54 protein-coding genes, 3 pseudogenes and 1 riboswitch (1 of these 58 running past the window's edge) are annotated in these 57,671 nt (G+C 44.5%); of the genes and pseudogenes, 13 read left to right on the top strand and 44 right to left on the bottom strand.

Annotated elements, in window-relative coordinates:
• Positions 1-427: 427 nt before the first annotated feature.
• From MHB78_RS12790 to MHB78_RS12775, 4 genes are all read left to right on the top strand, one after another.
• On the top strand, positions 428-1,912 hold the full coding sequence (locus tag MHB78_RS12790) for a cellulase family glycosylhydrolase (RefSeq protein WP_231947492.1): 1,485 nt from the start codon (positions 428-430) through the stop codon (positions 1,910-1,912).
• A 133-nt stretch (positions 1,913-2,045) separates the two neighbouring features.
• Positions 2,046-2,306: a YnfE family protein gene (locus MHB78_RS12785; RefSeq protein ID WP_046131400.1), complete on the top strand. Its 261-nt coding sequence runs from the start codon at positions 2,046-2,048 to the stop codon at positions 2,304-2,306.
• A 25-nt stretch (positions 2,307-2,331) separates the two neighbouring features.
• Complete coding sequence (locus MHB78_RS12780; RefSeq protein ID WP_046131401.1) at positions 2,332-2,838, top strand: GNAT family N-acetyltransferase; 507 nt, start codon at positions 2,332-2,334, stop codon at positions 2,836-2,838.
• Between the two features lie 208 nt (positions 2,839-3,046).
• Entirely contained in the window at positions 3,047-3,298 is a 252-nt protein-coding gene (locus tag MHB78_RS12775; RefSeq protein WP_046131402.1) for a hypothetical protein, read from the top strand.
• Between the two features lie 381 nt (positions 3,299-3,679).
• Here MHB78_RS12775 and ppsA read toward each other — a convergent pair whose 3' ends face one another.
• The 10 genes and pseudogenes from ppsA to azlC all read right to left on the bottom strand — a co-directional run bounded on the left by ppsA (position 3,680) and on the right by azlC (position 13,055).
• Positions 3,680-6,292: a phosphoenolpyruvate synthase gene (ppsA, locus tag MHB78_RS12770; RefSeq protein WP_046131403.1), complete on the bottom strand. Its 2,613-nt coding sequence runs from the start codon at positions 6,290-6,292 to the stop codon at positions 3,680-3,682.
• Between the two features lie 346 nt (positions 6,293-6,638).
• A complete protein-coding gene (arsC, locus tag MHB78_RS12765) occupies positions 6,639-7,064 on the bottom strand; it encodes an arsenate reductase (thioredoxin) (protein ID WP_046131480.1) in 426 nt (141 codons plus the stop codon).
• 21 nt (positions 7,065-7,085) lie between these two features.
• Positions 7,086-8,147 carry an ACR3 family arsenite efflux transporter gene (gene arsB / locus MHB78_RS12760; protein WP_046131404.1) on the bottom strand — a complete coding sequence of 354 codons (1,062 nt, stop codon included), beginning with the start codon at positions 8,145-8,147 and terminating at the stop codon, positions 7,086-7,088.
• A gap of 27 nt (positions 8,148-8,174) precedes the next feature.
• A complete protein-coding gene (locus MHB78_RS12755; protein ID WP_046131405.1) occupies positions 8,175-8,522 on the bottom strand; it encodes a metalloregulator ArsR/SmtB family transcription factor in 348 nt (115 codons plus the stop codon).
• Between the two features lie 197 nt (positions 8,523-8,719).
• A complete protein-coding gene (locus MHB78_RS12750) occupies positions 8,720-9,088 on the bottom strand; it encodes a hypothetical protein (RefSeq protein ID WP_046131406.1) in 369 nt (122 codons plus the stop codon).
• A gap of 240 nt (positions 9,089-9,328) precedes the next feature.
• On the bottom strand, positions 9,329-9,961 hold the full coding sequence (locus MHB78_RS12745) for a type 1 glutamine amidotransferase family protein (RefSeq protein ID WP_046131407.1): 633 nt from the start codon (positions 9,959-9,961) through the stop codon (positions 9,329-9,331).
• Between the two features lie 75 nt (positions 9,962-10,036).
• Positions 10,037-10,994: pseudogene (locus MHB78_RS12740) on the bottom strand (WYL domain-containing protein).
• Between the two features lie 535 nt (positions 10,995-11,529).
• A complete protein-coding gene (locus tag MHB78_RS12735) occupies positions 11,530-11,985 on the bottom strand; it encodes a hotdog fold thioesterase (protein ID WP_046131408.1) in 456 nt (151 codons plus the stop codon).
• A 30-nt stretch (positions 11,986-12,015) separates the two neighbouring features.
• Complete coding sequence (locus MHB78_RS12730) at positions 12,016-12,348, bottom strand: branched-chain amino acid transporter permease (protein WP_046131409.1); 333 nt, start codon at positions 12,346-12,348, stop codon at positions 12,016-12,018.
• A complete protein-coding gene (azlC, locus tag MHB78_RS12725; protein WP_046131410.1) occupies positions 12,345-13,055 on the bottom strand; it encodes an azaleucine resistance protein AzlC in 711 nt (236 codons plus the stop codon). The genes MHB78_RS12730 and azlC overlap by 4 nt, the downstream gene beginning before the upstream one ends.
• Before the next feature lie 191 nt (positions 13,056-13,246).
• Between azlC and MHB78_RS12720 the strand changes: the two genes are divergently transcribed.
• Together MHB78_RS12720 and MHB78_RS12715 are read left to right on the top strand one after the other, a co-directional pair.
• Positions 13,247-14,635: a PLP-dependent aminotransferase family protein gene (locus tag MHB78_RS12720; protein ID WP_046131411.1), complete on the top strand. Its 1,389-nt coding sequence runs from the start codon at positions 13,247-13,249 to the stop codon at positions 14,633-14,635.
• 273 nt (positions 14,636-14,908) lie between these two features.
• The gene (locus tag MHB78_RS12715) at positions 14,909-15,721 is read left to right on the top strand and encodes a DUF2262 domain-containing protein (RefSeq protein WP_046131412.1); all 813 of its coding nucleotides are present in this window, start codon (positions 14,909-14,911) and stop codon (positions 15,719-15,721) included.
• A gap of 152 nt (positions 15,722-15,873) precedes the next feature.
• Here the strand turns inward: MHB78_RS12715 and MHB78_RS12710 are convergent, their stop codons facing one another.
• The 6 genes from MHB78_RS12710 to MHB78_RS12685 form a co-directional block, all read right to left on the bottom strand.
• Complete coding sequence (locus tag MHB78_RS12710; RefSeq protein ID WP_046131413.1) at positions 15,874-16,281, bottom strand: hypothetical protein; 408 nt, start codon at positions 16,279-16,281, stop codon at positions 15,874-15,876.
• Between the two features lie 131 nt (positions 16,282-16,412).
• A complete protein-coding gene (locus MHB78_RS12705; protein ID WP_046131414.1) occupies positions 16,413-17,474 on the bottom strand; it encodes an enoyl-CoA hydratase/isomerase family protein in 1,062 nt (353 codons plus the stop codon).
• Between the two features lie 15 nt (positions 17,475-17,489).
• Positions 17,490-18,275 (bottom strand): enoyl-CoA hydratase-related protein, encoded by a 786-nt coding sequence (locus MHB78_RS12700; RefSeq protein ID WP_046131415.1) that lies wholly within the window; start codon positions 18,273-18,275, stop codon positions 17,490-17,492.
• Positions 18,276-18,344: 69 nt separating this feature from the next.
• Complete coding sequence (locus MHB78_RS12695; RefSeq protein WP_046131416.1) at positions 18,345-19,799, bottom strand: CoA-acylating methylmalonate-semialdehyde dehydrogenase; 1,455 nt, start codon at positions 19,797-19,799, stop codon at positions 18,345-18,347.
• An 18-nt stretch (positions 19,800-19,817) separates the two neighbouring features.
• Positions 19,818-20,705: an NAD(P)-dependent oxidoreductase gene (locus MHB78_RS12690; protein ID WP_046131417.1), complete on the bottom strand. Its 888-nt coding sequence runs from the start codon at positions 20,703-20,705 to the stop codon at positions 19,818-19,820.
• Between the two features lie 15 nt (positions 20,706-20,720).
• A complete protein-coding gene (locus tag MHB78_RS12685) occupies positions 20,721-22,436 on the bottom strand; it encodes an acyl-CoA dehydrogenase family protein (protein ID WP_046131418.1) in 1,716 nt (571 codons plus the stop codon).
• Between the two features lie 1,022 nt (positions 22,437-23,458).
• Between MHB78_RS12685 and MHB78_RS12680 the strand changes: the two genes are divergently transcribed.
• Complete coding sequence (locus tag MHB78_RS12680) at positions 23,459-23,854, top strand: MerR family transcriptional regulator (RefSeq protein ID WP_046131419.1); 396 nt, start codon at positions 23,459-23,461, stop codon at positions 23,852-23,854.
• Positions 23,855-23,872: 18 nt separating this feature from the next.
• Here the strand turns inward: MHB78_RS12680 and MHB78_RS12675 are convergent, their stop codons facing one another.
• The 3 genes from MHB78_RS12675 to yeiL all read right to left on the bottom strand — a co-directional run bounded on the left by MHB78_RS12675 (position 23,873) and on the right by yeiL (position 26,347).
• Complete coding sequence (locus MHB78_RS12675) at positions 23,873-24,127, bottom strand: HPr family phosphocarrier protein (RefSeq protein ID WP_046131420.1); 255 nt, start codon at positions 24,125-24,127, stop codon at positions 23,873-23,875.
• A gap of 311 nt (positions 24,128-24,438) precedes the next feature.
• A complete protein-coding gene (locus tag MHB78_RS12670) occupies positions 24,439-25,494 on the bottom strand; it encodes an NAD(P)-dependent alcohol dehydrogenase (RefSeq protein ID WP_046131421.1) in 1,056 nt (351 codons plus the stop codon).
• A 181-nt stretch (positions 25,495-25,675) separates the two neighbouring features.
• A complete protein-coding gene (gene yeiL / locus MHB78_RS12665; protein WP_046131422.1) occupies positions 25,676-26,347 on the bottom strand; it encodes a transcriptional regulator YeiL in 672 nt (223 codons plus the stop codon).
• Between the two features lie 80 nt (positions 26,348-26,427).
• On the opposite strand from yeiL, the gene MHB78_RS12660 reads away from it, so the two are divergent.
• On the top strand, positions 26,428-27,600 hold the full coding sequence (locus MHB78_RS12660) for an MFS transporter (protein WP_046131423.1): 1,173 nt from the start codon (positions 26,428-26,430) through the stop codon (positions 27,598-27,600).
• 265 nt (positions 27,601-27,865) lie between these two features.
• Here MHB78_RS12660 and MHB78_RS12655 read toward each other — a convergent pair whose 3' ends face one another.
• The 6 genes from MHB78_RS12655 to MHB78_RS12630 all read right to left on the bottom strand — a co-directional run bounded on the left by MHB78_RS12655 (position 27,866) and on the right by MHB78_RS12630 (position 35,990).
• Positions 27,866-28,423: a YdhK family protein gene (locus MHB78_RS12655; RefSeq protein WP_046131424.1), complete on the bottom strand. Its 558-nt coding sequence runs from the start codon at positions 28,421-28,423 to the stop codon at positions 27,866-27,868.
• 121 nt (positions 28,424-28,544) lie between these two features.
• Positions 28,545-29,702 (bottom strand): KdpD-like non-kinase potassium sensor, encoded by a 1,158-nt coding sequence (kdpDN, locus tag MHB78_RS12650; protein WP_197672608.1) that lies wholly within the window; start codon positions 29,700-29,702, stop codon positions 28,545-28,547.
• Between the two features lie 70 nt (positions 29,703-29,772).
• Positions 29,773-30,336 carry a potassium-transporting ATPase subunit KdpC gene (gene kdpC / locus MHB78_RS12645; RefSeq protein WP_046131425.1) on the bottom strand — a complete coding sequence of 188 codons (564 nt, stop codon included), beginning with the start codon at positions 30,334-30,336 and terminating at the stop codon, positions 29,773-29,775.
• A 14-nt stretch (positions 30,337-30,350) separates the two neighbouring features.
• Positions 30,351-32,417: a potassium-transporting ATPase subunit KdpB gene (gene kdpB / locus MHB78_RS12640; RefSeq protein WP_046131426.1), complete on the bottom strand. Its 2,067-nt coding sequence runs from the start codon at positions 32,415-32,417 to the stop codon at positions 30,351-30,353.
• An 11-nt stretch (positions 32,418-32,428) separates the two neighbouring features.
• Positions 32,429-34,096 carry a potassium-transporting ATPase subunit KdpA gene (kdpA, locus tag MHB78_RS12635; RefSeq protein WP_046131482.1) on the bottom strand — a complete coding sequence of 556 codons (1,668 nt, stop codon included), beginning with the start codon at positions 34,094-34,096 and terminating at the stop codon, positions 32,429-32,431.
• Between the two features lie 342 nt (positions 34,097-34,438).
• Positions 34,439-34,584: riboswitch (cyclic di-AMP (ydaO/yuaA leader) on the bottom strand.
• A 425-nt stretch (positions 34,585-35,009) separates the two neighbouring features.
• The gene (locus MHB78_RS12630) at positions 35,010-35,990 is read right to left on the bottom strand and encodes an aldo/keto reductase (RefSeq protein ID WP_046131427.1); all 981 of its coding nucleotides are present in this window, start codon (positions 35,988-35,990) and stop codon (positions 35,010-35,012) included.
• A gap of 132 nt (positions 35,991-36,122) precedes the next feature.
• Between MHB78_RS12630 and sigZ the strand changes: the two genes are divergently transcribed.
• Complete coding sequence (gene sigZ / locus MHB78_RS12625) at positions 36,123-36,653, top strand: RNA polymerase sigma factor SigZ (protein WP_046131483.1); 531 nt, start codon at positions 36,123-36,125, stop codon at positions 36,651-36,653.
• A 45-nt stretch (positions 36,654-36,698) separates the two neighbouring features.
• On the opposite strand, the gene manA is transcribed toward sigZ, so the two are convergent.
• From manA to MHB78_RS12610, 3 genes are all read right to left on the bottom strand, one after another.
• A complete protein-coding gene (manA, locus tag MHB78_RS12620; RefSeq protein WP_046131428.1) occupies positions 36,699-37,646 on the bottom strand; it encodes a mannose-6-phosphate isomerase, class I in 948 nt (315 codons plus the stop codon).
• 16 nt (positions 37,647-37,662) lie between these two features.
• Complete coding sequence (locus tag MHB78_RS12615; RefSeq protein ID WP_046131429.1) at positions 37,663-39,603, bottom strand: fructose-specific PTS transporter subunit EIIC; 1,941 nt, start codon at positions 39,601-39,603, stop codon at positions 37,663-37,665.
• A 133-nt stretch (positions 39,604-39,736) separates the two neighbouring features.
• Positions 39,737-41,686, bottom strand: a complete 1,950-nt coding sequence (locus MHB78_RS12610) for a BglG family transcription antiterminator (protein ID WP_099047042.1) — start codon at positions 41,684-41,686, stop codon at positions 39,737-39,739.
• A 594-nt stretch (positions 41,687-42,280) separates the two neighbouring features.
• Between MHB78_RS12610 and MHB78_RS12605 the strand changes: the two genes are divergently transcribed.
• Complete coding sequence (locus MHB78_RS12605; RefSeq protein WP_046131431.1) at positions 42,281-42,988, top strand: cytochrome c biogenesis protein CcdA; 708 nt, start codon at positions 42,281-42,283, stop codon at positions 42,986-42,988.
• 42 nt (positions 42,989-43,030) lie between these two features.
• Here MHB78_RS12605 and MHB78_RS12600 read toward each other — a convergent pair whose 3' ends face one another.
• The 3 genes from MHB78_RS12600 to MHB78_RS12590 are packed head-to-tail and all read right to left on the bottom strand — an operon-like array spanning position 43,031 to position 44,642.
• Entirely contained in the window at positions 43,031-43,318 is a 288-nt protein-coding gene (locus MHB78_RS12600; RefSeq protein ID WP_046131432.1) for a DUF3817 domain-containing protein, read from the bottom strand.
• Between the two features lie 32 nt (positions 43,319-43,350).
• Complete coding sequence (locus MHB78_RS12595) at positions 43,351-43,977, bottom strand: FMN-dependent NADH-azoreductase (protein WP_046131433.1); 627 nt, start codon at positions 43,975-43,977, stop codon at positions 43,351-43,353.
• A gap of 50 nt (positions 43,978-44,027) precedes the next feature.
• The gene (locus MHB78_RS12590; protein WP_046131434.1) at positions 44,028-44,642 is read right to left on the bottom strand and encodes a superoxide dismutase; all 615 of its coding nucleotides are present in this window, start codon (positions 44,640-44,642) and stop codon (positions 44,028-44,030) included.
• A gap of 206 nt (positions 44,643-44,848) precedes the next feature.
• On the opposite strand from MHB78_RS12590, the gene MHB78_RS12585 reads away from it, so the two are divergent.
• Positions 44,849-45,496: a metalloregulator ArsR/SmtB family transcription factor gene (locus tag MHB78_RS12585; protein ID WP_046131435.1), complete on the top strand. Its 648-nt coding sequence runs from the start codon at positions 44,849-44,851 to the stop codon at positions 45,494-45,496.
• A gap of 37 nt (positions 45,497-45,533) precedes the next feature.
• Here MHB78_RS12585 and MHB78_RS12580 read toward each other — a convergent pair whose 3' ends face one another.
• The 6 genes and pseudogenes from MHB78_RS12580 to MHB78_RS12555 form a co-directional block, all read right to left on the bottom strand.
• Positions 45,534-46,187: an ABC-2 transporter permease gene (locus MHB78_RS12580; protein WP_046131436.1), complete on the bottom strand. Its 654-nt coding sequence runs from the start codon at positions 46,185-46,187 to the stop codon at positions 45,534-45,536.
• Positions 46,171-47,049, bottom strand: a complete 879-nt coding sequence (locus tag MHB78_RS12575) for an ABC transporter ATP-binding protein (protein ID WP_046131437.1) — start codon at positions 47,047-47,049, stop codon at positions 46,171-46,173. Before MHB78_RS12575 ends, MHB78_RS12580 begins: the two co-directional genes overlap by 17 nt.
• A gap of 2 nt (positions 47,050-47,051) precedes the next feature.
• Positions 47,052-47,426, bottom strand: coding sequence for a GntR family transcriptional regulator (locus MHB78_RS12570; protein WP_046131438.1), 375 nt, complete (start codon positions 47,424-47,426; stop codon positions 47,052-47,054).
• Positions 47,427-47,549: 123 nt separating this feature from the next.
• The gene (locus MHB78_RS12565; protein ID WP_046131439.1) at positions 47,550-47,969 is read right to left on the bottom strand and encodes a VOC family protein; all 420 of its coding nucleotides are present in this window, start codon (positions 47,967-47,969) and stop codon (positions 47,550-47,552) included.
• Between the two features lie 360 nt (positions 47,970-48,329).
• Positions 48,330-48,487 (bottom strand): annotated as a pseudogene (locus tag MHB78_RS12560) (arsenate reductase); the annotation flags it as partial.
• 1 nt (position 48,488) lies between these two features.
• Positions 48,489-49,778, bottom strand: coding sequence for an arsenical efflux pump membrane protein ArsB (locus MHB78_RS12555; RefSeq protein ID WP_046131440.1), 1,290 nt, complete (start codon positions 49,776-49,778; stop codon positions 48,489-48,491).
• Positions 49,779-49,863: 85 nt separating this feature from the next.
• Between MHB78_RS12555 and MHB78_RS12550 the strand changes: the two genes are divergently transcribed.
• Positions 49,864-50,100 (top strand): hypothetical protein, encoded by a 237-nt coding sequence (locus MHB78_RS12550; protein ID WP_128748167.1) that lies wholly within the window; start codon positions 49,864-49,866, stop codon positions 50,098-50,100.
• On the opposite strand, the gene MHB78_RS12545 is transcribed toward MHB78_RS12550, so the two are convergent.
• A complete protein-coding gene (locus MHB78_RS12545) occupies positions 50,092-50,553 on the bottom strand; it encodes a hypothetical protein (RefSeq protein ID WP_128748169.1) in 462 nt (153 codons plus the stop codon). The genes MHB78_RS12550 and MHB78_RS12545 overlap by 9 nt on opposite strands.
• Between MHB78_RS12545 and MHB78_RS12540 the strand changes: the two genes are divergently transcribed.
• Positions 50,518-51,243 carry an endonuclease/exonuclease/phosphatase family protein gene (locus tag MHB78_RS12540; protein WP_046131443.1) on the top strand — a complete coding sequence of 242 codons (726 nt, stop codon included), beginning with the start codon at positions 50,518-50,520 and terminating at the stop codon, positions 51,241-51,243. The genes MHB78_RS12545 and MHB78_RS12540 overlap by 36 nt on opposite strands.
• 28 nt (positions 51,244-51,271) lie before the next feature.
• Here MHB78_RS12540 and MHB78_RS12535 read toward each other — a convergent pair whose 3' ends face one another.
• The 6 genes and pseudogenes from MHB78_RS12535 to pflB form a co-directional block, all read right to left on the bottom strand.
• On the bottom strand, positions 51,272-52,135 hold the full coding sequence (locus MHB78_RS12535) for a RhaT/GlcU family sugar-proton symporter (protein ID WP_046131444.1): 864 nt from the start codon (positions 52,133-52,135) through the stop codon (positions 51,272-51,274).
• A 99-nt stretch (positions 52,136-52,234) separates the two neighbouring features.
• Positions 52,235-53,371, bottom strand: a complete 1,137-nt coding sequence (locus MHB78_RS12530) for an erythromycin esterase family protein (protein WP_046131484.1) — start codon at positions 53,369-53,371, stop codon at positions 52,235-52,237.
• A gap of 85 nt (positions 53,372-53,456) precedes the next feature.
• Positions 53,457-54,599 (bottom strand): annotated as a pseudogene (locus tag MHB78_RS12525) (family 10 glycosylhydrolase); the annotation flags it as partial.
• 133 nt (positions 54,600-54,732) lie between these two features.
• The gene (locus MHB78_RS12520) at positions 54,733-55,932 is read right to left on the bottom strand and encodes an oligoribonuclease (protein ID WP_046131446.1); all 1,200 of its coding nucleotides are present in this window, start codon (positions 55,930-55,932) and stop codon (positions 54,733-54,735) included.
• 96 nt (positions 55,933-56,028) lie between these two features.
• A complete protein-coding gene (pflA, locus tag MHB78_RS12515; RefSeq protein ID WP_046131447.1) occupies positions 56,029-56,796 on the bottom strand; it encodes a pyruvate formate-lyase-activating protein in 768 nt (255 codons plus the stop codon).
• A gap of 57 nt (positions 56,797-56,853) precedes the next feature.
• Positions 56,854-57,671: the 3' end of a formate C-acetyltransferase gene (gene pflB, locus MHB78_RS12510; protein WP_301207959.1), read on the bottom strand. Its footprint extends 1,429 nt past the window's final position; 818 of the gene's 2,247 nt are visible here — the last part of the coding sequence; its start codon lies off the right edge, out of view; its stop codon occupies positions 56,854-56,856.

Here is a 57,671-nt window from a genome sequence, read left to right as displayed (position 1 = left end):
AGCGTCACAAAATATAGGTGAAAAACATGGCGATTTTTTGGAGCTTTATTCCTAAAAATCGTTTTTTCATTCAATGAAGTATCCTGAACTGTATTCATAAAATTAAGAATATATAGAAAATAAATGTGGGAAGTCCTGTTCGTTTCGTGTTGAACGTTACATTAAAATAGCATTCTGCCCTCCTCATCAATACGAAAAGAGGAAATTGATAGATTTTCAAGACCTTAAAAACAAGCAATATGGTTGATGGACGATTAACGAAAAGATTTTTAGAATCAGGATCGTGCCATAAACGTGAAAAGGAGGGAGAAGCACCCGTAAAACGGCATACTTTTAAAATTTTCATTTTGGAGGGAAAAGAATGCAACATGTCAAACGTTCAATTATTGCATGTTTTGCGATAATAGCGCTCGTTTTCAGCGGAGCAATGGCGCCAGCGGCAGCAGCCGCTTCCAAAACGCCGGTTGCCGCAAACGGCCAGCTTAAGATTAAAGGTACTCAGCTCGTCAATCAAAGCGGAAAAGCGGTCCAATTGAAAGGGATCAGCTCGCACGGTTTGCAGTGGTACGGTGATTATGTCAATAAATCGAGCTTAAAATGGCTAAGAGATGACTGGGGCATCAATGTCTTCCGTGCAGCCATGTACACGGGTGAGGGCGGCTACATCGATAATCCGTCCGTTAAAAACAAAGTCAAAGAAGCTGTTGAAGCGGCAAAAGAACTCGGCATCTATGTCATCATCGACTGGCATATTTTAAGCGACGGCAACCCGAATCAAAATAAAGCAAAGGCTAAAGAGTTTTTCAAAGAAATGTCGAGCCTTTACGGAAATACGCCGAACGTCATTTATGAAATCGCCAACGAACCGAACGGTGATGTAAACTGGAACCGCGATATCAAGCCGTATGCGGAAGAAGTGATTTCAGTGATCTGCAAAAACGATCCGGATAACATCATCATCGTCGGAACAGGAACGTGGAGCCAGGATGTCAACGATGCAGCAGATAATCAATTGAAAGACGCCAATGTCATGTATTCGCTTCACTTTTACGCAGGAACACACGGCCAATCTTTAAGAGATAAAGCGAATTATGCACTGAGCAAAGGCGCTCCGATTTTCGTTACCGAATGGGGGACAAGCGACGCTTCCGGAAACGGAGGAGTATACCTTGACCAGTCTCGGGAATGGCTGACATATCTAAACAGCAAGAAAATCAGCTGGGTCAACTGGAGCCTTTCCGACAAACAGGAATCATCCGCCGCTTTAAATCCTGGAGCGTCTAAAACAGGAGGGTGGAAGCTGTCTGACTTATCTGCCTCAGGAAAATTCGTAAGGGAGAATATCCGGAGCTCTCAAGATAACTCCGGCTCACAAGACAGCCCTGATTCCGGCTCAAAGGACAAAGATAACTCTGATTCAAAAGACAAAGGAAACTCTGATCAAAACAGCGGCAAACAGGGAAACAGCGTCGCTGTACAATACAGAGCGGGGGACGGGAATGTGAACGGCAACCAAATCCGCCCGCAGCTCAACATTAAAAACAACAGCAAAAAAACGGTTGATTTAAAGAAAGTGACGGTCCGCTACTGGTATAAAGCGAACGGCAAAGGACAAAATTTCGACTGCGACTACGCTCAAATCGGCTGCAGCAACATTTCTCACAAATTCGTGAAATTAGCGAAATCCGTAAAGGGCGCAGATACGTATCTTGAACTCGGTTTTAAAAACGGAACGCTCTCACCGGGAGCAAGTACCGGGGAAATCCAGATCCGCCTTCACAATGACGGCTGGAGCAATTACGCACAAAACGGCGATTATTCCTTTACAAACTCAACAACCACTTTTAAAAATACTAAAAAAATCACATTGTATGAAAACGGCAAGCTGATTTGGGGAACAGAGCCTAAATAAGTCTAACGGACACCGATATGGTGTCCGTTTTTTCAGTCCGGCATGTGGTATGATAGAGGAAGATTTTTGTAAAAGGGGATACGGGCGGAGCAAAACAGGAACATTAGAATAGAAAGGACGGGTGACCAGGAAAATGAATGAAACGTTAAAACAGTACATGCTGCTGGTCAAAGAAAACAGCAGCTTGATCAACGGACCGGATTATCCGGGTAAGGAAAAAGACGTTCGAAAACAAAAGGAACAAATCGACGCTTACGCGAAAAAGCTGCAGCAAGGCTTTTCTACAGATGACGACTACGACGAATTCGCCGATGCGGTGATCAAGTGCACATACGGGGATATTTCATTAGAAGAATTGGAAACGGTTTATAATGAACTGATTTCTCCGTCATAAGCAACTTCTAAGGAGAGGAAAACCGATGAAAGACATCGTTTTAACGACTGAGAGGCTCACATTGCGAAACATGACAAAAAAAGACGTTTGCAATTTGCTGGAGATTTTTTCTGATCCAATCGCAATGGAATACTATCCGTCGACAAAAGATGAAAAGCAAACGATCGAATGGATCGCTAAGATGCTAAACAATTACGCAAAACACGGCACAGGGCTTTGGATCGTCGAGCATAAAGAAACGGGCGAATTTTTGGGACAATGCGGCATCGTTCCGCAGGAAGTCGAAGGCGTCCGCGAAATGGAACTCGGCTATTCGTTTGCAAGGCGCGTCTGGGGAAACGGCTACGCAACTGAAGCCGCCGCAGCATGTAAACGGTACGGATTTAAAAACATGAACGTTCAAAAACTCGTGTCTTTAATCGACGTTAACAATCTGGCTTCCAGAAAAGTTGCCGAACGGATCGGCATGACGCCGGAAAAACATATACGTAAATGGGGGAAAGAAATTGTTGTGTATGCGGCGGGAAAATAAAATATCAAATTGGCTTTTCACCGATTGCAAGATGAAGAACTCATAAACAGATCGTTTATTAATTAAATGTAAAAATATGTTTAATTTTTGAATTTTTTCTCAATCCTACACAATATGACAAATTTTTCATCCTCGCAGTGGTAATATCAAGGTGTCTATTAAATGGACAAGCATTTAATAGGTAAAAAACGAAAAGGGGATGTGTGTTATGTTTAAAAGCAAATTCAAAAAAGCAGTGGGAGCTTTGGCAGTTGCCGGGGCTTTGTTAGTATCCGGATTACCTGCAAGTGCAGCACCGGATTTAACTCCGATTCGGGACAAATATCCAGATGCATATCAATTCCAGTGGAACGGCAACGGCACTGTAACTGTTTTCTTTAGAGACAGTAACGGCAAATCTTATTCTAGAACATATACATGTGTAACAGTTATTGATGGAACTTGCTACGTATATAAGTAATTAAATCGTAATTCATTCTAAATTTTGAAATTCCGTCTCAATTTTCTAGTATACTTAATATTTCGAGACGGAATTTCTCTTACAAGTTTAACTTCCGAGAATATATATTATGTAAACTAGAATGAGATTTGAAAAGAGAGGTCAAATTGATCTTACTGTTCTGTTTTGTTGACAATTGCGCCGTTTTCTCATGTGTTACCCATCTTACTAATCGTTTTGGTGTTCTCGTTTTCTTCTCCAGCCGCTGTAATACCAGTGCAGCTGACACCACGCGCAAACATGCGGATAAAAATGTAAGAACTCTCCGAATCCGGAGAGTTCTTTTTATGAGTGATATTTGTTGATTTTGTTAATAAGGCTTTTATGTGCAATAGACAGCCATTATAATATTTCGATATAGCCTTCGGTTCCATGCACGCGAATTCGTTGTCCATCTTTTATCAGTTTGGTAGCATTCTCTACTCCGACAACGGCTGGCAAGCCGTATTCACGTGCGATAACTGCTCCATGGGTCATCAGGCCGCCGACTTCGGTGACCAGGCCTTTGATGGATACAAACAATGGTGTCCAGCTGGGATCCGTAAAGGCGGTGACCAAAATATCCCCATCTTCCAGGTCAGCATCTTCCATGTTTAAGATGACACGCGCTCGTCCCTCTATCACTCCGGAAGAAACAGGAAGACCTGCAATAGCTTCGTCCGGGAGATTCTCTCGTTTGTACTCACCTGCAATGATTTCGCCATCAGACGTGATAACGCGCGGTGGAGTTAGTTTTTCGTATAATTTGTACTCGTCTTTACGTTTGCTGATGATCTGGTAATCTACTGTATTTGTGCGTACGGCTTCGTGAAGTTCTTCAAAAGTGAGATAGTATATATCTTCTTTTTCGAGAATAACGTCCGCTTGTTCGAGTTTTTCGGCTTCTTTCAGTAAAGCCTGCTTATAAACGAAGTAGCGATGAATCATGCCGTATTTTGGATATTCCCGATAGCCTATGAAATTCCTGATGAGGCCGATCATTCGTTTAGTTTCTTTGGCTTTTTGCTCACCATCCGGCAATTGCTTCAATCGCTCTACTATTTCTTGTTCTTTTTGCAAAGCCGCACGCCGCCCTTGTTCAAATTTCCGATGGCTTTCATTAGGTTCAAAGTTTTTGATGTTACCCAGAATCAGCGGGACAAGTGTAATTGGTTTTTCGCTCCATCGGGTTTTCGTAATATCGATTTCTCCGGGACAACGCATTCCGTATTTGCTGAGATAATCATAGATCGCGTCTCGGGTTTCGCGTCCGCCGTCCAACTTAGCCAATTCATCCAAAAAGTTATCATCTTTTACATGTTGTAAGTAATCAATTACCTCTGGAAAAGGACGAATCACATCTGCGACATTGAGTAGCGCCAAGCCCATTTCTGAAGTAATATTGTTTGGTACAGATTGAGAAAGCGCATCTGCTGCGTTTTTTTCACCTAACCACTCGTTCATTTTTTCGTTGATCCATGATGAAGCATTCATGGCTGTCATAATTACACCAAAGCTTTGTGGATCAGATAAACTCTTCTTTAATTGCTGGATATCTTCCAGAATAAAATCAAACAGATCCGTTCCTGATTTTGTTTGGATTTTTTGTTTTAACTCTTCTATCGATGTTTGACTGCGTTTAATCAAATCAGAAACGATTGTCGGATCGTAGTCTTTTAATGTTTGATAATCCGCAGGCGGCATACTTTTTGTGTTTTTACCGGGGCCCATTTCTTTTTCATCATTTGGTAACTTTTTTATAAAATCTCCTCGCTCTAGCACGGTCACGAGTGCGTCTTTTATGAGCGGATCGGATTGTCCAAGTTTTAATATAGTTTCTCTGCTGGCAGGTGAAGCCAGCAGAGGTGCAACATCAACAAACAACCTTCCGCCAGCTATGCGCATGTTTGCTGAAGTCGTTAATAGCCAAAAAGACAATCCCAATGGTTTCATGGGGGCTGTCATCATTTGTTGGTGACCAACAGATACATAAACGTGATTTTCCTGATCATCCGCTTCAGGGATCGGGTATAAAGTTGTGATCGGCCGGCTCTGGACAATATAAAATGTATCATCGGCCAAACACCATTCGATATCTTGCGGCTGGCCGAAATAAGATTCGATTTGTCTTCCGATGCGTGCCAGTTGTAAAATTTGCCGGTCAGTAAGTGTTTGCGTCTTTTGCTGATCGGGATCGATCTGCTTTGTCTCCGTTCCGCCTTCTTTTCGTCCATAGACCGCCAATTTTTTGGTTGCGATCCTCTTCTCGACGATTTCCCCTTTCTGTACTTTATAACAATCGGCAGATACCAAGCCGGAGACCAGCGCTTCTCCAAGTCCAAAACCGGCATCGATGGATAGCAGCTTTCGGTTGGAAGTAACGGGATCAGCGGTAAATAAAATCCCTGAAGCCTGCGGGAAAATCATCTTTTGGATGATAACGGATATATAAACTTGACTGTGGTCAAATCCATTTTGCATACGGTAGATGACCGCGCGGTCCGTAAATAGGGATGCCCAACATTTGCTGATGTGCTGCAAAATTGCTTTTTTGCCGATGACATTTAAATAGGTGTCTTGTTGACCGGCAAAAGAGGCATGCGGCAAATCTTCAGCAGTCGCACTAGAACGCACGGCATAAGCATGTTCATCGCCAAACTGGGAGAGATAGTGAACAACTGTTTTCACAACATCGGAAGGAATTTCTACTTCCATAATGGTTTTTCGAATCTTCCTGCTGATTTCACCAATTTGATCCCGATCTTCCACTTTTAGCTTGGTCAGTTGATCCAACAACGTTTGGAACGTTTCATTTTGTTTGATTGCTTTTTGATATCCTGCTGTTGTGACACAAAATCCTTCTGGCACTTGTATTCCTTGAATTTTTGATAATTCCCCTAAATGTAACCCCTTTCCCCCAACGAGCAAAAGCTGTGTTTTTTCCATTACGTGAAAACCGAGAACCAAAGAACTCATTCTCCATCTCTCCTTCGAAAAAAAATTTGACAAGAGCTTTCCGGCATGGTACAATTAAAATGTAAGATAGGATACTTATGCTATTTGACGGAAAACAAACGTAATCTGATTATATCATCGTGTCTGTTTTCGTGCAATATAAAAAGAACCTGGTAAAAACGTCCAGGTTCTTTCTTAATTTCGCGCTATCATTAGTCACAGCAAAACTTGGTTCGAGCCGACAAGCGGAAAAAAGACTGCTTCAATATTACTTTCGAAATGGACAGAATGTTAATGTGATGGCAATGGAAAAGTTGTTGTAAAACCAAATGAAAGGCCCTTCAAAACAGAAGGGCCTTTCATTTTTTTATTTTCCCGCGGTCGCAAACCGCTTGATTCTTTCTTCAATTTGATCCCGAACCCGCTGGAATACAGCCCATTTCTCTTTTTCAGTTCCTGCTGCTTTGGCTGGATCATCGAATCCCCAATGATCACGTTTGACGTGCGGGGGCGTCATTGGGCATTTATCGTTGGCATCGCCACATAATGTAACGACAAAATCAGCCTTGTTTAAAATTTGAGGATCAATCATATCTGAAGTTTGGTTTGAAATATCTATTCCTGCTTCCTTCATTGCTTTTACGGCATTCGGATTTAAACCATGGGCCTCAATTCCAGCCGAATATACATTGTATTCATCGCCTAAATATTTTTTGCCAAACCCTTCTGCCATTTGACTTCGACAAGAATTCCCTGTACACAAGAAGTAAATCGTCTTTTTTTCTTTGCTCATTTTTTTCATCCAACCTTTCGCTCATTGTGCTTTGACATTTGAACCATAGTATTTCTTGCGCAGCCAAAGAGCAACGTTCACCAATCCAATCATAACCGGCACCTCAACTAAAGGGCCGATAACCGCTGCAAACGCAGCACCCGAGTGAATGCCGAATACACCGACAGCCACCGCAATTGCTAATTCAAAGTTATTACTGCCTGCTGTAAAGGCTAATGTGGCGGCAACCCCATAGTTTGACCCGAATTTCTTTCCTAAGTAGAACGAAACAAAAAACATCACGACAAAGTAAATGAGTAACGGAATCGCAACCCGGACTACATCTAGCGGCAAGCTTATCACCATATCTCCCTTTAATGAGAACATTACGACAATGGTAAACAGCAAAGCGATAAGCGTAACCGGGCTGATTTTCGGAATGAATACTTTTTCATACCATTGTCTGCCCTTTGCTTTAACAAGTATTAAGCGTGTTAACATTCCAGCAATAAATGGAATACCTAAGTAAATAAATACAGATTTTGCGACTTCACCCATTGTAATATCAACGATTGCGCCTTCAATACCAAGCCGTTCTGGAATGACAGTTACAAAGATATAAGCATAAACTGAAAAAAACAGTACCTGGAAAACAGAGTTAAAAGCAACCAACCCTGCCGCGTATTGAGCGTCGCCTTTTGCTAGATCATTCCACACAATAACCATGGCAATACAACGGGCTAAACCAATCATAATGAGTCCAACCATATACTCTGGTTTATCAGGCAAAAATACAATGGCTAATAAGAACATGAGAATCGGGCCGATAATCCAGTTTTGTACAAGCGATAACAAAAGGATTTTGATATCTGTAAAAACTCTTCCCATCTCTTCATAGCGCACTTTGGCAAGAGGAGGATACATCATCAAAATTAAGCCGATCGCAAGTGGTATAGATGTTGTTCCTATTTGCCAACGGTTTAGTCCGTCTGCGAAGCTGGGAAAAACAAACCCTGTGCCTATTCCGATCGCCATGGCAAGGAAAATCCAAAGTGTTAAATAGCGGTCAAGAAAAGACAATCGCTTTTTTTCTGTATGACTCATTTTCTCAAGCCCCCTTCTCCACTGTTATTAGCAGTCACAACGAGCTGTAACCTTGCTTGCATTTATTTTTTTGATTTGTTCTGTTTGGTCTGGTAAATGTTTTAACAACTCATTAATTAATTCGAAAAATTCGCTTTTCGGATTTAAAGAATAGTAAACCCACTGCCCTCTTTTCTCTTCATTCAATAATCCTGCATTCCTGAGTTTGCGAAGATGTTGGCTAATGGACGGCTGACTCATGGTAAACACTTCGAGAAATTCACAAACACAACATTCACGCTGTTTTAGAATAGCCGCCATCGTTAAGCGTGTTTTATCCCCGAGCAATTTTAATACTTCTGCCGCCTTATCCGTCTCTACAATTGTTCTATTCACTTGATGCTCCTCCAGTTTGGATATTGTTATATAATTATATACTTATATATTGAGCGGAAGCAATTGATGTTATGTAAAGTCATAGGCGATCAACTGCTTCTTTAACAAAAAAGCTTATCGACGAAGCCGTTTATCTGGACTTTATCGACAAGCTTTTTTTCTTCGGCAAACGTTGACCAAAAAATTACTAGTAAACCTTATCCTCTATCAAATTTTTTGTCTCTCTCAGAGGTTGCCAATGACAGTTGTTCATGAAATGCAAGTTCATCTTGGTGTCGCTCTTTAATGCTTTTCACAATAGACCAAATCGTATTTACGTTCTCCTCAATATATTGAGGATCAAAGATCGTAACATGGTCTCCCTTTAATTCATATTCCAGATAATTGTGAGCGGTAGAGCGCGTCCACCCTCTTTCGGTCATATCGCCGCATAACAAGTGATGAATGTTGGCGTTGATGGCACCGGAATTGATCAGTTGATTATGGTATGCCAGGTAGCCTCTAATTTTATCTTTTATCGAAGGAATGGTTAATATTTCTCTATGCCGGCGATCGCCATTTCGCAATCACCTGTAAGCAAAGATTTACACGCCATATGAACAGCAACGAGGGATGAAGAGCAAGCCGTATCAATGGTGATCGCCGGTCCTTTCATAAAAACAACATGGCCCCAAAACCTAAAAAAAGGATTTTTTATTTTGTGAAATTTCCGGATAATTTAGGTGGAAATCAAAAAAGACTGCCGAGAACATCGGCAGCCTGCTTTGACATCGTCTAAAGCTTGGTCATTAAGTTGATTTTTTAGCTCATCTATTTATTGAATTCATTAGCTGAAAAAAGTATTCAGGTTGATGAGTTTTATTCAGGTTATACCATGAATCTAATGTATCTGGTGCAAACACATCTAATTTTTTCAGTACTTCTTTCGCAAATTCCAGAGGAGCTACTCCTGATGCTGTAACCAAATTCTCGTCAGATACTGCAGGCCCCATCTCATAAAATTTTTCTCCTTTATAATGAGGACAGACCATTTTAATATATTCTAAGCTATTGCTGGTATGTTTTCTGGAATCTAGGTATCCAATATTCGCGAGGCCCTCAGTTGCACCGCAAATTGCAGCAACAATAGTGCCAAGCTTTAAAGCTTCGCCGATTTTTTTCAAGATAGGTTGATGAATACCTTCTCCCCAAGTATTCCCTCCAGGCAAAATGAAAAGATCTTTACTCTCAAGAGTACACTCATCAAGGGAAATATCTGGCATTATGTTCAGTCCTCCCATCGTAGTAATCATTTTTTTATTAGCTCCTACTGTAACTACTTTTAAAGAGGCTAAACCTTTTTTGAAATATCTTCCTGAGTTCAGTTCAGCAATTAAATATCCATATTCCCAGTCTGACATTGTATGAAATACATAAAGGTACACTTTTTTTGTTTGCATCCAATCACTCTCCGATCACAATTGATATAGCCCATCATAATATAACTTCCCTGACAGTTAACGTCAGGGAAGTTATCATGCTTGATGAAATTTTATTAATTCTGACAGAACTTCGATAAGTCTTTTCTTAAGACTTATTGGCTCAATAACTCGAATTGATTTACCGTACGGTAAAAGTAAATGAGGTACATATGTATGTATCATATTTTTTTCAAGAAGAAATACCGCTTGGTTTGAAGACCTTTCTTGCAAATAATGTCCTAAAAACCAATGTTGGCAAATATCATCCAACGCTCTTGTATTCCCATTAATAACCAAAGGGATAATCCCTTCCTTATCTTCTATTGTCGGAAGGAGGTTTTTCATAAAAAAGTCACGTGCTGAAAATTTCTCTGGCCGGTTAAACTTATTTTCGGTTAGCTTTAGACTTTCAATTTACTCTAAAACTGCGGATATCCTTTCTAAGATGACAAAATCCAATCACATACCACTTATGATTCCAATAAATCATTCTGTACGGATCAACCAATCTATTACTTGATTGCTCTTCGCCACTTTTATGGTATAGAATTTTTACAGAGTATCCGCCAGCTACGGCCAGCTCCAACTCCTTTAAGAAAGGTTCCATCGAGAAGGAACTTAATCGACTTATTACTTCAAGACTGATTAAATGTTGGTTTATCTTTGTTTTCTGCTCTTGATTTGAATATTTACTCAGCTTTGAAACAGCCCTATTTAGTGCTTCTCCTCCATAATATCCGGCTTCTTCTGCAAAAACAGCAGCGTGAAATAGTGAGATTTGCTCCTCAACATCAAAAAAAAGAGGAGCTTTAATAAAATTATGCAATAAAGTGTACCCGCCGTTATGTCCCGGGTCTGAAATGATAGGTACACCACTTGTTGAAAGTGTATCAATATAACGATATACAGTCCTTATATTTATCTCTAACTTTTCTGAAATTTGTTTTGCAGTAATTTTTTCACCTGAACTAAGCATCCATAGGATTGCTAGCATATTGTCCATTTTAGGCATATAAATTTACCTCTTGTTTAAATGTTTTAATTCCAGGTTTAAACGAACTTCCTCAATTTTTAGAATGCAATTCTTCTTTCACCTGAAGCTTCAGGAACGAGTGAAACTTGGTACATCAACAAGAATATCTTCCTGTCATGCTTGTTATGGACTCCACAATATCTGCAGTTGTGTCACTAAAAGCATTGAGAGCCAGTTCATTTTAATGCTTTTTTTATATTCTTCCTTAGTTAATTTGATCTCCTGTATTGACGAATACTTCAAAGCATGCCATCAGTAAGACAAGTCGCTACCCCCTTACCCGTTGATCCCATTAAAAAAACAGGGTCTTTTACTTGATATAAAGGAACGACTTCGCCGCTAAAAAGACTATAATAGAATTGAAAGTTTTAATATTTAGGAGGTTTTAGGATCTTGGTTTAAGCCCTCTATCTTGCAAGTTATATATAGAATCGACGATGTCATGGTTCTTGAGTTGAGAGTTGTGGGCGGCTCCGGGTACTAAGAAACCTGCATTGACTATCCACAAGACAAGTTAATCAGTTTCATCAAATTCAATAAAATAATGATTCTTGCGATAAGACACTGCCTCCATGGTTGCGATCAGATTTTCGCCGTGTAAGATGTCGATTCGATAAAAACCTGTGCGGAAGTTTCGCTTGATTTCTGTCGCGCGGGCAACGATCTTGTCCCCTGGTTTAGCTGATTCAATAAACTGGATGGTTGTCGAGAGTCCTAATGATGTTTTTCCGTATGCATTGCACGCTGCCGAAAAAGCATGATCTGCTAATGCGTATAGCACTGCCCCGTGAACAGTCCCATATGCATTTACCATATGGCTTCTTACTTCAAGCATTGCTTCCGCAAAGCCTGCTTCAAATGTTGTCAGCTGAATTCCCAGCGATTGTGCATACGGATCGTTCTTTACATGTTTATAAATTTGTTGATAGTGTTTTTCGTAAATGTTGACCTCGTCAATTTTCTTCTTCATTGCCGGCTCCTCCTTCGAATAAAAGCGGAATTAAAAAACCCATTGCACTAACATCATGTAGATGATCGTTCCCCCTGCTATGGAAAGGAGCATATTTTTCTTCCAAAAGTGAAGCAGCGCAACTGCCGCTACTGCAATAAATTCAGGGATGCCGCGGCTGCCGGAAAGTAAACTCACATCCTTAAAACAATAAATGACCAAAAGCCCGATGACCGCCGATGGCAGCGCTTTGCCGAGATATTGTATATACTTCGGCGTCGGTTTGCCCGATGGGAAAATCATAAATGGAAGAAACCTTGTCAGCATTGTGCCTAGCACAACCATAGCAATCGTGATCATTTGCTGCGTTACACTCATTGTCATGCGGCAACCTCAACTTTCTCCAATGGTTTTCTAAAAGCGGTAAGCACTCCCAGAATCGCAAGCATGGCAGGAATCATGAAGTTGTTTCCGCCAAAAATCATAAGGCTTGCTGCCGAAAGTCCAAGTCCTGCGAGGGCACTAAAGTGCCGTTTCTCTTTCATCCACTGTTCAATAAAAATCACAACAAAAAGAGCGGTCATCACAAAATCGAGCCCTTCTGTGTTGAACTTGACGAGAGATCCGAAAATGCCGCCGATCGCCGCTCCTATGACCCAATAAGAATGATTAAGCAGTGTCACGAAGAACATAAACCAGCCCTTGTCTACATTCTTCGGAATATGGGCGGTACAATTGATAGAAAAAGACTCGTCGCACATCCCGTAAATCAGATAAAACTTTTTCTTACCGGTTCCCCTATACTTATCCAGCATAGAAATGCCATAAAACAAATGGCGTGCGTTCACCATTAAAGTTAAGAAAAGAGCGTTCAGCGGGTTGAACGCCCCAAGCAAAAAATTGGCTGCGACAAATTCCATTGAGCCTGCAAAAATGGCAAAGCTCATGATGATTGGATAAATGGCGCTGAACCCTAATGAATTCATATAGATTCCGTAGGCAATCCCCAAAAATACAAAGCCCGCCAAAATCGGAAGCGTATGTGGAAAAGCCGCGCGGCAAGCAATCCATATTTGATTTCTTTTTTTCATATGATCCACATCCTTAGCTGAAACTTTATTCCATACAAATTTAACACACAAAATCCATACAATGAACAAAAGAATTGTATGGATTACAATTCTTTTGTTCAAAATCAATCTTTGAAATGGGAGCTGATCAATTATAAAATTCCATACAATAAATGATATGATTGTATGGAATACGATCTAAGAGGTGCAATATGCCGGTAAATTCATTTGATCATTATCCAATGTCTTGGAAACCTGATAAAAAAGCGTTAAAGCGTCCTTATTATTATTCGATTGCGGAGCTGCTTGAACAGGATATTGTAAACGGCTTCTTGGCGCCCGGGACAAAGCTGCCACCACAGCGGGAATTGGCGGATTTTCTCGACTTAAACTTTACCACGATTACCCGTGCCTACAAATTGTGCGAGTTCAAGGGTTTGATTTATGCAATCACCGGAAGCGGAACCTTTGTATCTCCCAATGCAGCCCGTTCTATTACCATCTCCGCGGATAACATCACAAATCTTATTGATCTTGGATTTGTAGCCTCTTTTGAACAAACCAACGGAATCGTATCGGAGCTTATGCAAAAGGTTGCGGAGAAAAGCTATTTGGATAAGCTTTTAAATTACAATGATCCGACAGGAATTCCGCATCAAAAAACGGCAGGGTTAAATTGGATGGAGTCTTTCGGTATTCAGGCAGACCAAGAGCATATGGCGATTGTTTCCGGGGCTCAAAATGCGCTGGCCATTGCATTGACGGCACTGTTTGAGCCTGGTAATCGGATTGCAACCGATTTATACACCTATTCAAACTTTATTGAGTTGGCAAAAATGCTCCATGTACAGTTGGTCCCCATTCCCGGAGACCAGTTTGGGATGCTGCCGGATGAACTTGAAAAACAGTGCTGCCAAACAAAAATACACGGGGTTTTTCTGATGCCTTCTTGCTGTAATCCCACAACAATCATGATTTCAGATTTTCGAAAACATGAATTAGCGGCGGTTATCCGCAAGCATCATTTGATTTTGATCGAGGATGATATCCATGCATTTCTGACGGCGGGTATTATCTCCGATTATCAGCAGCCGATGTTCAATTTGCTTCCGGACCAGAGCGTATATATTTGCAGCACTTCCAAGTCCATATGCTCCGGATTAAGAGTCGCCTATATGGTGTATGGGGATGCCTTCCGCCAGAATATTTTACAGAGCATTTTCAACGTCAATGTCAAAACGTCCTCGTTAGATGCGGAGGTCGTCACGGAGCTGATTCTATCAGGCAAGGCTCATGAAATTGTGTCGCAAAAGAAACGGCTTGTACAGTCTGCAAATGAGATTTACGCAGAGTATTTTTCTCCGAATAAGCCTGGTGAACATCCCCTTAGTTTTTACCGCTGGCTTTCTATTGAAAAGAATGCTGATTCATCTCAGTTGGAAGAGGATTTGAAAATGCGCGGCATTCGGGTTTTTCATTCTGACCGTTTTCTCAGCGGGCAGACTTCACGCGAAAAGTATTTGCGCATTGGGCTTTCTTCTACAAACTCATTAGATGAGTTGAAAATGGGGTTGGACATACTGAAACAGTATCTCGGCTGATACGAGAAATAAAATCAGAAAGCGGCGAAATTAGATGATCCAATACTAGAACATCAAGAGGTATAGACAAAAAGTGACCGGACACGGCCAAATTGCGATTTTGGTTGTGTTTTTTATGTTGCCGGAGAAAGAGAAATGAGGAAATTGATTCTTTTTCCCAGCTGTTTTTGGTACAATTGGATTGGTTTTTCCAGTCCGAATATAAGCGAAGAAATGCAGATCAACGATACACAATATTTACAGATATACATAGTGAATCAGGAGGAAGACAGTATGGGGATATCGAGTCAAAAGAAACGGTTTGAAAGGCGATTTAAGAACGAAGTGGTTGAGGTGGCCGCAGTCACCGGTCCATCCGGTATTGGAGCATTGAGAGCGAACGACGATGTAATGTGGAATGCCTCCATGCCGTTGATTGCTTGGAAAGAGCTCAGCGGCAGCAAGTCTGCTGTTCAGGAAGAGCTGCAGTTAAAATGGCTTGCCGATGATGACGAATGGAAAAAAACGAAAGATATATTGGAAGCGAATGCCGTTGTCAAACTGTATGTTCGTATGGGAGATCAGGCCATGATGCTGGTAAAGGTTTTAGATTCGGCCTATCAGGACGACGAATTACAAAGTATTTTGAAGGAATCGCTGAAGCCGGTATATTACGAGGACGAGAAATTGGGCACCTTTGAGCTGTTCAAGCCGGTCAATGTGTTTGAGAAGGACATCACCTGGGCCGGACAAAATGGAAAGCTCTCCTTTGATTGGGATGAAGACGATCGGCAGATGAAGGCTTCGCTGGAAACCGCACATATTCTATTTCAAGACCAGGGGCATTGGAATGCCAAAATCCGGGCTTACGCTGCCGAAGAATTGGTCGAACTGGCCAATGAATGGCTGCAAGATAACGACGAAGCGGAGTTTGAGGAAATCACCAAGAAGATGTTCATGGAGCTCATGGAATTGAGCAGTATCAGCGTGTATCCTGATGGAGATTTTGAGGTATTCTTTGATGACGGCGATATGTTTTGGGGTCACTCGATCATCGTCAGCGGCAACCGAAACGGTACGTTTGAATCAGCGGAAATTGCCGGATAAAGCTGGGCGGTGCATTCCGTTTGTTTCAGGTTTTCAATACTGAAGCCTGCCCCCCTCTTCTTCTCCTGTCCCGTTTTCGATGCAGAAAACCGAAAAACCTTGAAAGGCCCGGCCGTTCAAGGTTTTTACCCTACTCTAAAAAACTGCAGCCATTATTTTATTTGCACCAATAAAAATGTGTATTTGGTGCCCTCCGGCTTGTTTTTCCAATAAATCGTTACCTCAGCATCCCCTTTTTTGAGGCCTTTATAGTCCACCGAGTTCAAGCCTGGATTAGCATATGCATGAAGAATAAAGGGATCATCAACCGAAACCGTTAAATCGTCTTCCGAAAATTCAATTTGAGGACCGCCGTTGATACTGCCGCAATAGAAATGCGCACGGCCGGAACCGCCAATGCCAACTGTTTCGTTGTACACGGTGAAGATGTGGGTTGAGCATTCGTTTGGCTTAATAGTGCCGCTTGATGCAGCATTTGCAGATGCTGCATTAAAGGACAGGACCGCCGCGAAGGCAATAGCTAGTGACAAGAAATACTTGCTTAGTTTTCCGGTGCTCATGTTGTCAACCTCCAACCAAATATTGTTAGTATACATATTCTCTGCATAGAAAAATACACCAAAAACATCTCGGATATGTGAGGGATCTTTTTTCGCAAAAAAGAGCTGACGTCTTAAGGCCAGCTCCCAAATTATAATTGGGCAGATTCAGGAGGTTTAAAGAACTTACCTACCGCCTCATCGCTTACATCTGAAACGTTCCTGTACTCATAGTTCGGCGATTGATCGCGGTCGATCAGGACGGACCGCACGCCTTCATAGAAATCACTGTGTCTCAAAAAGTTCTTTGCAAGCAGCAGATCCGTGGCAAAGCATTCTTCCAGCGTTTTTTGTTTGCCGCCCGCCAGTTGCTTTAATGCGATCTTCAATGAAAATGGGGGCTTGGAAAGAAGCAGTTTCTTTATATTCGCGCCAAAGTCGCTTTCCTCGCTGTCGAGCGACTGAAGGATCTCTTCCAACGTATCGAACCTAAAATGATGGTCAATCGTTTTTTGATGAGAAGAGAGCCCGCTCTTTTGAGAAGGCTCCGTTCGAAATTCTCCGATCATCTGATCAAGCTTTTCCTCAACTTTTACAAGGTTCCAGTTCGTATGTTCCACTTTTTTAATCAATTGCTCTAAAGCGCCGCTTTCCATGTAAATGTCTGCACCATTCATATACAGCACATCAGCGGCATGGATGACAGACGCCGTTAATGCGAGGTAGCGCCCAATGTGACCGGGTGCTTTGTTAAAAAAATAGGCTGCGCCGACATCCGGAAAGAAACCGATATTCATTTCCGGCATCGCCCATTTCGTTCTTTCCGTCACAATCCGGTGGCTGGCTCCATACGTCAGGCCTACCCCTCCACCCATGACGATGCCGTCTAAACAGGCGATGATCGGCTTCGGAAATCGATAGACGGCCATATCGGTCTCATATTCTTTTTCAAAAAAACGCTCAGCAGCCTGCATTGCTTGTTTGGACGAACGAGCCTGGTAGAGCGCTTTAATATCACCGCCGGCACAAAGCCCTTTTGGACCTGCGCCTTTGATGATCACGACAGAAACGTTATGATCTGTCTTCCATTCTGTTAACTTTTCGCCGATCACGCGAACCATGTCATAAGTGAGTGAGTTGAGCGCTTTCGGACGGTTCAAAACAATAGTTGCAACGCCATTTTGATTGACGGAACACAAAACGTCATCAGACATCTTGATCCCCTCCTTTTATGAATGATGAAAATCTGGTTTTCGTTTCTCGACGAATGCGTGAATGCCTTCTTTGGCATCTGACGTCAGAAACAGTTCGGCAAATCTTTTTCGTTCCCTTTCCAGCCCTTGTTCCATGTTCTCATTGCTGCCTTGTATGATACATTCGACTGCACGCATGACACTTGTCATGCTTTTTCCTTCTACAAACGACATTGCGACAGCAGTTGCCGTCTTCATGAGTTCCTCTTCCTTCTCGGCAAGCTGCGCGATCTTTAGCTCTACCGCTTCATGAGCTGAAAGCGGCCGGCTTGTAAGGATGAGGTCAAGTGCTGCGGCTGTACCCGCTATCTTGCGGAGCCGCTGTGTACCCCCAAACGCAGGAATCAGCCCGAGCTTTAATTCCGGCAGACCGACTGTCGCCTGATCTGATATGATTCTGAAGTGGCAGCTCATCGCCAGTTCAAAACCTCCGCCAAGAGCCGGTCCGTTTATCGCGGCGATGACGGGTTTTTTTAGAGCTTCGATTTCATTGCAGAGCGCCTGGCCTCCTTCGGCCAGCGCCAATCCTTGCCTTTCATCTCCTAATTTTGAAACGAATTCTTTTATGTCTGCTCCTGCCGCAAAGAATCGGCCCTCCCCTGTGATGATAATCGCTCTTGTGTCATCATCTGCGGCGAGTTCTCTAAAAAGTGACCTGAGCTCGGCGATACAGGAAGAAGATAGGGTATTTACCGGCGGATTGTTCAATGTGACAGTCGTGATAAAATGTTCTTTTTCAAGCGCTACGTATTTGCAGTTCAAGATTTATCCCTCCAGTATAAAAAAGACCCCTCTAAAGGGCATTATTGAGCTGTTAGAGGGGGTTAAAGGCTAGAACCATCGTTCGGTAACGACTTTTTTACGTGTGTAAAATTGGACACCGTCTTTTCCGTTTGTTCCAAGATCGCCGTAGAAAGAGGCCTTGTTCCCCGCGAAGGAGAAGAACGCCATTGGAGCCGGTACATTGACATTCACGCCGATCATGCCGGCATCAATTTTATCTCGGAATTGTTGAACGCTTTTGCCGTTCGACGTGTAAATCACGGCGCCGTTGGCAAATTTCGATTGATTGGCGAGTTCGATCCCTTCATCAAGGTCTTTCACCCGCACGACGCTCAAGACAGGCGCGAAGATTTCGTCCTGCCATATTTTCATGTCCGGTGTCACGCGATCAAAAATAGTCGCTCCTACAAAATATCCTTCTTTAACATCCGGATCGCGTCCGTCAACGGCTAAAACGGCTCCTTCCTTTACGCCGCTGTCAATATAATCAAGGACGCGGTTTTTGTGGACTTCTCGGATCAGCGGGCCGACAAAGTGATCCTCAGATCTGCCGTCTCCCATTTTCAGTTTTCTTGTTTCAGAAACGAGCAATTCCATGAATTCGTCGGCGATTTCATCAACGACTGCCGCCACTGAGCATGCCATGCAGCGTTCCCCGCTGCTTCCGAACGCCGCGCCGATGATGCCTTGAACCGATTTTTCAAGGTGGCAATCCGCCAGGACAATCGCATGATTTTTAGCACCGGCAAGTGCCTGAACACGTTTTCCGTTAGCTGTACCCTTTTGGTACACATACCTTGCTACCGGCTCCGAACCAACGAAGGAAATGGCTTTGATATCTTCGTTCTCCAATAAACCGTTTACGACTTCTTTCCCCCCATGGACGAGGTTTAGGACACCTTTCGGAAAACCTGATTCATAGAACAGCTCTACAAGTTTCTCCGCAAGAATAGGCGTCCGTTCCGAGGCTTTCAGGACAAACGTGTTTCCGCAAGCGATAGCCAGCGGAAACATCCACAGGGGAACCATCATGGGAAAGTTAAATGGCGTAATGCCGGCAACGACTCCTAAAGGATAGCGCCAGATGGATCCGTCGATGCCGTCTGCAATCGCGGGCAAGGATTCCCCCATCATTAAAGTAGGCGTGGCGGTCGCGAGTTCAACGACTTCGATCCCCCGCTGCACTTCCCCGCGGGCATCCTTTAACGTTTTGCCGTTTTCCATCGTAATGATGTCGGCTAATTGTTCCTTATGCTCTTGAAGAAGCTGCAAATATTTGTATAAACGTCTTGTTCTGTTGGGGACAGGCACCAATGACCAGGTCTGATAAGCATGCTGGGCAGCCTGTACGGCGCGGTCTACATCTGCTCTTGCAGACAGAGGCACATAGGCGATTATATTTCCGTCTGCAGGATTGATCACCTCTTCGACTTCGGCACCTGCAGAATCCACCCACTCTCCGTTAATGTTGTTCTTCATTTTTTTAACATTCGTTGTAAGCATCTGTTTTCACACCTCTCTTTACAATAAAGCAGTTGTCTGCTCGCTTATTTTTTTGTATAAGACAGACATATCCTTTTCGCCATACCCGTTCTTTTCGGCTTCTTCATACAGGTCAAAGAGAATTTTGCTCACCGGCAGTTCCACCTTGTTCTTTTTTGCTAAATCCAATGCAAAGCCGAGATCTTTCAGCAGGAGCTTTAAAGAAAAGCCGGGTTCATAGCGATGATCCGCTATGAAGCTTTTATAATTGCGTTCATAGATACGGCTCTGCCCATAACTGACGTTCAGCATCTCAAACAATTGATCAAGATCTAAATTGCTGTTTTTGGCAAGATGCAGAGCCTCGCTGACTCCTGCTGTATAAAATCCGATTAAGAGGTTGTTGATCAACTTCGTCTTCGTACCGCTGTCGACATTCTCGTTCACATGAAAAATATTCTCGCCCATTGCTTTAAAAACAGGCATTGCTTTATCGAAAGCGGATTTCGAACCTCCTGCCATAAAGGTGAGCGTCCGGTTTACCGCCCCTATTACGCCGCCGCTGACAGGGGCCGCCAGAAAATCGACGCCTTTATTCTTCGCCGCCTCTTCAATGCGGATATTCAGTTCAGGAGCGACCGTACTCGTATCAACCAGCAGGATGCCGGGTTCAGCAAGATTGACGAGTCCTTTTTCCCCAAGAAAAACCTCTTCTACTGCGGTTGATGAAGGAAGGCTTGTAAGGATGACATCACTTAATTCAACCATCTTATCAAGCGGAATGCCGATCGTTCCCCCTGCTTGATGAAAAGACATCTCAGCGTCTTTGTTGAGATCCATTCCATACACAGTAAAGTTTGACAGAAGCAAATTTTTTGACATGGGAAGACCCATGTTGCCCAAACCGATAAACCCGATTTTTTTCACAACGCTTCACTCCGTTCACACCATATATTTTTCATGAGCGGCTATTCTTTTTGCAATTTCGCGTTTTTGAGCAAACAGGTTGCTGTAAAGAGGGATAGGAAGGCTGCGAATCTCTTCCAATACGAGCTTTCTTTCGGCTTCATTTGATTCTATCCCTGCTAAGACGGACACCGCCATCTCTTCAATTCTCCTAAACCCGTCTTCACAAATGACATTGGTCATCAACTCTTTTAACTGTTCTTTTTCCCTCCCGCTCTTTTGCACCGCTTTTTCCGCACGTATGACTGCGGATTCCATCACATAGATTTCTTTTTTCATGTCGGCGATGAGCCGGGAGTATTCCTGTTCCTGCTGAATGTCAATGGTAGAGTGTGTTAGTGCGTTCAAAGATTTGTTGAGGAGACGATTGGAAAGGTCGATGAATTGCCGGTTGCGGTTTTCTTGCTTGCTTAATTGAGTTTCAAACCTAGTGCCGATGCTTTGCTGCGCTTGTTTCATCAAAAGCTTGGCGATCGTCAGGCGGTTTATTTCGTTTGTGCCTTCGAATATTCGGCTTATCCTTGCATCCCGGTACAATCGTTCGACTTCATACTCCTGCATGTACCCGTAGCCGCCGTGAATCTGCACCGCTTCGTCTACGATCCGGCCGAGTATTTCAGAACAGTTTACTTTATTGATCGCACATTCAGATGCATAGTTTGCCAGTTCTTTCAATCTTTCGTCCAGCGGAACAGCAGGCTCAAACACATTGTCCAGGCTGTCCGCCGTCCTGTAGGCGGCGCTTTCCGCTCCGTAAATAGATATCGCCATATCCGCAACCTTTTCTTGAATCATTGAAAAGCTGATGATCGGCCTATTAAACTGTTTACGCTGTTTGGCGTAGTTCACGGAAAGGTTCAATGCTTGCTTCGATGTTCCAATGTTGGAAAACGCCAGCTTTAATCGCGCCATGTTCAAAATGTTCAATGCTACGTGATGCCCTTTTCCGACAGTTCCCAGAACATTCTTTGCCGGTATGCTGACTTCTTCCAAGATTAAAGTTGCTGTCGAAGAACCTTTTATCCCCATCTTTTTCTCTTCAGGTCCAATCGAAACGCCTTTAAACGACCGCTCTACGATAAATGCGGTCATGCCTTCATTCGTTTTTGCAAAGACAACATATACATCAGCCACTTGCGCGTTCGTAATCCACTGTTTTTCGCCATTTAAAATCCAGGCCGTTCCCTCCTCGTTCAGGACGGCCGTCGTTTTTGCGTTTAAAGCGTCTGATCCTGCGTTGGGTTCTGTGAGCGCATACGCTCCGATCCATTCTCCCGATGCCAGTTTCGGAAGGTATTTTTGTTTTTGTTCTTCTGTTCCATAATAAATGTACGGCAATGTCCCGACACCTGCATGAATATTAAAGGAGACGCTGAACGATCCGCCGGCTCCCATCTTCTCGGCTACGAGCCCTGAAAGCTTCTTGTTGAGAGACAGGCCGCCATACTCTTCCGGAACTTCGATACCAAGCAAGCCGAGCTCTCCCGCTTTCTGAAACAACTTTTTTGCGTTTTCGTGATGATGCTGATCAATCGATTCAAGAAGAGGGATTACATCATTTCTGACAAATAATTCAGTCGTTTTTGCAATGAGCTGCTCCTCCTCATTGAAATCTTCTGGAGTAAATACATCAGCTGCCGATACATCATAAGAAATGAAGGGGTCATTCCATCGAAGTTCTGCTTTACCCATCGCTTTCCTCCTCGCTTCCGCTCATGAATAATGATTGAAGAAAAAAGAAAACGCTTACATTAATTTCTTGATGCGAATTATCGCCTTCTTTTCATCCGGTGTGTTTTGATGAGTTCTATTCTTCGGCAATGATCGTTTTTGCAATTTCTGTTTCCGGATCTTCAAAGCCAAAATCATTTTGCATATCCTGACGACCATCTGAAAACCCAAATTCTTCAGGTTCGAGTGCCTCAAGGGAAGATCGTGTCTGCCCCGGTTCCAGATATGAAATTGCAGATTACGGTCTTAAGTATGTCCAGCCACGTTTGGATCGGGGATCAAATCCGCGGCACACGCAAGGTATTTGGCGCTGCCTGGAAAAAATCGAATACCTTTCGGAAAAAACGGATCCCAACAGCGGTTTGTAAGCCTTTTCGATATTGCTCTCTCATTCTTACCTGAATCTCCCGCTTGCTGCGCGTAATATAAAGACAGAGCACGTGATTTTCACCGCTTATGCTTTGGCATGCAGAAATCGGCAAAATTCTCAGGCTGCCCCGAATACGAAGTCCTCATCAAATCTTCCCTTCTACATGCTGCTGCAGACGTTCAAACAGCTGCAGGACATCACAGGACGCTCACCGATCTTTCCTTTTAAGCAGAAGCATACAATATAAACCTTACTCTGTATATATTGGGTTTAAAACCAATGATAGCGAATATTTGGGAATTTTACAAATGTTTTTTCGGTTATCATTTTCCTGTACACGAACATAAACACCAGCATGACTGTGAACCGTCTCCTTCGAGGCAAAGGAAAGAAAATGTTGGCTTAAAAGCTTTGCCTGTTTACGAATATTGTCATTTTACATATTTCCTCCTGATCAAGATTCTTGGGTGATCTTCCGCACGATTTGCCTTAAAGTCTACTTTAAGGTCTATAATAATGTTGGAAATCCAAAGCAAATAGCCGGTTGCTGCAATTTTGCCGGGGGCTTTTTATTTTTTTGAAAATGATGATAGTGAAAGATATGGAGGTTGCAATGGGATATTCTATTAAAGAAGTTTCTGAAAAGGTCGGTTTGCCTGCACATACGCTCCGGTATTACGAGCAAGAGGGTCTCCTTCCCTTTATTAAAAGAGATGCCAATGGAAACCGAATTTTTGATGAAAATGATTTGACATGGCTGGAGCTCGTGATCTGCCTTCGGAAAACCGACATTGCTCTTTCTGAATTACGCGAGATTGTCGAGTTGACAAAAGAAGGAGATTGGACAATCCCGAACCGCAAACAGATACTTGAAAAACATAAAGAGAAAATGATGGAGAAACAAAGAGATCTTGATCGGGCTTTTCAAAAAATTGATGTGAAAATAGAATACTACAATCAATTAGAAAAGCAGTACGAGTCAAAAAAGGAAACGGACAAAGCTGATTAAGATAAATTAATCAGCTTTTCAGCTTGTCGAAAGAATTTTTTCCAAGATCTTTGCAGCATCTTGCTCATCGATACCATCCGTAATTAAGGTGATATCGTCCCCCTCTTGAACTGCCAAATTCATTATTTCCATGATATCCTTTCCATTCGCGGATCGCCCGTTTTTTGTTAAAACGATTTCACTTTTAAAAGTGAATGCCTTTCGTACAAATACAGCCGAATGTCTTGCTTGCAGTCCCCGCGGAAGCTGAACGATAAGCTTTTTTACGATCATCATGTTTCTCCTTATTTTTTAAAATTTCATTTTGTCCCCAGATTACTTGCTGATCGGCATTGTGGGAAAACCTCTCCCCCACACCAGATTTATATCGTTTAGATTAATCTTTAAAGCCGACTTTAAGGCAAGGGGTTTTTTGCCGTTTTACAAGGTGTATTGGAAAGCACGTTTTTTGTATTAAACATCGGCAGGTACGTCTGCCCCATTTGATTCTGGCCACTTTTCTGCAAAAAACGCAAAAAGATGGTTCAACCAGTTGAATCGGCTGAACCCATCTTTTGTCAAACATAAAAGGCATTTTTCTTGAATTACAAGGTAGAGATGTCAATAACGAATCGATAACGCACATCACTGCGAAGAACGCGCTCATACGCTTCGTCTACTTGGTCGGCACGGATAACCTCAATTTTAGGAGCGACTCCGTGCTCTGCGGCAAAGTCCAGCATTTCTTGTGTTTCGCGAATTCCGCCGACAAGCGAACCTGCAATGCTGCGGCGGCCCATGATTAAGGAAAACACGCTGTACTGATCCTGTTCGGCTGGCGCACCTACGTTGACAAGCGTTCCGTCTACGCGAAGCATTGATAAATACGCATTAATGTCAAGGTTTGCAGACACCGTATTTAGGATCAAGTCAAAACGGCCGGCCAGCCCAGTGAATGTAGCCGGATCACTCGTTGCAAAGTAGTGATCTGCGCCAAAGCTCAAGGCCTCCTCTTTCTTATTCAAAGACCGGCTCAAAACCGTTACTTCAGCACCCATCGCATGCGCGAATTGGATGGCTACATGGCCGAGACCGCCCATTCCCACAATGGCAACCTTCTTGCCGGGTCCGGCGTTCCAATGTTTCAAAGGAGAGTACGTAGTGATGCCTGCACACAGCAGCGGGCTTGCCGCATCCAAGTCCAAATTGTCTGGAATGCGGACGACGAAATCTTCTTTTACAACGATTTTTTGGCTGTAGCCGCCGTACGTCGGATTTCCATCATAGTCTAATGAATTATACGTTTGGACTACGCCTTTTGTACAAAATTGCTCCTCGCCATTCAGGCAGTATTCGCATTCTCCGCAGGAATCAACAAAGCAGCCGACGCCGACGCGGTCGCCGACGGCAAATTTGGTCACGTCCCCTCCTACTGCTGTCACGACTCCGGCAATTTCATGTCCCGGAACCATCGGGAAGATTCCGCCGCCCCATTCATCATAAGCACTATGGATATCAGAATGGCAAATACCGCTAAACTTAATATCTATTAAAACATCATTTGGCCGTAAATCTCTCCGCTCAATCGTCGTCAGTTCGAATTTTGCTTTTGCGCTTGGAGCGCTTAGCACGCGGCTTGGTATGCTTTTATGGTTACACATGATATAAACCCACCCTTTCTTCATCAAAAGATACAAGAATATGTTAAACCTTAAAGTGAACTTTAACACAAGGGTTTTTGGCTGAATTAGCTAAAAAGTAATAGAAAGCCGCCCATACTGCAGAATTGAATGTCTGAATCTCCTTAATGGATTACTGTAAAATTTAATTTTGTCTGAAAGTCTACTTATTTTTCAACATTTCTGTCAGTTTATATAAGGAATCGTACTGTTTAATGCGAAAATTCCGCCCTTCCTTTTGCAAATAACCTTTATCGCAAAATTGTGTCATCACATGCAATAAGTGACGGTAGGATACGCCTAAATAATCACAAACGGTTACATGTTTCTCCTTATAAACTCCTTCATCAGCTGTTTGCAAAATAAAATCCGCAAGCCGATGTTCAAGCGGAAATGCAAGGCTTTGGGAATACTTTGCAGCCATAAGTGTTGCCTTTATACTTAAAAACTTGGTTAATTCACGCAGAAATTTTGCATCTTCCATTAATTGTTTGCGACAGCGATGAACAGGAAGCGCAAAACAAACGGTCTTCGTTGATGCCTGAACTCCTTTTGTATAGTACGCCTCATGTAATAATTCCATTTCTCCGATATAATCATTTGCGTTGATAAAATTAATTAAGGAAACCTTCCCATTTTGATGTGTGACATATATTTTGGCTTTTCCTTCAATAACGTAAAAAAGGAACTCCGTTCTCGTACCTTCTCGAATCATCCATTCATCGCGCTGATACTCGTGCACTTCCATAAACTCTTCAACTGGAAAAGAAAACAGATGCGAAATAGAGTGCCTCTCCAACTGCTGCCGCTTTTTCTCACCCTTGTAGATTTCCATCATCCACCCCGATAATATGAGATATCTCATATTTTTTTATCTGTTTACATGATAACATGCAAACGATGGGGGGATGCAGAATGAACACACATCGCTGGATGAGCATACAGTTTTTTAGTTTTTTTATGACATGGGGCATTTTTCTGCCTTATTGGACGGGATGGATCATTCATACAAAAGGGATTACGGTTCCTCAAGCCAGTTTGATTATGAGCCTGGGTTTGGTTGCAAGAGGCCTTTCCACATTGGCTGCTTTTCCTTATTTGTCAGGGAAATTTAGCAGCAAGTCCTTATTGAATGGGGCGGGAATCGGTACGCTGGTTGCTATTCTGTTTTATATTCCGGCGGGTTCCTTTACCAGCTTGCTTATCGTTACAGTAGTATTCCATTTTTTTTACCCTGCATTCATGCCCGCTCTTGATAGCGCCGCCGGAGCTCTCGTGCAAAGCGGCCAATTAAGGCATTACGGGAGAAGCCGGCAGTGGGGATCTATTGGATTCATCTCGGCCGGCATGTTTCTATCCATCTTTACTGGGATAATTGGAGATGAAGTTATTTTATGGGCGCTGTTACTTGGTATAGCCGTATTGGTATGTCTCGGTTTCATGCCTGCGCCTATGATTCTGTCTAAAAAGCCGCCGGCAGACCAAACACAAAAAAGGAGTATGTTAAAATTACTCCGGATCAAGCGCTTTCGTTTGGTACTGGTTATAGTCATCTTACTCCAGGCGGCACATGCTTCTTATTACAATTATGATTATCTCTTTTTACAAGAAATTCATGCACCGCAATATTTAATAGGTGTAATAATTAACATTGCCGTGATTGCAGAAATTATCTTTTTCTCAATCGCAGACCGGAGATTTCACAATTTTTCAGTAGGCTCCTTGCTTGCAATGGCGGCATTTGGTTCTTCCGTACGTTGGATATTAGTATTTGCCTTTCCTAATGTAATGGTTTTCTGTATAGCGCAAACCCTCCATGCATGCTCATTTGCTATGGGGCACTATGCCTTTATGAAATACTTGATAAAAAATATTTCACATGTGCAAATTCCGAAAGCACAAGGTATATATTCAGCATTGGCTCTTAGTTGGAGCACTGCCGTGTTTACAATTTTCGGCGGCTATTTATACGAAATTGAGCCAAGATATGCCTTTATCGGAATGATTGTTTGTACGATTCCATCGATGATGCTTGCGCTTTTATATCGAAAACTGGAACTTAGAAAAGAAATCTCACTTTCGATTTAGTTTTTTTACAGCTTTTCACTTATTCCTCGCTGGAACATAACACGATGCTCATCCGGGAAGGCCGGCTCCTGAAGGATTGTAGGAAATGGTTAATTCAGCGAGTTTCGTTCTTTTGAATTTGATCTGTTAGCCCCTCTTTCTTTTTTTACATACAAATGACATGTTTATGTTTAGGATCAGTACATGTTTTTCATCGTTCTTTGTGCCGGCTGCAAATGCACAATAAAAAAGAGCTTACTCAGGCGAATAAGCTCTTTTGGCTCATTTAATCAGCAGGCGAAAGCTCGCTTTCGGTCAGCCACATATGATTTTTCACTTCTTTCCCGCCGGTTGTCGGCTTATAATCCACCATATAAACCGTCGTTTTTTCCGCCGAATCGATTGTGGCGGTTGCCCCCTTCATCCCTTTCATATGGTCGGCCTCCAAGGTTACTTTTGCCCCCGGTTTGAACGGCTTATCGCCGGCATCTTTGATATCTTCTTGAACGACCCATTTGTGGTTTTCGACTCGTTTTCCGCCGGTTGTCGGTGTATATGAAACGGCATAGACGACAGTATCATAAGCGCCGGTGATCGTCGCTTCAGCGCCATTCATGCCTTTCATGTGATTTGCGTTCATGATCGCTTTCGTTCCCACTTTATATGTTGGGTTTTTTGCTTCTTTTAAACCTTCAGGGACTTCCATGTTGCTGTGATCCATCTCATGCGTGTCTTCATTGTTTCCGTTCGTTGCATGATCCTTATCCGTGTTTGTGTTTCCGCAAGCGCCAAGTACGATAAGAAGAACAGCAAACAATGATGGAACAAATCGTTTTTTTCGCATGCACATACTCTCCTTCTAATGGTATTTGCCAATATCATAAAACGAAAATGTGCAGAACTTATGGAGATCGCTTATCAAATTCAAAAAAAGAGGGCGTCATAGAGAACACCGGATCAGTATCTCACTTTTTTTCATCAGAAACGATGTGAATATCGATTCCGTCGGTATGGCGCATAATCGTATTTACGATCGATCCTTTTCTGATTTCTTCCCATCTCGACCGCGCAGATTGTCCAAGAACGATTTGCGTGATGCTTTTTTCCGTTGCCACATTGGCAATCGTCTCTGAAATATGGCGCTGGTTTGCGATTTTAAAAATAAACTCGGCGCCGAATTGTGCAGAAAACCGTTTCCATTGTTTAATTTGAGCTCTTTTGCCGGCCGATATGTTTTCTATCGTGCTGCGGGAAACATTCAGAACAAATAAATCGGCTTTTAAGCGGCTCGCGATTCGCCAACCGCGGCGGATCAGCCTTTCAGCATTTTTGCCGTGCTGTATACAAACTAGTATTTTTTCATTTGTTCCTCTTGGCCGATGATTCCCATTCAGCCCATTTGTACGTTCCATTCGGCCGTCTACATCGTCGGCGACTTCACGTAAAGCAAGCTCTCTCAGTGCGGCTAAATTATGTTTTGTAAAAAAATGGGTTAAAGCTTGCTGAATCTTATGCTTTTCGTAAATCTTTCCTTCTTTCAGGCGCTTCTGCAGGGTTTCCGGCGTGACATCGATAAGGATGACTTCGCTCGCCAGATCTAAAATCCGGTCGGGAATCCGTTCCCTTACCTTAACGCCGGTCACATGCTGTACGATGTCATGAACGCTTTCAAAATGCTGAATGTTAACCGCAGACATAACATTGATGCCTTCTTTCAAAATATCTTCAACATCCATGTGTCGTTTTTCATTCTTGGAACCGGGTACATTCGTATGAGCCAGTTCATCGACGATGACAAGGTCGGGTTTTCGCTCAATGATCGCTTCAACATCCATTTCCTTGAGGACTTTTCCTTTATATTCAATTTTCCGTTTAGGAATAACCTCTAAATCCTTTATTAATGCGGCCGTTTCCGTCCGGTTATGCGTTTCGATCAAACCGATGACAACGTCTATGCCTTCGCGTTTTACATCATGGGCTTCCTGCAGCATTCGATACGTTTTCCCTACGCCCGGAGCTGATCCGATATAAATGGTCCAATGTCCTCTTTTCAGCTGTTCGATTTCAGCCAGCAGTTCTTCCGGTGTTTTCTTTCGATAATCTCGGATATGTTTTCTTCGCATCATATGCATCTCCGTCTTTCGTTAATGATTCCCCCTGTGTCTCCCGGGGCAGGCACAGGGGGAGAAGCCGTTACTTCAGCTCTTCTTTCAGATCGATATTAAGCAGCAGAACATTGACGCGGGCTTCGCTGAAAAGGGAAGCCTTCTTGACATGCTGTTCAACTAATTGTTCGAGTTCTGCCTTTGAAATCCCTGTCAGACGGCTGATTCTTGGGATTTGTGCATATGCGGCGGCCAGGCTGATGTCAGGATCAAGCCCCGAGGCAGAGTTCGTGATTAGGTCAATCGGCAGTTTGCTGACGGGAACATCCGGATTTTCCTTTTTCCATTCAGAGATTGATGTTTTGACCCGTTTTAATAACTCGGAATTTGAGGGTGCCTCATTTGGCGATCCGGAACTTGAGGCATCATAGCCGATGCTGGATACTCTGCTGTTAAAAAAGCACGGATCAGTAAACTGCTGCCCGATTAATTCAGAGCCGATGACCTCTCCTTTTCGGTTGTAAATAAGGCTTCCATTCGCCTTTTTCGGCATCACGGCCTGTGAGATTCCCGTAACGGCCAGTGGATACATAAGCCCGCACACAATCAACAGCAATAAACTGATTCTTATCATTGCACCTATTTCTTTCATTGTAATCTCCCACCTTATACAAATATCTGAAGCATAAGATCAATCAGCTTGATTCCGATAAACGGGACAAGCACTCCGCCAAGTCCATATATCAACAGGTTGCGGGCGAGCAAAGCATTTGAGCTCATCGGCTTGTATGCGACCCCTTTCATTGCTAAAGGGACAAGCAGGGGAATAATTACCGCATTAAAAATGAGCGCCGACAAAATGGCTGACATTGGTGAAGCAAGTCCCATGATATTCAGCACTTTCATTTCAGGAATCGCCAGCATAAACATCGCCGGGATAATCGCAAAATATTTGGCGATATCATTTGCGATGCTGAACGTTGTAAGAGCACCGCGAGTCATAAGCAACTGTTTTCCGATCGACACCACTTCAATGATTTTCGTCGGGTTGGAATCCAAATCGACCATGTTCGCCGCTTCTTTGGCCGCCGTTGTCCCGCTGTTCATGGCCAGCCCCACATCAGCTTGGGCCAGCGCCGGGGCATCGTTCGTGCCGTCTCCTGTCATGGCGACCAGCTTACCTTCCTCTTGTTCGCGTTTGATCACGTTGATTTTGTCTTCCGGTTTGCTTTCCGCGATAAAATCATCCACGCCGGCCTCTTTGGCAATCGTAGCCGCCGTTAATGGATTATCACCCGTACACATCACCGTTTTGATGCCCATTCTCCGAAGTTCTTCAAAGCGTTCTCTCATCCCCGGTTTTACGGTGTCTTTCAAATAAATTAAACCGTAGATTTTATTGTCTGCCGCAACGGCCAGAGGTGTTCCGCCTTCTTTTGCAATTCGCCCGCTTTCCCTGTCAAGGTCCGGCGGGATGTTTCCTCCGTTTGTTTCAACCCACTTTTTCACGGCATCGACGGCGCCTTTACGGACCTTTCTGCCATTCGTCAAATCAACGCCGCTCATTCTTGTTTCCGCCTTAAATTCGATCCATTCTCCTTCAGCCGCCGGGTCGTATTCGATGGCCCGTTTTTTGGCGAGGTCGATGACGGACCGGCCTTCAGGCGTTTCATCGTGAATAGAGCTGATCGCCGCGTATTCACCGACGGATTGGAGCGTTTCATCACCGACTGGCACAAATTCGCTTGCCATCCGGTTTCCAAATGTGATCGTTCCGGTTTTATCAAGAATAATCGTATTAATATCGCCTGCCGCCTCGACGGCTTTTCCCGACATGGCAAGTACGTTAAAGCGGGTCACTCGATCCATGCCTGCAATGCCGATCGCCGACAAGAGACCTCCGATTGTCGTAGGAATCAGGCAGACCAGCAAAGCGATCAGGACCGCCGGATCGATTTGAAACCCAAGATAGCCGGTAAAAAACGGGAGTGTAACGACGACGATGAGAAAGATGATCGTTAAGCTTGTCAAAACCGTATTCAAGGCGATTTCATTCGGCGTTTTTTGCCTTTCCGCTCCTTCAACAAGGGCAATCATCTGATCCAAAAACGTTTCTCCTGGTTCGCTTGTAATTTTTACTTTAATCGAATCGCTGACAACACGGGTTCCTCCCGTAACAGAGCTGAAATCGCCCCCCGCCTCTTTTATGACCGGCGCTGATTCGCCGGTAATCGCCGATTCGTCGACTGAAGCGAGACCCGCGATCACTTCGCCGTCGCTCGGGATCATTTCTCCCTGGGAGACGATGACGATGTCGCCCTTGCGAAGATCGGAAGATGAAACTTTTTCTATATTCCCGTTAACTACTTGATTGGCCCATATTCCCTTCTTCGTCTGTTTTAAAGAATCGGCCTGCGCCTTTCCTCTCCCTTCAGCCAGAGCTTCGGCGAAGTTGGCGAACAAAACCGTGAACAGTAAAATGACGGAGACCGCCGCATTAAACCAGACGGGCGCCATGCTCCCGAAAAATTGCGGGAATACGGAAATTAAAACCGAGATAAAAAAGCCTATCTCAACGACAAACATAATCGGATTTCGAATCATGATGCGCGGATCCAATTTCAAAACAGCGTCTTTAAGCGCCTCTTTTACAATCGTTTTATTAAGGGTTTTATTCGTTTTCCGAACCGAATCCGCTCCGTGCTGCCGTTCGGCATTGCTGAAATCGTTCACTGTAAGCCCTCCTATAAAGTTAAAAATTCTGCGGCAGGTCCCAAAACCAGCACAGGGAAAAAGGTTAATGCCCCGACAATCAGAATCACCGTGACGAAAATACCGCCAAATATACCCGAATCGGTCCGGAACGTACCGATGGTGTCAGGGACCGTTCTTTTTTCAAGCAAAGATCCGGCGACTGCCAAAAGCGTAACAATTGAAATATAGCGGCCGATGAACATCACAATCCCTGTTGACATATTCCAGAACGCTGTTCCATCTTTCAGCCCTTCAAAACCCGATCCGTTGTTTGCCGCTGAGGACGTAAATTCGTACAAAATTTGGCTGATCCCGTGAAAACCGGGATTCGAGATGGCTTCCCGTCCCATTGGGGTATAGAGGGCAAGTGCAGACGCCCCTAAAATCAACAGCGGCTGAATCAGCAACGTGACAGCCAATAGCTTCATTTCTTTGCCTTCAATTTTTTTGCCTAAAAATTCAGGTGTTCTTCCAACCATTAAACCAGACAAGAACACGGCGATCATCGCATACAGCAGCATGTTCATAAATCCGGCTCCGAATCCGCCGAAGACGGTGTTCAGCATCATATTGGCCATGGCCAGCAATCCTGTCAGAGGCATCAGGCTGTCGTGCATGGCATTGACCGCACCCGTTTCACTTGCCGTTGTCACCATGGCATACAAGGATGAATACCAGGTTCCGAAGCGGACCTCTTTTCCTTCCAGACTGCCGGCTTCATGCTGAATTCCCATTTCATTGATTGCCGGGTTCCCGTTGGATTCCGCCATAAAAGCTGCACCCATTATGAATAAAAAGAGAAGTCCCGCCGAGATAAAGAGAATGCGCCCCTGTTTTGGGTTTCCGACCATTTTCCCATACGTAAACGGCAGTGAAACGGTGATAAGCAGCATTAATAACATTTGCAGCGCATTGCTCCACCCATTTGGATTTTCAAATGGGTGTGCAGAGTTTGCTCCGAAATATCCCCCGCCGTTGTTTCCCAGCTCTTTTATGGATAAAAAGGATGCAACGGGTCCGCGTAAAATCGTTTGGTCCCCTCCTTCCAGCGTTTTTGCCACTACAGATGCATCAACTGTTTGCGGAACGCCGAGACCGACAAAAACAAGGGACATGACCGCTGCAACCGGAAGCAGAATCCGGGTAATACAGCGGACCAGATCAACATAAAAGTTTCCGAGCGGTTTTCCGGCGAGGCCCCGAATCATGGCAATTGCCGCGGCCAACGCAGTGGCAGGCGCCGTAAACATTAAAAAGATAATCGCAAACATTTGCGAAAACAGGGAAAGACCGATTTCGCCGCTGTAGTGCTGCAAATTCGTATTGGTCATAAAACTGATTGCCGTATTAAACGCAAGCGAAGGACTCATTCCGCTGACATTCGTCGGGTTTAACGGCAATATTCCTTGCAGCCGAAAGACCGCATAAACAATCAAGATCATGACCGCGTTTGTTAATACTAAGGAAACCGCGTATTTCTTCCAAGATTGATTTTCCGTTTTCACACCGCCAATTCGGTAAAATAACCGTTCAGCCGGGAGAAACAGCCTGTCGATTTTGGATGGGCCGTAATCAAATGCTTTAGCAATGTAAAGACCCATTGGTTTAGCTGACAAAAGTGCAATCAATACGATGACGCATATTGAAATAAACAAAATCATTTCTTCAACCCCCACTTGTGTTTACTAAAACTTTTCCGGATGAAGCAAGGCGTATGTCAAATAGGTAAACAGCGCGATAACTGCAGCTATCAATAGAATCATTGCGCTTCTCCTTTCACGGTTATTTTTTTGGTTGGTGACCGATTGTATGTTCAGCCCATTTGGCCAATAAAAGAATCATTGATACCAAAGCGGCAAAGATGACCAGCATCAAAAAATCCAACACGTACATCACCCCCTTTGTTTTCTGTAAAACGGCATGAAAAAAAGCCGCAAGAGAACAAACCTCTTACGGCTTTTTTTAGGGCACAGTTAAGAAACCGTGCTTTCCGCACGTATTTGGGTTCTCTTTAAACGCTTGCGAGGTTAGCTGTCGGATTCAGGTGCAAAGAGTCACCTTACCTTTAAAAAAGGATTCACCCCAAGTGGCAGTACCACAAAAATGGTTCCCCCGCTTCCAAACTGGAATTCAGCGGTTACGATAATTGGAAATTTTATTCAGATTTTTGATGAGATTTATATTACTCTCGTTAAATTGAACTGTAAAGTTTGATAAAACATTAAAAATGATGAAATGAGATGATTTTGAGTGATTTTTAACTTCATATATCCTATTTACTTTCTGTATCTCTGTTTTTCTTTCTGTTTCACAAAAATCATTTGACATCTCTTCCAGCATTTTAATTTATTAAAAAAATAAAAATGAAACGAGAAATGCTCAATCGTCTTGTCATGAAGTGAATCTTGCAAAAATTTTCAGCCTTAAACAGTCAGGATCGGAAGTGATCAAGAAACTGTAGCAGTCTGAAATCCAGGAATGAGCCGGCCGGCGATCGGGATGTCTCTCGGCGGCACAGCTCATTTTTCTGATGTTTGAAAGATTTACTGAAATAACTTTTCGTCAATACGTCTACCAGGCATATACCTCAGGTGTTTCCCCTCCAGGTCCGGGAAAAATGTCATTCAGCTCGCTGAGCACGTCTTCTTCCAGACTGATTTCGACCGCTCTGATCGCATCCCGCAGCTGTTCTACGGTTCTTGGCCCGATAATCGGTGCGGTGAGCGCCGGATTTGTAAGCACCCATGCCAACGCAACATTGGCTTCTTTCTCCCCCAGCTCCTTGCATAAAGCCGAAAATCTGTCAAGCTGTGTTCGATGCTTTTCGATTAAATCCGCCCTTTGGGACGTTCGGGTTCCGGCGTGCTTTTTTAGCGCACGGCCTCCGAGAAGCCCTCCTGCAAGCGGGCTCCATGCCACTACGCCAAGGCCGAGATCCCGGGCAGCCGGCAGCACTTCCATTTCCGCCGTCCGCTCTAATAAACTATACTTATGCTGCTCTGTGACAAGCCCCATGAAATTGCGTCTCGCGGCTGCTGCCTGTGCTTTGACCAAATGCCAGCCTGCAAAGTTGCTTGAGCCGATGTAGTCGACGTTGCCTGATCGAACCTGGCCCTCGAATGCTTCCCATATTTCATCCCACGGGGTCCGCCGGTCGATATGATGCATTTGATACAGTTCGATATGGTCGGTCTGCAGCCGCTTCAGAGATCCTTCCAGGTGGCGTCTGATTTTGTAAAGAGACAGGCCTCTTGTATCGTTCGGTCCGTCGTTTGAATCAGATATCGGTTCATACACTTTCGTCGCCAGGACGACTTTTTCGCGGCGCTGCCCCCCTTGGGCAAACCATTTTCCGATGAGGCTTTCCGTCAATCCGGCATTTTCACCCCAGCCGTAGATATTGGCGGTATCAAAAAACTGTATGCCGCTATCGAGCGCTTCGTCCATGATGCGGAATGCTGTCTTTTCATCTGTATCCACTCCAAAGTTCATCGTCCCCAGGCACAAACGGCTGACGCGCAATCCCGTTCTTCCTAAAAAAGTATATTTCATGACAATCCTCTCCTTATACAATGTTTTGTAAGCAGTGAAGCAAATGATTCAACAACTTCCCGGCTTCCTGTTACGATAAAGAAGACGAAGCAAATGTAAAACGGACGCAAAATGCAGCAGAAGGATATTGAAGTGAATGTAGAAGATCTATGGAATAGATATCATGAGCCGTTAAAAACATTTATCGCGCTTAGAGTCAAAGACCAATCGGCAGTTGATGATTTAGTGCAAATCGTATTTATGAAAGTTCAAATTCATCTCTCGAATGTAAAGAATGTACAAAACATCCGCGCTTGGATCTACAAGGTTGCCCGAAATACGATCATCGATTTTTACCGTACGGATAAATCGATTGAACAGCTTCCAGAGCAAATTGAATTAAGCGGTGACACCGAAGAGGAAAACTATACAAAAGAAGCGGCTGCTTGTATTCGCTCCTCGATCAAAAGGCTGCCGGAAAAGTATCGGGAGGCGCTCGAACTGACAGAAATCCAGGGGCTGTCGCAAAAGGAATTGTGCGAAAAGACGGGGATGTCTTATTCAGGGGCGAAATCAAGGGTGCAGCGCGGGCGCGAAAAATTAAAGCAGCTGATGACGGGATGCTACCATATTGAATCAGATCGATACGGAAATATTATCGATTTTCGGATGTTGAAAGAATAGCTTGCGTACAAAACCGGTTCCTCGTACGAAGGAACCGGTTTCATTTTACAGGCTTGATACAATGCATTCGGCATGCCCGCTAATCTCGAACTCGCCGAAGCCGTCGGGCAGCAAGATGTGATCTCCTTTTTTCAATGAATATTCATGTCCGCTTGAGGTGATGCCCCCTTCCCCTTTGATGACGCTGACAAGCAGGAACGGTTTTTCCTGTTTTAAGCGGGCTGCTCCTTTTACCTCCCACTTTTTCACTGAAAAATAGGGACACTCGATAAATGAGGTGACGCAGAGGTCATCCGTTTGTTCTTGGCGGATTTCCGGCTGATGTTCCGTAAATGGAACGTCTATCACTTCTATGCTTTTTTCAAGATGCAGCTCGCGCAGATTTCCCTCCGCATCTTTTCTGTCATAATCGTATAATCTGTACGTTGTATCAGAATTTTGCTGCGTCTCTAAAATCTGTATGCCTTCACCGATCGCATGAACCGTTCCGCTTGGTACATGGAAGAAATCTCCCGGCTTTACCTTCACGCGCCGCAAAAGCCGGTTCCATTCTTTAAGCTCGATCATGGAGATCAGTTCTTCTTTTGATGTTGCATGGTGTCCGTAAACGATTTCGGCATCTTCTTTGCAATCGATGACATACCAGCATTCCGTTTTGCCGAGTTCGCCGTTTTCTCTTTTTCGTGCAAACTCATCATTTGGGTGTACTTGAACGGATAAGTCTTGGTTGGCGTCTAATATTTTGGTTAGGAGAGGAAAGCGGTCCCCCTCTGCATGGCCGAATAAATGCCGGTGTTTTTCCCACAATTCCGTAAGTGTAAGCCCTTTATACATTCCGTTTTGAACAACGCTTTGCCCGTTTTGATGTGCGGCAAAAGCCCAGCACTCCCCTGTCCGATCCGATGGAATGTCATAGCCGAAAGAAGCCAATGCCGTACCTCCCCAGATTCTTTCCTTGAAAACGGGTGCAAAAAATAATGGTTCAGTCTTCATTTCGTTTCACCTGACCTTATATGATTTCCTCAAGCAGCTTGTATGCTTCCTCTTTTGTCCGGACGGATAATAATGTTTCCCTGTACCTGTCATCCATCAGTTTGCGGGACAGCATTTGCAGGAGTTTTAAATGATCATTTCCTTCGCTTTCTTTCGGAACGGCGATCATAAAAATGAGTTTCGCCTTTGTGCCGTCGAGGCTTTTCCAATCGACTCCCGCCCGTTTGATTCCAAATGCGACGCTTGGTTTTAACACTGCATCGGATTTCCCGTGCGGAATCGCAATATTCATTCCGATTGCCGTTGTGCTCTCCTGTTCACGGCTCAGGATTGCTTGTTTGAATTCGCTTTCTGACTTGAGCGCACCTGCCCGGGACAATTGCTGAATCATTTCATCAATAATGTCGTCGCGCGTTATGCCGGATAGCTGAGGTTCGATCAGGTCAAAACTGGTGATGTCCGTCAGCTTGTTGATACGCGTTTTCTCCGGCTGCCTGTTTTCCGCCGGCACGTCTTGCTGCAAATCTTCTTTTGCCGCTGCGGCTTCCTCCAGCTCCTGCTGCTGCGCTTGGGTGACGTCTTTTTTCAGGATGTTGACTAAAATCGCAGTGACAAACGATCCGGCAATTACGGCAACAAAGAACATCGGAACATGATCGACAGCCCCCAGCACAGCAACGATCGGGCCGCCGTGTGCGACTCTGTCTCCGACGTTTCCGATCATGGCGATGACCGATCCTGTCATGGCGCCCACCATAATGCTCGGGATCACGCGCAACGGATCTTGCGCCGCAAATGGGATGGCGCCTTCTGTAATGCCGAAGAGCCCCATCGTGAATGATGCTTTCCCCATTTCTCTTTCAGCCGTTTGAAATTTTCTTTTTCCTATAAATGTGGCGATTCCGAGCCCGATCGGCGGTATACAAATTGCTGCGGCAATCGGTCCCATAATTTCGTAGTTTCCTTCTGCAATCATGGCTGAACCGAACATGAACGCCACTTTGTTGACAGGTCCGCCCATATCGAATGAAATCATCGCTCCTAAAATCAATGCCAGAATAATCGAGCTCGATCCTTGCATACCAGAAAGCCAAACCGTCAATGATTCAAACACGTGCGCGACAGGAGCGCCGATCAAAAATACAAACGCTAATCCGACAATAAGCGAGGCCAGTACCGGGATAATAATGATCGGCATGATCGGCTGTATTGCTTTTGGAACCTTTAATCTTTTGATTCCCAGCGCCGCATACCCTGCCAAAAATCCGGCGATAATCCCGCCGAGGAAACCGGCGCCGCTCGCGCTGCCGTAAAAGCTTCCCGTCGCCGCAATGTATCCGCCGATCATGCCGGGAACAAGGCCGGGCTTATCGGCGATGCTGTACGCGATATATCCGGCTAAGACCGGGATCATGAACGTGAATGAAGCGCTTCCAATCTGTTCAATCGTCTTCCAGAATGAAGCGTCCGGAATCACCAAGCCTTTTGGCGTTTTTTCGCCCCCGAGCGTGAGCGCAAGTGCGATTAATAATCCGCCGACGACAATGAACGGAACCATGAACGAAACGCCGTTCATTAAATGACGGTAAATCGGGTTTTGTTTTTTCGCCTGATGGCCGGCTTTTGCCGATTGTGAACTGGATTGATAGACGGGGATATCTCCGTGCAAAGCTTTTTGAATTAATTCTTCCGGTTTGCGGATTCCGTCCTGTACCCCGACAGACAGCACCTTTTTTCCCGTAAACCGGTCTTTGTTTACCGAGCGGTCGGCAGCGATAATGATAGCGTCTGCTTCCTGAATGTCCTGTTCGGTCAGTTCATTTTCGACGCCGATCCCGCCCTGGGTTTCCACTTTCATTTTTACGCCCAATCTGTCGGCTGCTTTTTGCAAATTTTCTGCCGCCATATACGTATGAGCGATCCCGTTCGGGCATGATGTAACCGCTAACAGTTTCATGTTAAATCCTCCTATTCGCAAGTCTTGTGTCTACTATATATCAAAATCTTAAAATCAAAAGTCTGGTTTTTTACCGCAACTTCCGGAAAAATCGGCTTTTTTCTATAAAAAAGCAAGGAACTGATCCTTGCTTTTAATAGTCCAAATATGATAGAAATTTCATAACATTTGTTTCCTTCGTCAATTTTTGAACAAACGCCGGCTGCTCGCTTAAAAAAGACAGTTCGTGAAACAATTGCCTCGTCATGTCGCGGTCCTCGTGTTTTACCGCGAGCATGAAAACGAGCGATACCTTTTCGTTTCCCCAATCAAGCGGTTCTTTTAAAGTTGCAATGGCAATTGCCGATTTTTTAATGAATTTGGAATTGGCGTGGGGAATGGCAATGCCTCCCCCGATGGACGTGGCCGACATTTTTTCCCTTACCACGGCGTGGAGAGCATAATCCTTTTCGACATAGCCTTTCTGATACAACGCCATCGCCAATGTTTCGATTAATTTGTAGCGGTGTTCTGCATCCTGTTGTAAAAACACTAAAAAAGGAGTCGTATTATTCAGCATCGTAAACGTTTTTTGCTTGTTGCGGGACGGCTGATCAAGCTGATCCATAAAAATGCCCAGCTTTTTCTCATCCGCCGGCTCCAACAGCGGCGATACAACGACGTGCGGAACCTTTACCGCTTCTAGTGATACAGTTGAAATGACAAGCTCTACATCCTCGTGATTTGCCAGGTAGTCCGCCACATCCGCTTTTGCAATGCAATCCAGCACAGCGATTTGATGGAATGCCAGTTCAATCTTCGTCCGCAGCAATTGTGACATTCCGATTCCCATATGACAGACGATGATCGCCTTCTTTTGCGTCCGGCTGCCGCAGTTCATCCGTTCGCTCGCCGCTTGAAAATGCAGGGTGAGGTACGCCGCTTCCTCTTCGGGTATCGAAAGCTGAAATGATTGATTAATATCTTCCAAGACGTCCACCACGGTATGAAACATATAAGGGTACATCTTTTTAATGTCGTGAAGCATTGGATTTGATACAGAAAGGTCATAATTCAGCCGGTTCAACACGGTATTTAAATGGATGCTGAGCCCCTCGATCAATCCCGCATCTTTGCGGAAATCAATCATCTTCAGCTTGGAGACGCGGTCAACCAAATGATCGAGAACATCGCTCAGCAAAGGATTTTTTACGCTTTCCTCCTCATCTTGCCATAACGGATAGCGCACTTTTCCGCCTAATATATGCAATGTTAAATATACGACTTCTTCTTCGGGAAATTGGACGGCGAAAACGCGCTCAAGCTTTTTCAAAAATGCGGATGCCCATTGATATTCTTTTTTCTTTTGAACTAGCGCCATCTCTTCCCGGGAAATCGATATCGGCTGTTTCATTTTCATGCGGCGGATCATCAGCAGCGTGTGCAACAATAAGCTTTCGAACGTTTCGTCTGTGAAACGCAAAGAATGACGCTTTTGCAGTGCTGAGATTTCATTTGTCACAAATTTCACTTCATGGCTTAAAAATTGTTTTTTCATGAATTCGCTGGCAAACTCTTGATTTTCTATCAAATCTGATATTCTGGCCAGCGCTTTTCGTTTGTTTTTTTCGTTTCCTTCGATCATCAGGCCGATCCGCTGCTTTGAAATGAGCGTTAAGTGAAAGTCCTTCAGCCATTCTTTTATCATATCCAAATCCCGTTTGATGACGGACTTGTTTAAAAAATGCTGCGCTGCGATTTCTTTCACTGTTACCGGCTTTGCATTCATGAGCAAGCGATAGGCAATCTCAAGTACCCTTTCTTCATCGGTTTGTACCTTCGGCCGCTGCTTTAGGCACAGCTTACGGCTTAACCGCATCTTTTCGTGTTCTTCTATCTTTAAAGAAACGCCTGCTCCCGGTTTCCGGATGAGCTCGGCATCGGAATGTTCGGTTAAAAACTCTTCAATCGCTTTTAAATCATTGCGGATCGTTTTTTCAGAACACTTTGCCCGGTCTGCAATATCCCGCACTAATAAATAGTCCTCAGGTTCAGATATCAACAGATATAAAATGTCTTTTTGCCTTGTATTCATTGGTTTCACCTGTTTCTTCTATCCTTCCTGTGAGGTTCGCTTTATAGTATAAGTATACTACAAGAGAAACCGTTTACATTATACAGCGGAAGAAAAGAAATAAAAATCTAGTTTTTTACCGAAGCTTCCGGAAAAACTGATTTTATTAGGAATCTAGGACTAGAAATTTCTATACGACCAAAAAAAGCGGTGTGCAGCCACACCCCCTTTAGAAATCCGGCTCCAAGCCGCCGGATTTTGGTTGTTGAATAGCTTTTATCCCTGCCCCGCATAGCGGAATGCCGATTTTTTCGTCATAATCAAAAAAGAACCGTCAATGTGACGGCCCTCCTTTTGTTCCCGGATGTTTTGAAGTATTTCATAGTACAACTCCCCCTACAATGAGTATGATTGCACATCACATGAGCGTGTTGGGCGGATCATTCCAAAAAAAGTTACTGTACCGTCAGGATGGCTTTGTGTCAATTCCAATACAATATGTACAGAAAATTCATTCGCTTCTAATAAGCTCCTCCCTTTTTCTTTTGTATATTATTGTAGACGACCCACTATTTGGAATGTTATCATTACTGTAGTTTACTGCGGTTTTAAGGAGATGATCAAATGCAAAGCGTAACGATATGGCTCGCGTTCGGCGCAGGGTTCTTATCGTTCATTTCCCCGTGCTGTCTGCCGTTGTACCCCTCTTTTATTTCTTACATTACGGGCTTTTCTGTAAGCGATTTAAAAAGCAGGCAGACAAAAGGCGTCAATCAAACGGTGCTGCTTCATGCGGCTTCTTTTTTGATCGGTTTTTCGTTGATTTTTTATATTATCGGCTTTTCGGCCAGCTCTGTCGGATTGATTTTTTCTGAATATAAAAACCTGATCAGGATGCTTGGCGGGATTTTTATTTGTTTAATGGGCTTGTTTTTATTGGGGGTTTTTCAGCCGGCATTCATGTTGAAGGAGAGAAGGTTTTCGTTTAGAAAAGGAAAAATCGGCGTGTTGAACTCCATACTTGTCGGAATTATTTTTGCGGCCGGCTGGACGCCGTGTATCGGTCCCATTTTCGGAACGATTGCGTACGCCAACTTCACGAATCCCGATCCGGCCCGGACGCTTATGCTTGTGACGGCCTATTCGTTGGGATTTGCGATTCCGTTTTTAGTGATGGCGTTTTTCATCGGAAAGGTAAAATTCTTTACAAAATACTCGCATGTGTTGATGAAAATCGGCGGAGGAATGCTCGTTTTTATCGGAATCCTCTTGTATACGAATCAAATCGTATGGATTAATATATGGTTTTCCGATCTTACGAATCTATTTTAAAACAAAAAAGGATCTCCTCAGGAGATCTTTTTTGCAGGACGTTCACTGCTTTTTCCGCAAACGGGCATCGAGAACAAACGTACCGAACGGCAAGAGCGATGCCATGAAAGCTCCGAGAACGCTGAGAAACGCCCAGCGGTGACGGAACCAGACAATAACGAGCATCAGCACAAACAGGAGAAACAATACGCCGTGTATCATGCCGAAGCTCTGAACAAGGCCTGAATAACCGGCAAAGTATTTAAACGGCATCGCGATAAAGAGCAATGCCAAATAGGATATTCCTTCAATAATACCGATGATCCGCAGGAGCTTGATGGATGTTGTCATGAATGGAAACCTGCTTTCGACTGTGAATTTTATTAAAAATTAACGGCCGCAGCTTCTGCTTTTTTCAATCCATCTTCGATGATTTGTTCGGCCCGGTCTGGGAATTGGTTGTGTCCTTCGATAATGACGGTTGTCAAATCTTCTACGCCCCAGAAATGCATAATGTTATTCACGTAGTTAACGGCCATTTCCGTTGATTGGGCAGGCCCTTCTGAGTAGACGCCCCCTCTGGCATTAAGAAGCGCCACTTTTTTGTCGCGAATCAGCCCGACAGGTCCTTCCGGCGTATACTTGAAGGTCTTGCCGGCTTGTGAAAGGTAATCAAGGTATGTGTGAAGCACGGACGGAACGCTGAAATTCCAAAGCGGAAATGCGAAAACGGCTTTATCGGCTGCAAGAAATTGATCTAAATACTTCTGTACCAGCCCGGCTGCTTCTTTTTCGGCATCTGTCATGTCGATGCCCTTTGCCAGTTTAAACATACCGTTAATCTTATCCATATCATAATAAGGCAGATTTTCTTTGAATAAATCGAGTTCCGTGATTTGATCTTCGGGATGTGACGCCTTGTATCTGTTTAAAAACGCCTCATACAGTTTTACGCTGACCGCCTGTTCGGCCGGACGCGGGTTTGCTTTAATAAATAAAACATTTGCCATTTTAAAAATACCTCCGCTGTAACTAAAAACTTTGATTTTAGGGAATTGCCTTATCCGCGGGCAGCTTGATAATATTTGTTGACTGCTTCCCAGTTCACGACATTGAAGAAAGCGGAAATGTAGTCAGGCCGCTTATTTTGATATTTTAGATAGTATGCATGTTCCCACACATCAAGTCCGAGAACCGGTTTTTGGCCTTCCATGAGCGGGCTGTCCTGATTAGGCGTAGAGGTAATCGCCAAGCGGTCTTTATCGACAACGAGCCAAGCCCATCCGGAGCCGAAGCGTCCGGCCGCTGCTTTCGCAAATTCTTCTTTAAATTGATCAAAGCTTCCAAACGTTTGATTGATCGCTTCTGCAATCTCTCCGGCAGGCGCGCCGCCTCCGTTTGGAGAAAGGATATTCCAAAACAGGCTGTGGTTTGCATGCCCTCCCCCGTTGTTGCGGACGGCGGTACGGATCTCAGCCGGTACTGCATCAAGGTTTGCAATCAGCTCTTCAACCGATTTACCTGCCAGTTCATCGCGTCCTTCCAAAGCAGCGTTTAAATTGTTTACATATGTTGCATGGTGACGCCCGTGGTGAATCTTCATCGTTTCTTCATCAATATTAGGCTCAAGAGCGCTGTGAGAATAAGGTAATGCCGGAAGTTCATATTTTGACATGTTATGTCCTCCTCATATGTATAAATTATGTTATGAACCTATTATAAAATCATTTTCTAAACTTTTTCAACTATAAAGTTTAGAAAGTTTTTTTCCGTCCCTCCCCTTTTATTGAAGAAGCCGTTTTCAGCAGACGGTTTTGTTTCTTTTTCTAAAATATGATAAACTTAATTGTTCAAAAAACTTTCAAAAAGGCGGGTGATCAAATGGATTCCAGGCTCTCAACAAAAGATAAAATACTTGAACTGTTAAAAAAAGAGAAAAGCATGACCGTCAGTCAGCTTTCAAAACGTTTAGGAATAACCGAAATGGCCGTCAGAAAACATCTGAATATGTTAGAGCGGGATTCACTTCTCACCGTCAGCGAAGTGAAGCAGCCGATGGGACGCCCGCTTCAGGTCTTTGCGCTGTCTTCTAAAGCTGATGAGCTTTTTCCGAAAAACTACGAAAATATGACGGTTGAATTTCTTCACGATCTAAAAGAATTGCACGGTGAAGACATCATCGATTATCTGTTGGAAAAAAGAAGCGAGCGGCAAAAAAACAGCTACTTGCCTAATATGCATGGCAAAACCGCGGCAGAAAAGATTGAAAAGCTTACAGAGATCCAAAACGGAAAAGGCTATATGGCCGACGTTACAAAAATAGATGATGACACGTACGAAATCGTTGAACATAACTGCCCTATCTTCGCCGTGGCCAAAAAGTTTAAAAAGGCCTGCGCCTGCGAAACAGAGATGTTTAAGAAAGTGCTTGGCGCCGATCAGGTGGAAAGGATGACTTGCAGGGCCGACAACGGCGACCATTGCCGGTTTTTTGTGAAGTTTAACAAGAAGAAATCGCTTAACGTGTAACAACCGCCGGCTGGCAAACCGGCGGTTGTTACGTTTTTTAAAATTCTCTTTTATTGTAAAAGTGCAAGGAGACGGCGTATGAAAGAAACAGGATCGCAAGCAGGCAAACGGCCAGCAGCAAGATCGCCACGGGTTCGGATGCATTGCCTAAAAAATCTGTGATACTTTGATTCCAGGACACTTGCCCGCTGTTTGCAAATTTAGATAATCCCGATCCTCCGAATATGAAAACGAAAAAGATCACCATATTCGCCATTTTTGATTTTAGATAGCCGTATTTGAAAATCAGCGGAAACGAGATGGAACAAAATAAGGTAACGGCAGTGACAGCACCCATGATTCCGATAAAAGTAAACGAAATGTTAAGCGGAGCTTGTACAAGCTTGACGATCAAATAGATGACGCCGTAGATCAGGATGGCAAACGCCGCATACACATAGATTGATGCGTATTTTGACAAAACGATCGTGCTTTTTTTGATCGGAAGGCTGATGAGGATTTTGTCGCTGTTATTTTTATCCTCCAGGGCGCTTGCCCCCAATGCCAATTGGTAAGTGATCGCCAACACGCTGACCAAAAAACCGACGTGCCCGATATTAGAGAGGGTAATAGAAAAAAAGGCCATCAACAAGATCGATAATTTTAACGATTTTTTTTGCATCAAAAGGTCTTTTTTAATAAGATGATACACTTTGATCACTCCTGCCGGTGGAAAACACCATAATATCTTCCAATGTCGGTTTTTCAATGATGACTGAATCCCCGAATCGCTGAACGACTTCCCGCTTATCTTTGGCAAGGGCTTCAAATCCGAAGCTGTTTTTCTTTAAGCCGATCAATACGTCTTCATGGCCCGCATCAAGCTTGTCGTGATGGCCTTTGACGATGCAGTACTCCTCTAAAAGCTCATCCTTCGCCTTGCTTAACACGATCTCGCCGTTTTGGATGAATGTAATAAAATCGGCAACTTTCTCCAGGTCAGATGTAATGTGGGTCGAAAAGAAAATCGACTTGTTTTCGTCCTGCAGCAATGTTTGCAACACATCCAGCAGCTCAGATCTGACGAGAGGATCAAGTCCTGAAGTCGGTTCGTCCATGATCAATAGATCGGCATGATGCGAAAGTGCGATAGCCAACGAAAACTTCATCTTCATCCCCTTTGACAAATCTTTGATCCGCCTTTTTAAAGGAAGGCGAAAGTCTTTAGCGTATTGCTGAAAAACGGCTTCATCCCACCTCGCGTAAAACGGGCTGACGATCCCTTTCATTTCCTCAATGGTCAGTTCTTCATAAAAATGATTTTCGTCATAGACAAAGCCGATTCTCTGTTTGATGTCAAGTTGGTGCCGCTCATGATCAAGGCCGAAAATGCTGATGTCGCCGCTGTCTTTTTTGATGATGTTCATGATCAGTTTGATCGTCGTACTTTTACCCGCTCCATTCGGTCCGATAAAGCCCATGATGTAGCCTTTTTGCAGGGTAATGCTTACATTTTTCAAAGAGAAATCTTGATAGCTTTTCGACACATTTTTTATTTCCAGTATGTTGCTCATTGTTACCACCCTTCATATATCAGCTTGAGCATGTCTTGCAGTTCCTTCAAAGACAAGCCGACAAGCTTGGCTTCATTGATTGCTTCGGTCATTTTTTCTTCGATCAGTTTCACTTTCGTCTCCCGCAGCATCTCCGTGTTGATGGCTGCGACATACGATCCTTTTCCGGCCACGGTGACGATGAATCCTTCTTTCTCCAGCTCGTCATAGGCCCGTTTTGTCGTAATCACGCTGATTTTCAGCTCTTTGGCCAGGCTTCTGATCGATGGGAGCGGCTGTGATTCCGCGAGCTCCCCCTTGACGATATGCTCCTTTAATTGGTTTACGATCTGCAAATAAATCGGTTCATCTGATGTGTTTGAAATCAAAATATTCAAGCATAACATCCCTCAATTCGTTATAACTGTATATATACAATATAAACAGTTATAACAGATCTGTCAATTGTTGATTTTCAGGCAAAACAAAAACCCACCTTTCATCGATGGGTTTGTACTTTGCTATTCGATTTCCCACTGAGGGTTCCAGACGACTTCCCACAAATGGCCGTCAGGGTCCTGGAAATACCCCGAATAGCCGCCCCAAAACGTATCATGCGGCGGGACTGTTATGACGGCGCCTGCTGTCTTTGCCTGTTGCATGACTTCGTCGACTTCTGCTTTGCTTCCAACATTATGTCCGATCGTGAATTCGGTCGGGCTTGGCATTGTCTTGTTAAGGTTCGTATCATATGCAATATCCTTCCGGTTCCAAACGGCGAGCTTAAGGCCCGGCTGTAAGTCGAAAAAAGCAACGGCACCGTGTTCAAACTCCTCGCCGACGATGCCGTCTGACGGAAGCCCCAATCCATCCCGGTAGAAATGAAGCGCCTTTTCTACATCATCTACTCCCAGTGTAATGACCGTGATTCGCGGTTTCAAAATATAACCTCCCCAGCATGTAACATTCTTTATATTTTTAACACATAGTACTTCATAACCTTCAACGATGCTCATAAAGATTATAGAACATTCGTTCTTGTTATTCAACTGTCATGATATAAAAAGGACAACCGCCTTAATCTCTTGAAATCGTGCAAAAGCGGAATTTATGGAGAATTCATGTTATCAATTGCGGAATCCGAAGAACGGTTTGCTATTTTACATGAGCGGGTCAGGAAAACGGCATGAAGTCAGTCCCGTTTAACCTTGCTCGGACCGATTTTAAAGCAGCTAGGTTGAAAAATAAAATAAAAATTACCATAGAGCAATAAAAAAGCCGATGGTTAAAATCGACTTTTTTCAGATCACGGATTCCCCTGTTTCCGCAAAACGTTTCACCCGTTCTCCGATTTCTTCCTCACACGCTGGAAGAATGCCCATTTCTTCTCATCTGTTCCTTTAGCTCTTGTCGGATCATCAAAGCCCCAATGTTCGCGCCTGACATGCGGCGGAGTCATCTTAGTGAATGATCAATAGCCAGATATAAAGCCCGACAAGGGTGATAAAAAGCGTCGGGATCGTCAGGATGATGCCTGTTTTGAAGTAGGTTCCCCAAGAGATTTTCACGCCTTTCATAGAAAGGACATGAAGCCATAAAAACGTCGCTAATGAGCCGATCGGCGTTATTTTCGGCCCGAGATCGGAGCCGATGACATTGGCGTAGATCAGTGCTTCCCTCATGATTCCGTGGGTTTCGGTATGCTGAATGGAAAGCGCGTCAATCATCACGGTCGGCATATTATTCATAACTGATGACAGAAAAGCGGCGATAAATCCCATTCCGATCGTTCCGGCAAACAGCCCTTGACCGGCTGCAGCTTGAATGATACATGCAAGAATTTCCGTTAAGCCTGCATTTTTTAATCCGTATACGACGACATACATCCCGACCGAGAAAAAAACGATCGCCCAGGGGGCTCCTTTCAGAACTTGCTTTGTGCGGACAGCTGGGCTCTTTTTCGCAGCGATTAAGAAAAAGATGGCTGTCGCGCCGGCGATAATTGATACATGAATGGAAAACAGCTCGCTGATGAAATAGCCGAATAAAAGGATGGCTAATATGAACCATGACAAACGGAATATGCTTTGATCTTTGATTGCCTCCCCTGGTTGTTTCAGATGCGTTGCGTCATAATGCCGCGGTATGCTCTTTCTGAAAAATATATAAAGTACGGTGATGCTCGCAAGCAGTGAAAACACGTTTGGAATCACCATTCTTGCCGCATATTCGATAAAGCCGATGTGAAAGAAATCGGACGACACGATGTTGACAAGGTTGCTGACAACGAGCGGAAGCGATGTGGTATCGGCAATAAACCCGCCCGCGATAATAAACGGAAACACGAGTTTTTCCGGAAAATTCAAAGCGCGCACCATCGATAGAACGATCGGCGTCAAAATTAACGCGGCTCCGTCATTGGCGAATAATGCGGCGACAATGGCACCTAAACCGGAAACATATACAAACATGCGAATCCCGTTTCCTTCCGCCGCCTTCGCCATATGTAATGCCCCCCACTCGAAAAATCCGATTTCATCGAGAATAAGTGAAATTATGATGATTGCCACAAAGGTTAATGTCGCATTCCAGACGATCGCGGTTACGTTTAGTACATCCTGAAAATCAACGACCCCGGCGATGATCGCCAGTACTGCCCCGCCGCACGCCGACCAGCCGATTGATAAATTGTTCGGCTGCCATATGACGAATGTAAGCGTCAGCAGAAATATGATAACAGCTAAAAACATGGTCACTTTTATCCCCCGCCTTCTTCACAGCGTATATATAAGCATATGTCCAAATGCGGCAAAACGGGTGCTCCGCAGCCCAAAAATGGCGGAGCTTTCCCCCGCCTATCTGCATGATACCGTTTTGCTTTTCTTTTTAGTGGCTGTATGTCGTCATCATCTAATTGGCCGAGAACGGCCGCCGCTGATTCACGCTCTGGAAAATCGTCGCGGAGAGAATAAAAAGCCGCTGCTCTCGGCGCTCTTCCTTGATCATGGCCGCGATTTGCGAGAATCGAGCTTTATCCGTCCGGCCATGGCATCTCCTCCTCATTTAAAATAACCAAGGAATCATTCTTTGTTTTATGGCATAGAATTTGCCGCAAAGTCGATAACGAATGATGCCAAGTGTAAAACGATTACCATGACCGTTGAGGAAAGAACGAGCTTTTTGAAGATAGAGGAAAATGCCCCCTTTTTCAGCAATGTGAAGTACACGATGCAGATGACCGCCCCCGCTAAGATCGACCCGTTCCAGCAGAGAAGTCCCAGTTCCGTATACAGATCCTTCTAATCGAACAGCCAAAAATACAGCACCCCGATCTGAATGATCATCAAAAGTGTCGTGAAAAGCGTCATAATAATTTTGTACAACATAATCCCTCCGCCTAAGATTATACGATGCTTTCGAACTGTCCGAAAATAATTTGCCGGGTTCAGAGGCAAAATATTTGTAATCTATCGAACAGGCGGGATATGAATGGATATCAGCATCATGACGTTTAATATTCACCATGGCAAGGGCACCGATCAGCGCCTTGATTTGCAAAGGATTGCCGAGTTGATCGCTGAGAGCGGCGCTGATATTATCGGCCTTAATGAAGTCGATCGGCACTTTTTGAAAAGAAGCCGGTATGAAGATCAAATCAGCCGGCTCGCAAAAGAGCTGGGGATGGAGCATGCCTACAGCCCGTCCGTTTCATTACGTTCAAAAGGTTCCCAGTTAAAAAGGCAATATGGAAATGCCCTTTTGTCGCGATTTCCGATTGTGGACGAACAGCATCATCTGTTCAATTTTGTCCCGGGGCTGATTGAAGGAAGATCATTGCTCGAAACAGCCATTGACATCGACGGGCGGCTCCTTTATGTGTTTGTGACGCATTTGAGCTTGCACCCCTCTCTCCATCGAAAGCAGACCGGCTATATCACAGGCAGGCTTCAGAAGCTTGAAAAGCCGGCGATTGTATTGGGGGACTGGAATATGAAGCCCCGTTCAAGAGGCTGGAAAAAAGTCACAGGAGTGCTTCGCGATGTGTGGGAAGATGCCGGGGACGGTGCGGGTTTCACTTACCCGTCGCACCGTCCGAAAAAACGGCTCGATTACATTTTTGCAAGTCCCTCTCTTCATGTGACCGCTGCCGGAGTTGTCACCAAGAGCCCCGAAGCCTCTGATCATCTGCCGCTTACGGCTATGGTTACGATATAAAAAAAGGACGGCCGATGCGCCGTCCTTTTTATGCCTTTGCGATTCCTAACATTACGCCGGCAATGACGATCAGGATGATCCCGATGACGATCCCGACCATCTGGCGCTTTGTCTTTTTTTCACCAAGGATAATAATTCCGCCGAGTGTCGAAATGATGATCCCCATTTGCGATAATGAAAAGCTTGTCGCCACGCCGACCCGCGGCTGGGAAATGAATAAAAACAAATTTCCCGCCGCCCAGACTAAACCTGGAATAATGTTTTTGATTACGTAGAAATTAAAGGGATGGTGCCTGAATGTGAAAAGCAATCCTCCTGCCACCATCCCGATGGCTTGAGGAAAAAGAGCGGCCCAGCCGCTGACATGAAAGAACCGAGCCACGACGACATACACAAGGTAACCTAATGTCGAAATGAGCAAGATCACAATCCCTTTTTTCATGTCTCCGTTTTTTTCCTCATGGTTGTCCTGGCTCCGGCGGTCTTCCAATGACGTCAACACGACGCCGACGATGATGAAAATCAGCGCCAGCACGCCGAGAACGATCGAGACCGTCGTCGCCCATTCGTGGAACACGAGAACGCCGAACAAGGAGGTGGATACGAGTTGAAGCCCGGTTGAGATCGGCATCGTTTTTGAAACGCCGATCAGCTTAATGCTTTTCAGCTGGTTCACCTGGCCAAGCGCCCAAAATACGCCTGAAATGATACCGACTGCAAAAATGCGCGGCGATAAGTCGGGTTGGACGAAAAAATAGACACCGATGGAAAAAACCAATGCGCCGATCGTCGTTCCGAGCACTTGGCTGTACGGTCCTCCGCCTAATTTGACGTTAAACAATACGATGCTGCCCCAAAAGATTGCGGGTAAAATGGCTAAGAAAATATCCATGTCAAGTAAACCTTTCTTTTTTTGTCTTTATCTATTAAGGTTTACTGCAAACACGATTTTTAATCCAAAAAAATCCCGAATTTTAGAATTCGGGAATGCTTATTTGACTTGTTCGTTTATTGTTACCGGATGCACGTTTTTGAAGAATAATATCCCGTCATATTGCCGCGCCGGGACAAACGATGTGCGCAGACCGCCTCCTTCAAACGCTCTATACTTTTTCTGTCCCCATTCATGGCTGCAGCGCACAAACGAATTTTGATAAGGCGAATGGCTGAGCAGCCATTCCATATGCTTATGACTCATTTTTTTTATCGGATAATCGCGGCCGCTGTAATCTCCCATCCTTCCTTCTTTTGCATACAACCCGATCACAAAACTCTTTTCTTTCATCAATGGCGGGAGATTCTCGGCAAATGAGCGGTACCGGGACAAACGGCTGGCACTGCTCTGTTTTTTGATATGAAGGTTGTGCGCCCAAATGACGAACTTATCAGCGGGATAGATGTGTGTTGATAAAAATTCCAGGTTTTTTGCCATTAATTCGTCCCGGTATTCAAACAATTTGGAGAAGCTTTTTTGAAAGTTGGCCTTGACGTAATTCAGCCTGTTCTCAATCGTCTGCATCACGACCTTATGCAGCATTGCCGAAGGAAACGTTTGTTTTTCAAGTCCTTCGATTAATTCTTTTCCCATTTTGGCGGTTTCTTCGGCCGTTTTTCGAAAGCGCCATTTGAATATTCCATTCTTGTCAAGCAGCTCATTTGCAAGGCGGTCAAAGTCGATGTACTGCTGTCGGATCCGTCCTGTCAAATACTTCTCCAAAAAGGAGGAAAAGTGCTTTTTCCTGCTCTGTTGGACGTCAATACCTGTTAAGTGAAGCCCCTCTGATTCCTTCAGCTCACGGAACAATTCGAGGACAAACTGGTTGTGCCAGATCTTCCCGATGGAGCCGCGCATAAACTCTTCGGCGCTGTATTCAGAGGAAAAAAAGTCACCGATTGTGCAATCTCCCAATTCGCTTTCAAACGCAACAACATTGAACCCCATCTCCCGATGCAGAAAGCGGATGAGGCTGATTTTAGCCGTGATGTATTCTTTGACGCAATGTCCGCTTTCACCGAGAAATACAAATCTTTTGTCTTTCAAAATCGGTTTTAAGGAGTCAAAATGATATTCATCTTCACCACCTATATCGATGCTGCGATCCCTGATTTCAGCAGTTATGCGATCCATATTTCTATCAGCTCCGGCCTTTTTTGTTCCTTTCTTTAATTCGCCGGACGGGGTCTTGATTCCTCTCCGTTTCCGTTCAGTTTTTGGAAGTCTCAAGCCACGGCATGCCGGGAATCAGCGCGGGAGCGTGATACAGGTCGCCCGTCAGCCTGTCTTTGACGCCGAGCGGGTTGCGGTTTAGATCCTTCAGGCTGAAATGAATGCTTCCTAAAACATTCGAGGCGCGGTTTAAGGCGATCTGTCTCGGGTATTCTTCAGGGTCTGACCAGGCCGGATCAGAATTGTTGTTGATTTTATAGGCCGCTTGTCCAATGTATAAATGCACGGGGCGATTGGCCACTTCATTCTTCCACCAGGCAACCAGAATATCGTAGGACGCGGGGGCAAAACCGATGCTCCAATAGATTTGCGGAGCGATATAATCGATATATCCTTTTTGAATCCATTCTCTCGTATCCGCATAAAGGTCGTCATAGTTGGTCATTCCGGCGGTTGTGTCCGAGCCTGAAGGATCCTTCGCCTTGTTCCGCCAGACGCCGAACGGACTGATGCCGAATTTGACGGCCGGTTTTTCTTTTTTGATGGCGGCGTTGATTTGTTTGACGAGCTGGTTGACATTGTCCCGCCGCCAATCCTCAATGTCGGTGAAACGGTCTTTGCCGTATTTCTCATACGTTTCAGAATCAGGGAACTCCTCTCCGGCTATTTTATACGGATAGAAATAGTCGTCCATGTGAACGGCGTCAATCTCATAGTTTTTGACGACTTCTTCGATTCCTTCGACGATAAAGTCCTGCGCTTCGGGAATGCCGGGATTGTAAAACAGCTGGCTGCCGTAACGGACGACCCATTCCGGGTGCTTTCTCGCCGGATGATCTGCCGCGAGCCTGTTCAAATCGGTATGATTCATCGTGATTCGATAAGGGTTAAACCATGCATGGAATTCAAGGTTCTTTCGGTGGGCTTCTTCAAGCAAAAAGGCGAGCGGGTCGTATCCGGGATCTTTTCCTTGGACGCCTGTTAAATACTCTGACCAAGGTCCGTATGCAGAAGGATAAAAAGCGTCGGCCGTCGGTTTGATTTGAACGACGACTGCGTTCATGCCCATCTCTGTCACATCATTCAAGAGCTTCAGGTACTCTTCTTTTTGCTGTTCCGCGGCAAGGCCCTTTCGCGAAGGCCAGTCGATGTTTGTGACTGTGGCGATCCATACCGCCCTGAATTCCTTTGCTTGGCAGTTTTCAGAACTCATGTTCATGAGCATCCTCCCTTTTTTTGAAAAATCAGAACTTTCTGTTATTATATGTCAAAAAGACGGTTTTGTATATGATAACGATGACAGGCTAAGACATGTTAATGTCTTAGCCTGTCGTATTGAGATGCTCTTTGACACGCTGCATCAGAAATCGGACAAATGTCTCATCCCGAACCAGCCATGCCGCATAATTTCTTTTGATAAACCGTTCCGCCTCTTCAAACGAAGCGAATGTTTCGTTTTGTGTGACCCCGTTTAATTGAATGCTCCAGCCGTCTTCAGCCGAAAAGAGGTAAAATTGGTCTTCTTCCCTGTTTTCATAAAGGGAGCCGTATTCAGATTCTTTCAAGTTATATATGTTTTTGAAAGCATCGGCTTTGATCGGTTCCACCGGAAACGGCTCTTGCACGAACAGCCTGAACGCTTCGTCTGTCAACGGGCAGCCGGCTGCTTTAGCATGGCCTCCGCCGCCGAAAGTGCCGGCGATTTCAGAGACGTCTGTTTCATCATGAATGGTCCGGAGGCTCGCTTTTTTGCCGCCCATATTTAAAATGGCGATGTAATCAAGATGGGGAAATTCTTTTCCGAGTTCGTTGCCGACCTCTGAATGGTAGCTTTCGGCATGGACGATTCCGACACAATGCCCATGGATGAAAGTTTGTACGATTTCCCGCCTTTTCCTGCGAATGTACCGTTCAATCTTTTCTTCTTCCATATCGAGGATCTTTTCCTCGAATTCGTCAAAGGAAAATTCGTCATTTTCTTTCAGGCGACGGATCATTTTTTCTTCAAATTCGTCAATGGACACCATGAAAAACAAGTCGTTCAGCCGTTTCGCCTCAAGAACGCCCGCTTCCTCCCATTCCCATGTATCATATAGCCGGACGAGCTCGACAAATTGGTCCATTGCTTTCGTTTTCTCGATCAGGCCGTTCTCTGCTAAATATTCATAAAAAAGAGAAGTGGCCGATGCGAGCCTTCCGTCTTCATATTCGACTTTCACAAGGCCCCACGGGTATTCGTTCAAATGCAGCGCTGTTTTATGATGGTCGATGAGTTTGACCTTTCCGCCCGCTTCGGCGTATTCATTCAGTTTGTTTTCATTTTCCTGATGGACGGATAAGTCCGTGATGAACAAGCCGCCCTGTTTTCGCTTGTCTTTCGCCCGATCTAAAAATCTTTCGACTTGGATGTCCAGTCCCGTGACCGAATTGTAGCGAACCTCCACCTGTTCGCCGAAGGCCGTCTTTGCGACGATTCCGCATCCGACTCCGTCTAAGTCGTTATGAGAATACAAATGATACATCATGCTATCCACCCTGCTTTATGAATTTGTGCCGTTTAAATTATGCTTTCGCCCGGCTTCTCACATCTGTTTTACTATTATTAAAAACGAATGCTTTTATGCAAGCGTTTCAGTAAACGGGTGTCTGTGATTCAAGTGAGCGGTTAAGCATTTGTATGCATGTTTAACCCGTTCTTCGGCAGGGGGTTCGATTCCTTTTAAAGGATACTCAAGGCCGAGCGCTTCCCACTTATAGACGCCGAGTTCATGATATGGGAGAACCTCCACCTTTTCGACATTCGAAAGTCCGCCGATAAACGTTCCGAGATCGTTTAAATCTTCGTCAATATCTGTGATCCCCGGAACGAGAACGTGGCGAATCCAGACAGGGATGCGGCGTTCGCTGAGAAATGTCGCGAAATCGAGGATGTGGTCATTCGGCATTCCGGTCAGTTCCAGATGCTTTTTGCGGTTGATTTGTTTAAGATCGAGCAAAACAAGATCGGTATATTGCATCAATTCGCTGATCTGTTCCTGAAACGCCGGTGCTTTTGAATAACATCCCCCTGAAGAATCAAGCGCCGTATGAATGCCTTGTTGTTTGCACGCCTTGAACAATTCTGTCAAAAAGGGAAGCTGTAAAAGCGGTTCTCCTCCGCTGACCGTGATTCCGCCGCCGGAAGACGCCATATACGGGAGGTATGAGAGAACGTCATCGACGATTTCGGAAACGGATATTTCCCGTCCCGCTCCGATTTCCCATGTATCTGCATTATGGCAAAATTGGCAGCGCAATAAACATCCTTGCATAAAAACGACATATCGAATCCCAGGACCATCGACGGTACCGAATGTTTCAATCGAATGGATGCGTCCGTTCATCATGAAGATCCCCCCTTGTGATGGGAGCGCAGCGAAAAGGGCGCTCCGCCTAATTTTAAGTTACATTGATTCGTGGAACGTACGGCTGATCACGTCCAATTGCTGTTCTTTTGTCAGCTTAATGAAGTTGACCGCATAGCCTGATACGCGAATGGTTAACTGCGGATACTCTTCCGGATGCTCCATCGCATCAAGCAAGGTTTCCCTGTTGAATACGTTGACATTTAAGTGATGCCCCGCTTTTTTGGCATACCCGTCAAGTATGCTCGCTAAATGGACGGCCCGGCTTGCATCGTCCTTGCCGAGAGCCTTCGGAACGATCGAGAATGTATTCGAAATTCCGTCCATCGCATAGCTGTAAGGCAGTTTTGCGACCGATGAAAGGGAAGCAAGCGTACCTTTTGTGTCGCGTCCGTGCATCGGATTTGCTCCAGGGGCAAACGGCTCTCCTGCCCGGCGGCCGTCAGGCGTATTTCCCGTTTTCTTCCCGTAGACGACGTTTGATGTAATCGTTAAGATGGACATCGTCGGAAGCGACTGGCGGTATGTTTGATGTTTGCGCAGCTTCTTCATAAATGTTTCAACAATCTCGACAGCAATCTTGTCCACGCGGTCATCGTTGTTTCCGTATTTAGGGAAATCGCCTTCTGTTTCAAAATCAACGGCGATGCCGTTTTCATCCCGGATCACTTTTACTTTTGCATGTTTGATAGCGCTTAACGAATCGGCCACAACGCTCAACCCTGCAATGCCTGTTGCCATTGTACGGAGAATATCGGTGTCATGAAGCGCCATTTCGATTCGTTCATAAGAGTATTTGTCGTGCATGTAATGGATGACATTCAGCGTGTTAATATACAGCCCTGCAAGCCACTCCA

The sequence above is a fragment of the Bacillus sp. FSL K6-0138 genome, from assembly GCF_037982765.1.
Taxonomy (GTDB): Bacteria; Bacillota; Bacilli; order Bacillales; family Bacillaceae; genus Bacillus; species Bacillus glycinifermentans.
Note: the sequence above shows the minus strand (reverse complement) of the source record. Positions and strands in the feature narration are given on the sequence as shown.

Excerpts from the sequence above, each read along its gene's own strand:
- pflA (WP_046131447.1), bottom strand. The coding sequence starts at position 56,796 with ATGATGAACGGACGCATCCATTCGATTGAAACATTCGGTACCGTCGAT.
- MHB78_RS12575 (WP_046131437.1), bottom strand. The coding sequence starts at position 47,049 with ATGAGCAACATACTGGAAATAAAAAATGTGTCGAAAAGCTATCAAGAT.
- MHB78_RS12590 (WP_046131434.1), bottom strand. The coding sequence starts at position 44,642 with ATGTCAAAATATGAACTTCCGGCATTACCTTATTCTCACAGCGCTCTT.
- MHB78_RS12545 (WP_128748169.1), bottom strand. The coding sequence starts at position 50,553 with ATGGTGAATATTAAACGTCATGATGCTGATATCCATTCATATCCCGCC.
- MHB78_RS12540 (WP_046131443.1), top strand. The coding sequence starts at position 50,518 with ATGGATATCAGCATCATGACGTTTAATATTCACCATGGCAAGGGCACC.
- MHB78_RS12600 (WP_046131432.1), bottom strand. The coding sequence starts at position 43,318 with ATGACAACATCCATCAAGCTCCTGCGGATCATCGGTATTATTGAAGGA.
- MHB78_RS12615 (WP_046131429.1), bottom strand. The coding sequence starts at position 39,603 with ATGAAACTGTTAGCGGTTACATCATGCCCGAACGGGATCGCTCATACG.
- MHB78_RS12630 (WP_046131427.1), bottom strand. The coding sequence starts at position 35,990 with ATGAAATATACTTTTTTAGGAAGAACGGGATTGCGCGTCAGCCGTTTG.
- kdpC (WP_046131425.1), bottom strand. The coding sequence starts at position 30,336 with ATGAAAGAAATAGGTGCAATGATAAGAATCAGTTTATTGCTGTTGATT.
- MHB78_RS12550 (WP_128748167.1), top strand. The coding sequence starts at position 49,864 with ATGGCGGAGCTTTCCCCCGCCTATCTGCATGATACCGTTTTGCTTTTC.
- MHB78_RS12520 (WP_046131446.1), bottom strand. The coding sequence starts at position 55,932 with ATGTATCATTTGTATTCTCATAACGACTTAGACGGAGTCGGATGCGGA.
- MHB78_RS12780 (WP_046131401.1), top strand. The coding sequence starts at position 2,332 with ATGAAAGACATCGTTTTAACGACTGAGAGGCTCACATTGCGAAACATG.
- MHB78_RS12730 (WP_046131409.1), bottom strand. The coding sequence starts at position 12,348 with ATGACAATGAGTGTAACGCAGCAAATGATCACGATTGCTATGGTTGTG.
- MHB78_RS12655 (WP_046131424.1), bottom strand. The coding sequence starts at position 28,423 with ATGCGAAAAAAACGATTTGTTCCATCATTGTTTGCTGTTCTTCTTATC.
- arsC (WP_046131480.1), bottom strand. The coding sequence starts at position 7,064 with ATGAGCAAAGAAAAAAAGACGATTTACTTCTTGTGTACAGGGAATTCT.
- MHB78_RS12790 (WP_231947492.1), top strand. The coding sequence starts at position 428 with ATGGCGCCAGCGGCAGCAGCCGCTTCCAAAACGCCGGTTGCCGCAAAC.
- MHB78_RS12775 (WP_046131402.1), top strand. The coding sequence starts at position 3,047 with ATGTTTAAAAGCAAATTCAAAAAAGCAGTGGGAGCTTTGGCAGTTGCC.
- MHB78_RS12745 (WP_046131407.1), bottom strand. The coding sequence starts at position 9,961 with ATGCAAACAAAAAAAGTGTACCTTTATGTATTTCATACAATGTCAGAC.
- MHB78_RS12535 (WP_046131444.1), bottom strand. The coding sequence starts at position 52,135 with ATGGATATTTTCTTAGCCATTTTACCCGCAATCTTTTGGGGCAGCATC.
- kdpDN (WP_197672608.1), bottom strand. The coding sequence starts at position 29,702 with ATGCGAAGAAAACATATCCGAGATTATCGAAAGAAAACACCGGAAGAA.
- MHB78_RS12585 (WP_046131435.1), top strand. The coding sequence starts at position 44,849 with ATGGATTCCAGGCTCTCAACAAAAGATAAAATACTTGAACTGTTAAAA.
- yeiL (WP_046131422.1), bottom strand. The coding sequence starts at position 26,347 with ATGGAAATCTACAAGGGTGAGAAAAAGCGGCAGCAGTTGGAGAGGCAC.
- arsB (WP_046131404.1), bottom strand. The coding sequence starts at position 8,147 with ATGAGTCATACAGAAAAAAAGCGATTGTCTTTTCTTGACCGCTATTTA.
- MHB78_RS12595 (WP_046131433.1), bottom strand. The coding sequence starts at position 43,977 with ATGGCAAATGTTTTATTTATTAAAGCAAACCCGCGTCCGGCCGAACAG.
- MHB78_RS12685 (WP_046131418.1), bottom strand. The coding sequence starts at position 22,436 with ATGGGTAAAGCAGAACTTCGATGGAATGACCCCTTCATTTCTTATGAT.
- MHB78_RS12605 (WP_046131431.1), top strand. The coding sequence starts at position 42,281 with ATGCAAAGCGTAACGATATGGCTCGCGTTCGGCGCAGGGTTCTTATCG.
- ppsA (WP_046131403.1), bottom strand. The coding sequence starts at position 6,292 with ATGAGTTCTTTGGTTCTCGGTTTTCACGTAATGGAAAAAACACAGCTT.
- MHB78_RS12715 (WP_046131412.1), top strand. The coding sequence starts at position 14,909 with ATGGGGATATCGAGTCAAAAGAAACGGTTTGAAAGGCGATTTAAGAAC.
- MHB78_RS12555 (WP_046131440.1), bottom strand. The coding sequence starts at position 49,778 with ATGTTTTTAGCTGTTATCATATTTCTGCTGACGCTTACATTCGTCATA.
- manA (WP_046131428.1), bottom strand. The coding sequence starts at position 37,646 with ATGAAGACTGAACCATTATTTTTTGCACCCGTTTTCAAGGAAAGAATC.
- azlC (WP_046131410.1), bottom strand. The coding sequence starts at position 13,055 with ATGAAAAAAAGAAATCAAATATGGATTGCTTGCCGCGCGGCTTTTCCA.
- MHB78_RS12675 (WP_046131420.1), bottom strand. The coding sequence starts at position 24,127 with ATGATCGTAAAAAAGCTTATCGTTCAGCTTCCGCGGGGACTGCAAGCA.
- MHB78_RS12530 (WP_046131484.1), bottom strand. The coding sequence starts at position 53,371 with ATGGATCGCATAACTGCTGAAATCAGGGATCGCAGCATCGATATAGGT.
- MHB78_RS12695 (WP_046131416.1), bottom strand. The coding sequence starts at position 19,799 with ATGCTTACAACGAATGTTAAAAAAATGAAGAACAACATTAACGGAGAG.
- MHB78_RS12660 (WP_046131423.1), top strand. The coding sequence starts at position 26,428 with ATGAACACACATCGCTGGATGAGCATACAGTTTTTTAGTTTTTTTATG.
- MHB78_RS12735 (WP_046131408.1), bottom strand. The coding sequence starts at position 11,985 with ATGAAGAAGAAAATTGACGAGGTCAACATTTACGAAAAACACTATCAA.
- MHB78_RS12785 (WP_046131400.1), top strand. The coding sequence starts at position 2,046 with ATGAATGAAACGTTAAAACAGTACATGCTGCTGGTCAAAGAAAACAGC.
- MHB78_RS12705 (WP_046131414.1), bottom strand. The coding sequence starts at position 17,474 with ATGTCTGATGACGTTTTGTGTTCCGTCAATCAAAATGGCGTTGCAACT.
- MHB78_RS12680 (WP_046131419.1), top strand. The coding sequence starts at position 23,459 with ATGGGATATTCTATTAAAGAAGTTTCTGAAAAGGTCGGTTTGCCTGCA.
- MHB78_RS12670 (WP_046131421.1), bottom strand. The coding sequence starts at position 25,494 with ATGTGTAACCATAAAAGCATACCAAGCCGCGTGCTAAGCGCTCCAAGC.
- MHB78_RS12720 (WP_046131411.1), top strand. The coding sequence starts at position 13,247 with ATGCCGGTAAATTCATTTGATCATTATCCAATGTCTTGGAAACCTGAT.
- MHB78_RS12710 (WP_046131413.1), bottom strand. The coding sequence starts at position 16,281 with ATGAGCACCGGAAAACTAAGCAAGTATTTCTTGTCACTAGCTATTGCC.